At 63.5% G+C, this 45,179-nt stretch carries 42 protein-coding genes and 1 pseudogene; 19 read left to right on the top strand and 24 right to left on the bottom strand.

The genetic code is table 11. The features are described from left to right. Nucleotides 1-200: 200 nt before the first annotated feature. From LB557_RS30730 to LB557_RS30715, 4 genes are all read right to left on the bottom strand, one after another. Entirely contained in the window at nucleotides 201-1,151 is a 951-nt protein-coding gene (locus LB557_RS30730; RefSeq protein ID WP_015314192.1) for a carbohydrate ABC transporter permease, read from the bottom strand. Continuing rightward, on the bottom strand, nucleotides 1,148-2,095 hold the full coding sequence (locus LB557_RS30725) for a carbohydrate ABC transporter permease (RefSeq protein ID WP_041163577.1): 948 nt from the start codon (nucleotides 2,093-2,095) through the stop codon (nucleotides 1,148-1,150). Before LB557_RS30725 ends, LB557_RS30730 begins: the two co-directional genes overlap by 4 nt. 123 nt (nucleotides 2,096-2,218) lie before the next feature. Next, nucleotides 2,219-3,550 carry an ABC transporter substrate-binding protein gene (locus tag LB557_RS30720; protein WP_224524241.1) on the bottom strand — a complete coding sequence of 444 codons (1,332 nt, stop codon included), beginning with the start codon at nucleotides 3,548-3,550 and terminating at the stop codon, nucleotides 2,219-2,221. A 261-nt stretch (nucleotides 3,551-3,811) separates the two neighbouring features. Beyond that, complete coding sequence (locus LB557_RS30715; RefSeq protein ID WP_224641621.1) at nucleotides 3,812-4,501, bottom strand: PIG-L deacetylase family protein; 690 nt, start codon at nucleotides 4,499-4,501, stop codon at nucleotides 3,812-3,814. Between the two features lie 24 nt (nucleotides 4,502-4,525). Here LB557_RS30715 and LB557_RS30710 point away from each other — a divergent pair, with 24 nt between their 5' ends. The 5 genes from LB557_RS30710 to nhaA all read left to right on the top strand — a co-directional run bounded on the left by LB557_RS30710 (nucleotide 4,526) and on the right by nhaA (nucleotide 11,344). After that, complete coding sequence (locus LB557_RS30710) at nucleotides 4,526-5,416, top strand: DMT family transporter (RefSeq protein WP_318013388.1); 891 nt, start codon at nucleotides 4,526-4,528, stop codon at nucleotides 5,414-5,416. Between the two features lie 56 nt (nucleotides 5,417-5,472). Further along, nucleotides 5,473-7,935 (top strand): ATP-dependent helicase HrpB, encoded by a 2,463-nt coding sequence (hrpB, locus tag LB557_RS30705; RefSeq protein ID WP_224641623.1) that lies wholly within the window; start codon nucleotides 5,473-5,475, stop codon nucleotides 7,933-7,935. A 26-nt stretch (nucleotides 7,936-7,961) separates the two neighbouring features. Then, nucleotides 7,962-9,293, top strand: a complete 1,332-nt coding sequence (locus tag LB557_RS30700) for an ActS/PrrB/RegB family redox-sensitive histidine kinase (RefSeq protein ID WP_140614913.1) — start codon at nucleotides 7,962-7,964, stop codon at nucleotides 9,291-9,293. A 64-nt stretch (nucleotides 9,294-9,357) separates the two neighbouring features. Continuing rightward, on the top strand, nucleotides 9,358-9,921 hold the full coding sequence (locus tag LB557_RS30695; RefSeq protein ID WP_015314185.1) for an ActR/PrrA/RegA family redox response regulator transcription factor: 564 nt from the start codon (nucleotides 9,358-9,360) through the stop codon (nucleotides 9,919-9,921). A 229-nt stretch (nucleotides 9,922-10,150) separates the two neighbouring features. Then, nucleotides 10,151-11,344 (top strand): Na+/H+ antiporter NhaA, encoded by a 1,194-nt coding sequence (gene nhaA / locus LB557_RS30690; protein ID WP_224641625.1) that lies wholly within the window; start codon nucleotides 10,151-10,153, stop codon nucleotides 11,342-11,344. A 47-nt stretch (nucleotides 11,345-11,391) separates the two neighbouring features. Here nhaA and LB557_RS30685 read toward each other — a convergent pair whose 3' ends face one another. Then, entirely contained in the window at nucleotides 11,392-11,892 is a 501-nt protein-coding gene (locus LB557_RS30685) for an MmcB family DNA repair protein (protein WP_015314183.1), read from the bottom strand. Between the two features lie 111 nt (nucleotides 11,893-12,003). On the opposite strand from LB557_RS30685, the gene LB557_RS30680 reads away from it, so the two are divergent. Then, on the top strand, nucleotides 12,004-12,963 hold the full coding sequence (locus tag LB557_RS30680) for an IS1595 family transposase (RefSeq protein ID WP_224641627.1): 960 nt from the start codon (nucleotides 12,004-12,006) through the stop codon (nucleotides 12,961-12,963). Between the two features lie 279 nt (nucleotides 12,964-13,242). Here LB557_RS30680 and LB557_RS30675 read toward each other — a convergent pair whose 3' ends face one another. Beyond that, complete coding sequence (locus LB557_RS30675) at nucleotides 13,243-14,109, bottom strand: DUF3800 domain-containing protein (protein ID WP_224641629.1); 867 nt, start codon at nucleotides 14,107-14,109, stop codon at nucleotides 13,243-13,245. A gap of 5 nt (nucleotides 14,110-14,114) precedes the next feature. On the opposite strand from LB557_RS30675, the gene LB557_RS30670 reads away from it, so the two are divergent. Together LB557_RS30670 and LB557_RS30665 are read left to right on the top strand one after the other, a co-directional pair. Beyond that, the gene (locus LB557_RS30670; RefSeq protein WP_224584309.1) at nucleotides 14,115-14,276 is read left to right on the top strand and encodes a DNA-binding protein; all 162 of its coding nucleotides are present in this window, start codon (nucleotides 14,115-14,117) and stop codon (nucleotides 14,274-14,276) included. After that, on the top strand, nucleotides 14,266-14,463 hold the full coding sequence (locus LB557_RS30665; protein ID WP_224584307.1) for a hypothetical protein: 198 nt from the start codon (nucleotides 14,266-14,268) through the stop codon (nucleotides 14,461-14,463). The genes LB557_RS30670 and LB557_RS30665 overlap by 11 nt, the downstream gene beginning before the upstream one ends. Nucleotides 14,464-14,811: 348 nt before the next feature. Here LB557_RS30665 and LB557_RS30660 read toward each other — a convergent pair whose 3' ends face one another. Beyond that, complete coding sequence (locus tag LB557_RS30660) at nucleotides 14,812-15,282, bottom strand: nucleoside deaminase (RefSeq protein WP_224641631.1); 471 nt, start codon at nucleotides 15,280-15,282, stop codon at nucleotides 14,812-14,814. A 107-nt stretch (nucleotides 15,283-15,389) separates the two neighbouring features. Continuing rightward, nucleotides 15,390-15,875 carry a Cu(I)-responsive transcriptional regulator gene (gene cueR, locus LB557_RS30655; protein ID WP_140821564.1) on the bottom strand — a complete coding sequence of 162 codons (486 nt, stop codon included), beginning with the start codon at nucleotides 15,873-15,875 and terminating at the stop codon, nucleotides 15,390-15,392. 225 nt (nucleotides 15,876-16,100) lie between these two features. On the opposite strand from cueR, the gene LB557_RS30650 reads away from it, so the two are divergent. Then, nucleotides 16,101-16,718: a L,D-transpeptidase gene (locus LB557_RS30650; RefSeq protein WP_015314176.1), complete on the top strand. Its 618-nt coding sequence runs from the start codon at nucleotides 16,101-16,103 to the stop codon at nucleotides 16,716-16,718. Between the two features lie 159 nt (nucleotides 16,719-16,877). Here the strand turns inward: LB557_RS30650 and LB557_RS30645 are convergent, their stop codons facing one another. The 6 genes from LB557_RS30645 to LB557_RS30620 form a co-directional block, all read right to left on the bottom strand. Continuing rightward, nucleotides 16,878-17,447 carry a NifU family protein gene (locus LB557_RS30645; RefSeq protein ID WP_015314175.1) on the bottom strand — a complete coding sequence of 190 codons (570 nt, stop codon included), beginning with the start codon at nucleotides 17,445-17,447 and terminating at the stop codon, nucleotides 16,878-16,880. A 276-nt stretch (nucleotides 17,448-17,723) separates the two neighbouring features. Further along, nucleotides 17,724-18,215, bottom strand: a complete 492-nt coding sequence (locus LB557_RS30640) for a universal stress protein (protein WP_010913128.1) — start codon at nucleotides 18,213-18,215, stop codon at nucleotides 17,724-17,726. Nucleotides 18,216-18,317: 102 nt separating this feature from the next. Beyond that, entirely contained in the window at nucleotides 18,318-19,385 is a 1,068-nt protein-coding gene (gene trpS, locus LB557_RS30635) for a tryptophan--tRNA ligase (RefSeq protein WP_015314174.1), read from the bottom strand. 172 nt (nucleotides 19,386-19,557) lie between these two features. Then, the gene (gene murJ / locus LB557_RS30630) at nucleotides 19,558-21,165 is read right to left on the bottom strand and encodes a murein biosynthesis integral membrane protein MurJ (RefSeq protein WP_140714239.1); all 1,608 of its coding nucleotides are present in this window, start codon (nucleotides 21,163-21,165) and stop codon (nucleotides 19,558-19,560) included. A gap of 46 nt (nucleotides 21,166-21,211) precedes the next feature. Next, nucleotides 21,212-24,013, bottom strand: a complete 2,802-nt coding sequence (locus LB557_RS30625) for a [protein-PII] uridylyltransferase (RefSeq protein ID WP_224641633.1) — start codon at nucleotides 24,011-24,013, stop codon at nucleotides 21,212-21,214. Nucleotides 24,014-24,046: 33 nt separating this feature from the next. Continuing rightward, nucleotides 24,047-24,886 carry a glycosyltransferase family 25 protein gene (locus tag LB557_RS30620; protein ID WP_140821554.1) on the bottom strand — a complete coding sequence of 280 codons (840 nt, stop codon included), beginning with the start codon at nucleotides 24,884-24,886 and terminating at the stop codon, nucleotides 24,047-24,049. Between the two features lie 239 nt (nucleotides 24,887-25,125). Here LB557_RS30620 and LB557_RS30615 point away from each other — a divergent pair, with 239 nt between their 5' ends. From LB557_RS30615 to LB557_RS30605, 3 genes are all read left to right on the top strand, one after another. Continuing rightward, nucleotides 25,126-27,639: a heavy metal translocating P-type ATPase gene (locus tag LB557_RS30615; RefSeq protein ID WP_224641635.1), complete on the top strand. Its 2,514-nt coding sequence runs from the start codon at nucleotides 25,126-25,128 to the stop codon at nucleotides 27,637-27,639. A 43-nt stretch (nucleotides 27,640-27,682) separates the two neighbouring features. Further along, nucleotides 27,683-28,075 (top strand): DUF305 domain-containing protein, encoded by a 393-nt coding sequence (locus LB557_RS30610; protein WP_140614900.1) that lies wholly within the window; start codon nucleotides 27,683-27,685, stop codon nucleotides 28,073-28,075. 97 nt (nucleotides 28,076-28,172) lie between these two features. Then, nucleotides 28,173-29,018 (top strand): aldo/keto reductase, encoded by an 846-nt coding sequence (locus LB557_RS30605; RefSeq protein ID WP_140614899.1) that lies wholly within the window; start codon nucleotides 28,173-28,175, stop codon nucleotides 29,016-29,018. Here the strand turns inward: LB557_RS30605 and mutS are convergent, their stop codons facing one another. Beyond that, nucleotides 29,019-31,751: a DNA mismatch repair protein MutS gene (gene mutS / locus LB557_RS30600; protein WP_224713150.1), complete on the bottom strand. Its 2,733-nt coding sequence runs from the start codon at nucleotides 31,749-31,751 to the stop codon at nucleotides 29,019-29,021. 160 nt (nucleotides 31,752-31,911) lie between these two features. Here mutS and LB557_RS30595 point away from each other — a divergent pair, with 160 nt between their 5' ends. Beyond that, nucleotides 31,912-33,105 (top strand): glycosyltransferase, encoded by a 1,194-nt coding sequence (locus LB557_RS30595; protein WP_224713149.1) that lies wholly within the window; start codon nucleotides 31,912-31,914, stop codon nucleotides 33,103-33,105. Between the two features lie 132 nt (nucleotides 33,106-33,237). Continuing rightward, nucleotides 33,238-35,517, top strand: coding sequence for an NADP-dependent malic enzyme (locus tag LB557_RS30590; protein WP_015314164.1), 2,280 nt, complete (start codon nucleotides 33,238-33,240; stop codon nucleotides 35,515-35,517). A gap of 25 nt (nucleotides 35,518-35,542) precedes the next feature. On the opposite strand, the gene LB557_RS31910 is transcribed toward LB557_RS30590, so the two are convergent. Next, nucleotides 35,543-35,854: a hypothetical protein gene (locus LB557_RS31910; protein ID WP_411970588.1), complete on the bottom strand. Its 312-nt coding sequence runs from the start codon at nucleotides 35,852-35,854 to the stop codon at nucleotides 35,543-35,545. Between the two features lie 8 nt (nucleotides 35,855-35,862). Between LB557_RS31910 and LB557_RS31905 the strand changes: the two are divergent. Further along, a pseudogene (locus tag LB557_RS31905) lies at nucleotides 35,863-35,982 on the top strand (arginase family protein); the annotation flags it as partial. An 11-nt stretch (nucleotides 35,983-35,993) separates the two neighbouring features. Here LB557_RS31905 and LB557_RS30580 read toward each other — a convergent pair. Beyond that, nucleotides 35,994-36,710, bottom strand: coding sequence for an antitoxin Xre/MbcA/ParS toxin-binding domain-containing protein (locus LB557_RS30580; protein ID WP_140660543.1), 717 nt, complete (start codon nucleotides 36,708-36,710; stop codon nucleotides 35,994-35,996). A 271-nt stretch (nucleotides 36,711-36,981) separates the two neighbouring features. After that, nucleotides 36,982-37,974, bottom strand: a complete 993-nt coding sequence (locus LB557_RS30575; protein WP_224524306.1) for an adenosine kinase — start codon at nucleotides 37,972-37,974, stop codon at nucleotides 36,982-36,984. 199 nt (nucleotides 37,975-38,173) lie between these two features. Between LB557_RS30575 and LB557_RS30570 the strand changes: the two genes are divergently transcribed. Together LB557_RS30570 and LB557_RS30565 are read left to right on the top strand one after the other, a co-directional pair. Continuing rightward, on the top strand, nucleotides 38,174-39,076 hold the full coding sequence (locus LB557_RS30570) for an EamA family transporter (protein ID WP_224641642.1): 903 nt from the start codon (nucleotides 38,174-38,176) through the stop codon (nucleotides 39,074-39,076). Between the two features lie 120 nt (nucleotides 39,077-39,196). Further along, complete coding sequence (locus LB557_RS30565) at nucleotides 39,197-39,907, top strand: sulfate transporter family protein (protein WP_224641644.1); 711 nt, start codon at nucleotides 39,197-39,199, stop codon at nucleotides 39,905-39,907. 6 nt (nucleotides 39,908-39,913) lie between these two features. Here LB557_RS30565 and LB557_RS30560 read toward each other — a convergent pair whose 3' ends face one another. The 6 genes from LB557_RS30560 to LB557_RS30540 form a co-directional block, all read right to left on the bottom strand. Continuing rightward, nucleotides 39,914-40,912: a proline racemase family protein gene (locus tag LB557_RS30560; protein WP_224641646.1), complete on the bottom strand. Its 999-nt coding sequence runs from the start codon at nucleotides 40,910-40,912 to the stop codon at nucleotides 39,914-39,916. A gap of 14 nt (nucleotides 40,913-40,926) precedes the next feature. Continuing rightward, on the bottom strand, nucleotides 40,927-41,730 hold the full coding sequence (locus LB557_RS30555) for an isocitrate lyase/phosphoenolpyruvate mutase family protein (protein WP_140614891.1): 804 nt from the start codon (nucleotides 41,728-41,730) through the stop codon (nucleotides 40,927-40,929). Between the two features lie 75 nt (nucleotides 41,731-41,805). Continuing rightward, entirely contained in the window at nucleotides 41,806-41,934 is a 129-nt protein-coding gene (locus LB557_RS31685; protein WP_263496949.1) for a hypothetical protein, read from the bottom strand. Between the two features lie 65 nt (nucleotides 41,935-41,999). Continuing rightward, on the bottom strand, nucleotides 42,000-42,671 hold the full coding sequence (locus LB557_RS30550) for an HAD family hydrolase (protein ID WP_140821537.1): 672 nt from the start codon (nucleotides 42,669-42,671) through the stop codon (nucleotides 42,000-42,002). A gap of 52 nt (nucleotides 42,672-42,723) precedes the next feature. Further along, nucleotides 42,724-43,209 (bottom strand): dUTP diphosphatase, encoded by a 486-nt coding sequence (dut, locus tag LB557_RS30545; protein ID WP_140723192.1) that lies wholly within the window; start codon nucleotides 43,207-43,209, stop codon nucleotides 42,724-42,726. A gap of 85 nt (nucleotides 43,210-43,294) precedes the next feature. Beyond that, on the bottom strand, nucleotides 43,295-43,765 hold the full coding sequence (locus tag LB557_RS30540; RefSeq protein WP_224641648.1) for an Lrp/AsnC family transcriptional regulator: 471 nt from the start codon (nucleotides 43,763-43,765) through the stop codon (nucleotides 43,295-43,297). 115 nt (nucleotides 43,766-43,880) lie between these two features. On the opposite strand from LB557_RS30540, the gene LB557_RS30535 reads away from it, so the two are divergent. Both LB557_RS30535 and LB557_RS30530 read left to right on the top strand, forming a co-directional pair. Next, a complete protein-coding gene (locus LB557_RS30535) occupies nucleotides 43,881-44,129 on the top strand; it encodes a DUF6356 family protein (RefSeq protein WP_140723186.1) in 249 nt (82 codons plus the stop codon). A 15-nt stretch (nucleotides 44,130-44,144) separates the two neighbouring features. Continuing rightward, nucleotides 44,145-44,945, top strand: coding sequence for a class II glutamine amidotransferase (locus LB557_RS30530; protein ID WP_140660551.1), 801 nt, complete (start codon nucleotides 44,145-44,147; stop codon nucleotides 44,943-44,945). Nucleotides 44,946-45,179 lie beyond the last annotated feature (234 nt).

Below are 45,179 nucleotides of genomic sequence, written 5' to 3'. Positions count from 1 at the left end.
TTCCCCGTTCAAAGGGAGAGATGGTTGCCAGGTGGTTCCCCCACTCCGTCGCTGCTCCGCTGCGCCACCTCTCCCCCCTCCGGAGGGAGAGGAAGGGAGCCTGGCTGAATCAAGGTCGCGCCCTTCCTCTACCCCATCAATCGGGGGAGAGGTGTCGAGCGAAGCTCGACGGAGTGGGGGGCGACTTATTCCCACACTAATCATTTGCGCACCGCACCGAAGGTGATGCCGCGCAGCAATTGCTTGCGGAGCAGGATGGTGAAGACCAGGATCGGCACCAGGAAGATCGTCGTGCCGGCCGCCACGGCCGGCCAGTCCTGGCCGCCTTCGCCTATGATGGTCGGGATGAAGGGCGGCGCTGTTTGTGCCGTGCCGGAAGTCAGCAGGGCGGCGAAGGCGTATTCGTTCCAGGCGAAGATCAGGCAGAAAATGGCCGTCGCGGCAATGCCGGTGGTCGCCTGCGGCAGCACGGTGCGCCAGAAGGCCTGCAGTCGCGTGTAGCCGTCGATCATCGCCGCCTCCTCATATTCGCGCGGGATCTCGTCGATGAAGCCTTTGAGCAGCCACACCGCCAGCGACACGTTGACCGCCGTGTAGAGCAGGATCATGCCGAGGGCGGTGTCCGACAGGCCAAGCTCGCGGTACATCAGGTAGATGGGAATGGCGACCGCGATCGGCGGCATGAAGCGTGTCGACAGGATGAAGAACAGAAGGTCGTCGGCGAGCGGCACCTTGAAGCGCGAGAAGCCGTAGGCCGACAATGTGCCGAGAAAGACGGCGCAGAAGGTCGAGCCGAAGGCGATGATCAGCGAATTGATGAAGCGCGGCAGGAAGTTGGATGGTCCGGCGATCACCATGTTGCGCTTGCGCACGGTCTCGTCGCAGAAGCCCGTCGCCGGTCCGAGCGAGTTGATATATTCAGGCGTCTGCCTGGTGCGCGTCGTGAACAGGTTGCAGTAGCCCTCGATGCTCGGCTGGAACACGATCTTGGGCGGATAGGCGATCGAATCCGGCGGCGTCTTGAAGCTGGTGGCGAAGATCCACAGGAGCGGCACGATCGAGATCAGCGCGTAGGCGATGATGATGGCGCCGGCGATGCGCTTCGAATTCGACGAGGGCGCGACGACCGAATGGGCTGTGGTCAGGCTCATCTCTGCTTCACCTTGTTGAGCGCCTTGACGTAGATGTTGGCGAGACCGAACACCGCGACGAACAGGATGATGGCGAAGGCAGAGGAATAGCCGGTACGCCAGCTCTCGAATGCCTGCCGTTTCAGCGTGATCGAGGCGACTTCGGTGGTCGAGCCCGGCCCGCCGCCGGTGAGCAGGTTGACCATGTCGAACATCTTGAAGTTCTCGATGCCGCGAAACAGCACCGCCAGCATGATGAAGGGCAGCGCCATCGGCAGCGTGATCGACCAGAACTGCCGCCAGTTGGAGGCGCGGTCGACCTCGGCCGCTTCATAAATATATTCGGGGATCGAGCGCAGGCCCGCGAGGCAGATCAGCATCACGTAGGGCGTCCACATCCAGGTATCGACGATGATGATCGACCACGGCGCCAGCGAGACGTTGGAAAGCATCTGGATGCTTGTCGGCGGAATGCCCGACACGAACGAGATGACATAGGAAAACAGGCCGATCTGCGGCTCGTAGAGGAAGCGCCAGAAATTACCGACCACCGCCGGCGACAGCATCATCGGCACCAGGATCAGCGTCGTCCAGAAAGCGTGGCCGCGAAACTTGCGGTCGATCAGCCAGGCCAGCGTGAAGCCGATCAGCGTCTGCAACAGGATGGTCCAGAACACGAAATGCGCCGTCGTCTGCATGGCGATCCAGATGTCCTGGTCGCCAAGGATGCGCTGGTAATTGGCGAAGCCGAGGTTCTTCACCACCTCGTTTGGCCGGTTCGCGCGAAAATTGGTGAACGACAGGTAGATCGCCCAGAACAGCGGGAAGATGTTGATGGCGAGCAGCAACAGGATCGTCGGCGAGATGAACAGCCAGGCGAGGCCCTTGTCGCTGATGCCCCGGACCTTGCGGGCCAACGGTTCCGGGGTCGCCCGGGCAACGGTCTCCGCGGTCCGATTGAGCATGGTCAGTCCTGCTTCGGTCACTTCGTTCGTCTCTGTCATGGAATTTATCTGAACCGCGTCCCGTGCCAAGGGCGGCACGGGACGCGGCGTCATGGCTCGGGAGGAGCCTTGCGGTTGTCGCGGCTACATCTTGCCGTCGTCCTGGAAGACCTGCGTCCAGTCCTTGACCAGGCCGTCGAGAGCATCCTTGGCCGAACCCTGGCCGGCGACGACATAGTCATGGAAGCGCTTCTGCGAGGCTTGCAGCAGTGGTGCGTAGCTCGGCTCGGCCCAGAAGTCCTTCACGATCGCCATCGAGTCGAGGAAGGTTTGCGCATAGGGCTGGCTGGCCGGGAATTTCGGGTCCTTGACCACCGCGTTGAGGCAGGAATAACCGCCGAGCGACCACCATTTGGCCTGGACGTCCTTGTTGGCGAACCACTTGATGTATTTCAGCGCCGATTCCTGCTTGTCGGAATAGGACACCACGGAGATACCCTGGCCGCCGAGCTGGGCGAACTGGGCGCCGCCGGGACCCTTGGGATTGACGAAATAGCCGATCTTGTCGCCGCCGACATTCTCGTCCTTCTGCAGGCCCGGCCATGTGAAGGCGAAGTTCATGTGCATCGCCACCTGGCCGGATTTGAAGGCATCGACGCCTTCGCCCATGTAGCTGTTCGAGGCGCCCGGAGGGGTGCAGCAATCGTAGAGCGCCTTGTAGAATTCCAGGCCTTTGACGGCGTCTGGCGAATTGACGAAGCCTTCCATCTCGTAGGGCTTCTTCGGGTTCTCGTATTGGAAGCCGTAGCTGTAGAGCACGTCCATGGCGCCCATGGTGATGCCTTCCGAGCCGCGCTCGGTGTAGATCGAGGCGCCATAGACCGTCTTGCCGTCGACCTGCCGCTTCTGGAAGAATTCGGCGATCTGCTTCAACTGGTCGAAAGTGGCCGGCGGGCCGAGGTCCCAGCCATACTTCTCCTTGAATTCCTTCTGCAGTTCGGGCTTGGAGAACCAGTCCTTGCGGTAGGTCCAGCCGACGACGTCGCCCATGGCCGGCAGCGCCCAGTAGTTGGGCGTGTTCTTCGGCCATTCCGAATAGCCGACGACGGTCGCCGGCACGAAGTCGTCCATGCTGATCTTCTCCTTGTCGAAGAAGTCGTTCAGCTTGACGTAATGGCCGTTCTCGGCCGCGCCGCCGATCCATTGGCTGTCGCCGATGATCAGGTCGCAGAGCTTGCCATGCGAGTTCAACTCATTGAGGAAACGATCGGCGTAGTTGGTCCACGGCACGAACTCGAATTTCATGCCGATGCCGGTTTCCTTGGTGAAATCCTTGGACAGTTCGACCAGCGCGTTGGCCGGGTCCCAGGCGGCCCAGCACAGCGTCAGGTCTTCAGCGTGCGCGGCGCTCGAGATAGCTGTCGACGCTGCGATCGCCGAGGTCAGTCCCAACGCCAGTTTCAAGCTCGATTTCATGCCTTCCTCCCATTTGCGAAACACGTCCGGATGACGGTCTCAAGATCCCTCAACCTCTCTCCTCAGAGGCCCAAACATGGCGGCGTCGTCGCGCCGCGGATGTTTAGTAATTTGTTTAGTGATGCAATTTTTACTAAACAAGGCAAGCGAATTCGTTGCTGCGCCGCAACATGCTGAAGCCGGTCTCTGAAAAGTTGAGAAAAGCGCCGCATCAGGCGGACGAGCGCGGAACGGGATACCCCTGGCCGATCGTCCGCGGGTTCAGTCGACCCGCTTGGTGCTCACCATCACCGTCCGGATCGGTGGCGCCGGCGGCAGCAGCGCGCGGATGTCGCCGAAGGGAAACGTCGGCTCGAAGCGGAAGGCTTCGGCCAGCGAACCTTGCGCGCCGTTGCATTGGCCCGAGCGAAAAAGGTTCTGCGTCAGTGCAATGTCGACGAAGCGGTCCGGGTCCTGCGACTGGTGCATGCGGATCGCTTCGGTCTTGATGTCGGCATGGGCGGAAATATCGACATAGTGCGTCGGCGAGAATCCGGTGCCGCCCATCGTATCGGCATGCAGCACCGGAACCCCGAACGAAGCAGCGATGCGCACGCCATCCGACAGCGCGCGGTGGTCGGCATGATAGTCGTTGGGCGCGTGCGTGATCACAAGATCGGGCCCGATCTCGCTGATCAGTGTTTTCAGTGCATCGATCAGCGCGGCGTCGGCCACCAGCCCGCCATCGGGAAAGTCGAGGAAGCGGGCTGCCGCCCCGAGCAGCGCGGCCGCGGCCATTGCCTCCTCGCGCCGGACACGAGCCAGCACAGCGAGATCGCTGTTGCCGCCCCTGGCACCATCGGTAGCCACGGCAAAAGTGAGTTCTGCGCCTTGCGCGGCATAGGCGGCCATCGTACCGAACATGAAGATCTCGATGTCGTCTGGATGGGCACCGAGCGCCAGTATTTTCAACTTTCTCTCCCGGAAATGAAAAACGTGCCGAACGGAATCCTGCTCGCCCTGCTCGCCTATGCAAGCTATTCGGGCAGCGATGCCGTTATCAAGAGCCTGGGCGGCCAATTCACGGTGTTCGAGATCGGCTTCTTCTCGACTTTGTTTGCTGGCTGCTTCCTCTTCTTCAGCCGGCCGGCCAACGAGCGCTGGCGTGATTTCTGGCGTGCCAAACGTCCCTGGGCGGTGCAGGCGCGGGCCTGGGCCGGCATCGCGTCGGGCGTGCTCAGCGTCTATGCTTTCACCACCATTCCGCTGGCCGAGACCTATGCGCTCATCTTTCTGGCGCCGCTCTGCGTCACCATTCTATCCACGGTGATCCTCAAGGAAAAGGTCGGGCCCTGGCGCTGGCTGGCGGTGGTCGCCGGCTTTGCCGGCGTCATGCTGGTTGTCAGGCCGGGCTTTCGCGAGCTGCACCTTGGTCACCTTGCCGCTTTCACCATCGCTTTCCTCGCCGCCACCAACGTCATCCTGATGCGGTCGCTGGCGCAGCAAGAAAAACGCACGACCATGCTCGGCGTGCTGATCGGCTATGGACTGCTGTTCAACGGCATCGGTGCCGCCGCGACCTCCTTCACCGTCCCGGATGGAAAACAGCTGGCATGGCTGGTGATGGCGGGCGCCTTCACCGCCTGTGGACAATTGCTGCAGTTGCTGGCCGCCAAATACGCTCCGGCCAACCGGATTGCGCCGACGCATTATTCGCAGATCGTCTGGGCGGTCATCCTCGGCGCGCTGTTCTTCCGGGAATATCCGGACTGGCTGTCGCTTGTCGGCCTCGCCGTCGTCGGCGGATCGGGCCTGCTGACCATGGTGCGCGAGGAAGTGCGGCTGGGCACGGTGCGCTGGAATCCGTTTTCCCGCGCACGGCTCTAACCAGGCCTGGTGCGATAAAGTTGCACGGCGCCTGCGACCGCTGATATGCGGGCGTAATGACGACCAAACCCTTGCCGGAACTTCCGGTATCCGCCGTGCTGCCGGCGCTGAGCGAGGCGCTCGGCTCTGGCAACAGCGCCGTGCTGGTGGCGCCACCCGGTGCCGGCAAGACCACGCTGGTGCCGTTGGCGCTGCTCGATGCGCCCTGGCTGGGCAGGGGCAAGATCGTCTTGCTCGAACCGCGCCGGCTTGCCGCCCGCGCCGCCGCGCGCCGCATGGCCGAGTTGCTGGGGGAAGAGCCTGGCGCCACCATCGGCTACGCCATGCGCATGGAAAACCGCACCTCGGCGCGGACGAAAATCCTGGTCGTCACCGAGGGCGTGCTGGCGCGCATGATCCTCGACGACCCTGAACTGCCCGGCGTTTCGGCGGTCATCTTCGACGAATTCCACGAGCGCTCGCTCGACGGCGATTTCGGTCTCGCTCTTGCCCTCGATGTGCAAGGCGCGCTGCGGCCGGATCTGCGTCTGCTGGTGATGTCGGCAACGCTCGACGGCGCACGGGTCGCGAAACTCCTGTCGGGCGCGCCGGTGATCGAAAGCGAGGGCCGCGCCTTCCCCGTCGATGTCAGATACGACGAGCGGCCGGCCGGCATCCCGATCGAGGACGCCATGGCCAAGGCGATCCGCGCCGCCCTTGCCGAGGAGAGCGGCAGCGTGCTTGCCTTCCTGCCCGGCCAGCGCGAGATCGAGCGCACCGCCGAGCGGCTGGCCGGCAAGGTCGGCGCCGACACCGATATCGTGCCGCTCTATGGCCAGCTCGACGGCAAGGCGCAGGACGCGGCGATCAAGCCGGCGCCGCCAGGCCGCCGCAAGGTGGTGCTGGCGACCTCCATCGCCGAGACCTCCATCACCATCGACGGCGTGCGCGTCGTCATCGATTCCGGCCTGTCGCGGCTGCCGCGCTATGAGCCGGCCAGCGGAATGACCAGATTGGAAACCGTGCGCGTCAGCAAGGCCTCCGCCGATCAGCGCGCCGGCCGCGCCGGCCGCACGCAGGCGGGCGTCGCTATCCGGCTATGGCGTGCCGAGCAGACGGCGGCACTTCCCGCCTTCACACCCCCGGAAATCCTCGAGGCGGACCTGTCGGGTCTGCTGCTCGACTGCGCCGCCTTCGGTGTCGCTGATCCAGTCAGTCTTGCTTTCCTCGATCCGCCGCCGGCTCCCGCGCTCAATGAAGCACGGGCGCTGTTGCGGGCGCTTGGGGCCATCGATGAAGCAGGGCGGCTGACGGACGCCGGCGCTGCGATGCGCAAGCTCGCTCTGCCGGTCCGGCTGGCGCATATGGTCGCCGAGGCGGCCAGCAGCGGTCATGGTGGTGAGGCGGCCATGCTTGCCGTGCTGCTGACCGAGCGTGGCCTTGGCGGTGACGGTGCCGACCTCGAACGGCGACTGATGCGCTTTCGCACGGAAAGATCGCCGCGTGCCACGTCGGCGCGCCAGCTTGCCGAGCGCCTGGCCAGGCATGTAGGCGGTGCGAAGACCAGCGGAGCTGTTCCAGCCGGAACCCTGCTCATCCACGCCTGGCCGGATCGCGTCGCCAAGGCGCGCGGCGAGCGCGGCCGTTTCGTGCTGGCCAACGGTTCCGGCGCCATGCTCGACGCCGGCGACCCGCTGGCGGGCGAGCCGTTTCTGGTCGTCGCGGACCTGCAGGGCAAGGCGCAGAATGCCCGCATTACGGCGGCTGCGGCAAGCAGTGAGGAGGACATCCGGGCAGCACTTGGCGGCAGGATCGAAACGCGCCGGCAGACGAGTTTCGATCGCGACAGGCGCGCCGTGCGGGTGCGCGAAACCGTGCGCCTTGGCGCCATCACGCTCGCCGAACGCATGTTGCCGCCGCCGGCCGGCGCCGATGCCGACCGCGCCATCATCGAGGCCCTGCGCGAGCATGGGCTTTCCCTTCTGACCTGGAGCAAGGAGGCGCAGACGCTGCGCCACCGGCTGTCCTGGCTGCACAAGGGCTTGGGCGAGCCCTGGCCCGACATGTCGGATGAAGCGCTCATCGCGCGCCTCGACGACTGGCTGCTGCCTTTTCTGTCCGGTGCGGCCTCCCTGGCCGCCATCGATCCCGGAACTGTCGCGGCCGGGCTGGCGTCGCTCGTGCCGCATGACCTGCAACGCAAGATCGAAGCACTGGCGCCGACTCATTTCGATGCCCCGTCGGGCAGCCATGTGCCGATCCGCTATGACGGCGAATGGCCGGTTCTGGCGGTGCGCGTGCAAGAATTGTTCGGCCTCGACCGCCATCCGTCGATCGCCAACGGCACCGTCCCCTTGACGCTTGAACTGTTGTCGCCGGCGCACCGGCCGATCCAGACGACGCGAGACCTGCCTGGCTTCTGGCGCGGCTCCTGGACCGATGTGCGCGCCGACATGCGCGGCCGCTATCCCAAGCATGTCTGGCCGGAAAACCCATTGCTCGCCGCCGCCACCGCCCGCGCCAAGCCGCGCGGGACCTAGCCTTTGCTGGTTTGCGGCTGTAATCCATGGCCATGATCAACATCCTGAACACGCCCGACTTCCAGCAAAGCCAGCGACTGCGCCTCAACACGCTGATCCGGCTGCGCTGGCTGGCCATTGTCGGCCAGAGCGTGACCGTGCTCGTCGTCGCCTACGGCCTGAAGTTTCCGCTGCCGGTCAGTCTGTGTTTTGCCCTCATCGCCTGTTCGGCCTGGATGAACCTGTTTCTGGCCTTTCGCTTTCCGGCCGCGCACCGGCTCACCCCGTTCGCCGCCTTCGGCATCCTGGTCTTCGATAGCCTGCAGCTTGCCGGCCTGCTCTACATGACCGGCGGCCTGACCAATCCGTTCTCGCTGCTGATGACCGTACCCGTCGTCATTTCGGCGACGTCGCTGCCCCTTCGCCTCACCGCCATCCTCGGCGGGCTGGTGATGATCGCGGCGACCTTGCTGGTCTTTCGCCATCTCCCGCTGCCCTGGTACGAAGGCGCGCCCCTGGTGATGCCCTTCATCTATGTCGCCGGCATGTGGATGGCGGTGCTGTCCTCCATTGCCTTCACCGCCATGTACGCCTTCCGGGTGGCCGCCGAAGCGCGGCTATTGGCCAACGCGCTCGCCGCCACGGAACTGGTGCTGCAGCGCGAACAGCACCTTTCCGCACTCGACGGGCTGGCGGCGGCGGCGGCGCACGAACTCGGCACCCCGCTCGCCACCATCACGCTCGTCGCCAAGGAGATGGAAAAGGCGCTCGGCAGCGATCCGAAATACGGGGAAGACGTGAAGCTGCTGCGCTCTCAGAGCGAGCGTTGCCGTGAAATCCTCAAGCGCCTGACCAGCCTGTCGTCGGAGGGCGAGGCACACCTGTCCCGCCTGCCGCTGACCTCGCTGGTCGAGGAGGTGACCGCACCACATCGCGACTTCGGCATCTCGATCAAGCTTCGCCCTGGCGAGCGGACCGGGCCGGAGCCGGTCGGGCGCCGCAATCCCGGCGTCATCTATGGTCTCGGCAATCTGGTCGAGAACGCCGTCGATTTCGCCCGCAAGAGCGTCACCGTGCGCTGGAGCTGGGACGAGGCGACGGTCTCCTTCTCGATCACCGATGACGGCCCGGGTTTCCCGCCCGAGATCATCGACCGCATCGGTGAACCCTACATGTCGACACGCCAGGGCACGGAAGCCGGAGGCGGCCTCGGGCTCGGCCTGTTTATCGCCAAGACATTGCTCGAACGTTCGGGCGCCACGCTCGACTTTCGCAATTCGAGCGGCCTCGGCGAAGGGGCCGTGGTGCGGATTTCGTGGCCGAGAAGCGTCTTCCTGAACCCGGAATCGGCCCCAGCCACCATGTTTGACACTGCGTAAATTGGACAATGGCCCCGCAAAACTATATCTGCGTAAAAATAAGGCAGCAGGAATTTTCGAGACGATGACAGGCGATGAGAACAGTGGGCCTATGGTTGAAGGCGAGGACACCTCGCTTCTGATCGTCGATGACGACAAGCCGTTCCTGACCCGTCTGGCCCGTGCCATGGAAACCAGGGGTTTCGTGGTCGAGACGGCGGAGAGCGTCGAGGAGGCCGTGGGCAAGGCGCGCGCCAATCCGCCCGCCTATGCGGTGGTCGACATGCGGCTGGGCGACGGCAACGGCCTCGATGTCGTCGCCGCCATCCGCGAGAAGCGTGAGGACTCCCGCACCATCATCCTGACCGGTTACGGAAACATAGCCACCGCGGTGACGGCGGTGAAGCTCGGCGCCGTCGACTATCTGTCGAAACCCGCCGACGCCGACGATGTCTTTGCGGCATTGACCCGCACCACCGGCGAGCGCGCCGCGCCGCCGGAAAACCCGATGTCGGCCGACCGCGTGCGCTGGGAGCATATCCAGCGCGTCTACGAAATGTGCGAGCGCAACGTTTCAGAGACCGCACGCCGGCTCAACATGCATCGCCGCACGCTGCAGCGGATCCTGGCCAAGCGCGCGCCGCGCTGAGAGACTGTTTGGAAATTCTGCTCTGGCGCCATCTGGCGGCGTTTTCTGCGCTTCCCTTGCTCACGGACGAATGTCCGCTGCGCTGCGGTTCTCAACCACCATATGACCAGTCAGAGCGAATTCGAAACAGTCTCCGAGGCGCTGAAAAGGGTCCCATGCTTGCCCGGCGGCCGGACTTTGCGCATCATTGCAAATGACGCACGCCGGCAGGCGGCATGACGGAGGCGACATGCAGGATTTGAAGCGACGGCCGGTTTCCGTCTTCCGCGAGTTCCTCGACAGCGAGGCGGCCGGCGGCATCATCCTGATGGTGGCCGCCGCCCTTGCCCTGATCGTCGCCAATTCGCCGCTCGCCGGGACCTACTTCTCGGTTCTCCACGCCTATCTCGGCCCGCTCAGCATCTCGCACTGGGTCAATGATGGGCTGATGGCGGTGTTCTTCCTGCTCGTCGGGCTGGAGATCAAGCGCGAGATGCTGGACGGCCAGCTCTCGACCTGGCCACGCCGGGTGCTGCCCGGCATCGCGGCGGCCGGCGGCATGGTGGTGCCGGCGCTGGTCTATGTCGCCGTCAACAGCAACAATTCGGCCGCACTGTCCGGCTGGGCGATCCCGACCGCCACCGACATCGCCTTCGCGCTCGGCGTCCTGTCGCTGCTCGGCAGCCGCGTGCCGGCCTCGCTGAAGGTCTTCCTGACCGCGCTTGCCATCATCGACGACCTCGGCGCCGTCATCATCATCGCCATATTCTACACCAGCGGCCTGTCGCTGGCCTATCTCGGCGCGGCCTTCGCCGTGATTGCCGTGCTCGTCCTGCTCAACCGTATGCGGGTGATGAACCTTGTGCCCTATCTCGTGCTTGGCGCCATCCTGTGGGTACTGGTGCTGAAGTCCGGCGTCCATGCCACGCTGGCCGGCGTGGCACTTGCGCTGACCATTCCGCTCGAACGCTCGGCCGGCATCGGCCACGACCTTGACCATTCGCCGCTGCACCGGCTCGAGCACGGCCTGCACAAGCTGGTGGCGTTTATCGTCATCCCTATCTTCGGCTTTGCCAATGCCGGCGTTTCGCTCACCGGCCTGAGTTTTAGCGCCCTGATCGAGCCGCTCACGCTGGGCGTCGCAGCCGGTCTCGTCGTCGGCAAGCTGGTCGGCGTCTTCGGCTCCTCCGCGCTCGCCATCCGCTTCGGCCTCGCCGACCTGCCGGCCAACGCCGGCTGGCCGCACATGATCGGCATTTCGCTCCTGTGCGGCATTGGCTTCACCATGAGCCTGTTCATCGGCCTGCTCGCCTTCGCCAACGACGTGGCGCTACAGGACGCGGTCAAGGTCGGCATCCTTGCCGGTTCCTTCATCGCCGCGCTTCTTGGCGCCGCGGTGCTGCTGATGGCGCCGGCTGTGGGTGGCGAGGAAGAAGCGGAGTAGCCGTTCCGGGCTGGAGCATCTGGCGGGCGTCAATTTCAGGGCTGCGATTACTCGCTCTCCCCCTCCAGCACCGGCACCGCGACACCCGCCAGTTCCGCCGCCAGCAGCCGCGCCGCGCCGGCGCGCGCGATGCGCAGCATCAGCGCCTTGCGCGTCGCCGCCGCCATGCGGTGCTCGGGCGCATCTCGTAAAATCTCGGCGCCATAGCCGTCGGAGAGAATGAAGCCGCATTCCTCGGGAAAGATTTCGGCCGGCACGCCGGGATGTGTGGCGAAAAAAAAGCGGTCGGAATGCAGCCGGTAATCGGGCCATTTGCGGTCGACGCGAAAATCCTCGATCGAGGATTTGATCTCGATAATCCAGATATCGCCCTGCCGCGTCAGCGCCACGAGATCGGCGCGCCGGCCGGTGGCCAACGACAACTCGGGCAGCACATGCGCGCCCATCTGCATCAGCAACCGCTGCACGCCCCGCCGCACCAGCATGGCGCGCTCGGACTGGCGACCGTCGATCAGAGGGTTCAGGAGAATCGGGGAGATGATTGGCATGGCAGGCACCATGCCAGACTTTGTTCACGGTTTGAACCCGGTTTTAGGAGGCGATTATATATTTGACAGACCCAACTGACTATGCGATAACGAATCCAAGGAGTTATCGCTATGTCCGTTCTGTCCCGCCCCTACTTCCACGACGAAGCCGCCGCATTCGAGCATGTCGAAGGTATGCTGTGGCCGCAGGGTCCGGTCTGCCATCATTGCGGCTCCATGGAGAAGCACTACGCATTGAAGGGTGGCCGCACCAAGCCTTCCAAGAAGAACCCGCATGGCTTGGAAATCCATGGCCTCTACAAGTGCTCGGATTGCCGCAAGAAGTTCACCGTTCGTATGGGCACGATCTTCGAGGAGTCCAAGCTTCCGCTGCACATTTGGCTTCAGGCTTTACATGCCATGTGCGCGAGCAAGAAGGGCGTTTCGGCTCACCAGCTGCACCGCGCTCTGGAAATCACCTACAAGACCGCTTGGTTCATGTGCCATCGCATTCGCGAGGCCATGCGCTCTGGCGACTTCACGCCCATGGGCGGCAACGGCAAGACCGTCGAGGCCGACGAGACCTACATCGGTCGCCTAGCCGGTACTCCGGTTAAGACCGGCGGCGGCGCTCACAAGAACACTGTCGTCACGCTGGTCGAGCGCGGTGGCCGTGCCCGTTCCTTCCACGTCGATACCGCCCGCATTGGCACGATCATGCCGATTGTCCGTGCCAATATCGCCAAGGAAAGCGCGTTGATGACGGATGAGGCTGCCATGTATCGCCGCGTGGGCCAGGAATTTGCCTCGCACGATGTCGTCACGCATTCCAAGGATGAATACGTGCGCTACGAAGGCGAAAAGACCATCCACACCAACACCGTCGAAGGCTACTATTCGATCTTCAAACGCGGCATGAAGGGTGTTTACCAGCATTGTGCGGAACACCATCTGCACCGCTACCTAGCAGAGTTCGACTTCCGCTATTCGAACCGCGTCGCCTTGGGCATCGATGACAACGTGCGCTCGCTCATCGCTTTTAGGGGTGCCAAGGGCAAGCGCCTGACTTATCGGAGACCTGTTGAGGTCTAAGCGGGACCACTACCGAAAGCCCGTCCAGCTGACATTGCCGCTCTGGCGATACGAGAAGCGAAGGAAAAAGTGAATCCCGATCAATGGGTTACGCCAAAATGTCAGTAACGTTTTGATTCGGCTTGATTTTTCCCGCAAATCGGAATAGTGTCTTTGTCGGCGGGGTACGCCGGAACCCCCTTGGGCGGCATCGTAGATGCCGCAGTCGGACGGACGGTCGCCCACTTTGGATGGTGGCCTACAAGCCCCCGATGGCAACGAGGCCGGGACCCGCCGCTTTCATATCTCATAGCCATAGAACCGGAAGACTTTCTTCTGTGCGTCGGTGAGTCTCAGCGTCCAGTTCTTCCACGGTAGAAGCGTGACCCCCCATCCCGCGTAGTGGCCATCGCCTCGGGATGCCACGCGGTCCCTTAGAGCTTCCGCGTATTCTGTGTTCCACTTCTTGGTTCCGGCGTTTGCGGCTTGATAGAAGGCGCTGGCGACCACATCGGCAACCTGACAGCCTGCGTTTTTGTTGTGCTCAATAACTTCGATCAAGCGACGGTCGATGACCCTAAAATCAGGGGCGTTGGCGGTCTGATATATCCGTCCGGTCTCAGATTGGTTCGCGAGCAGATGTATGTAAGTCTCGACGTGTCGATACGAGTGCCCACCACGCTTCGAAAACACCAGCTTTACGTGCTTCGGTTCCCCTGTCTCAGCGATTGAACGGCGCGCGCACCACTGGCTAACGCGTTCGAGTAGAACCCGAATGCAATAATTGTAGAAGAAATTGTGCTTGTGCAAAGAGACCGCCTCGGCTTGGGGATTTCGATAACCTCGCATGTTCTTTTTGTTTGAGGCTACGACAAAAAAACGCAGGTTTTCGGCCGCTAGGGCTTGGCAGACCGGTAGCTTCTTGTGCTCCACCAGATTGCGAAAATGTAGGTCAGGGCTTTGGGTCGAAAAGATCGATTTCTTGATTGTCTGGATGAGTGGCACCAACTCTGGTTCATTGGCGGCGCGCACGACCACGCAACCGACCGTGAACCACTCACTAGCGCCATTCGGATCTATAGGTGCTACAGTTTTGATACCAGGATCGCCAGCTTCATCAAAATAGGCGATGAAGTACGGGTCTGGTAAACTCCCCTCAGAGGCCATTCGACATGAAGAAGACCGACAAGGAAAAGAGTCAAGTTGAGAAGTTCCGCGAATTGGCGCGGGAGATTGAAACCGTCGATTCCGAAGAGCCTTTGAACGAAGCGCTTAGGAAGGTAGCGAAATCGCCGCCGCCGAAGGACGACAAGGAGCCATCCGATGAGCGGTGAGGGAAGCCGCTTGGCACTCACCGCGCTAACTTTCGCGACAGTCGCCTGTGCCTTTTTCCTGACGCGCAATATGAATCCAGGCCAGCGCGTTGTCGCGCTCGTTGCCGTAGCTGTTTTGAGCCCGATTGTGTTCGGTTTTCTCTACATGATTTCCATTCTCATGCAGTTTGATGGCCACTCGATGTAAATAGGTTGGCGCGCCATCGGGAAAGATGGGTCTGTCAAATATACAATCGCCTTTTAGGAGGCGATTATATATTTGATAGACCCAAGCAGAGGGAGTTTGCCGGCTGACCGGGGCGGCTCGGCGGTTTGGGGGACATCAATACGGGCAAAACCGCCGAGCCTGACTGGCGGCGGCAAATTTGGGGATTTGGGAGTTCGCCGTCAGCTTTGACCAGGATATCGCAGGGTTGATGGGTTGGCGTCATTCGAACGAAGGGCGGCGTTTCCGCGCGAGTCCATGTAGCAGTGGTCCACATTGCGCCTATGTTCGGTTCGCTCTTTCTGACCTTTCGCGGGACGTGGGGAACCACTACCGCTGCCAGAACCGCCGGTGCACCGATACAAGTTCATCCTCAATTTCGGGGAAGGGGCCGTGGACCTCGATCTTCTTCTGTCCAGAGCCGAGCACAATTCGCGCGGACAGGCTCATCGTCGGATTTTCGGGATGGTCGCCGGTCAGCGCGAGAAGCTCGGTCTCCTCGAAGCCATAGACCAGCTGGCCGATATTCGCCCAGTAGAGCGTTCCGGTGCACATCGCGCAGGGCTCGCCGGTCGAGACCAGCGTGCATGTCCAGAGAAACTCCGGCGGATAGGCTGCCGCCGCGCGCCGCGCAAGTTCGGTCTCGGCGTGATGAACGGTGTCGATGTTGGCTTGGCGCATGAGGATTGCGTGGTCGGGGCCGACCAGCACCGCGCCGAACGGATGGTGGCCGTGCGCGGCAGCCTCGCGGGCGACCGCATCGGCGGCGCGAAGGTGGGCGAGCATCTGGTCGCGGATCATGCGCTCTCTCCGGTCATTGGGTCACCGGCCGGCGACCAGCGGCAGTGCTTTTACCCTACGCTCATATCAGAGCGTGCAATATACCACACGAACCAAAGCTGGCGGCTTCACGAGCGCGTGGCAAGGCGGCTAACGCCGCCTCCGCCCAGGCCACCGTCTTCAACAGGTGGTCTATCGCTTCCGCGGTTGGGTTTGCCGCCGGCCAACGCCGCCCCCGCCATGTCATCCAAAATCGGGCAGTCCGGCCGCTCGTCGCCATGGCAGGCGTGAACGAGCTTCTGCAGCGTCGAGCGCATCGATTGCAGCTCGCGCACCTTCTCCTCGATGGCGGTGACGTGGGCGGCGGCGATTGCGCGCACGTCGTGGCTGGCGCGGCCGCGATCCTTGTAGAGCGCCATCAACTGGCGACAATCGTCTATCGAAAAGCCGAGATTGCGCGCGCGGCGCAGAAAGGCCAGCCGGTGGATATCGTCGCCCGAATAATCGCGATAGCCATTGGCGGCGCGCGCGGGCGCGATCAGGCCGATCTCCTCATAGTAGCGGATGGTCTTGGCCGGCAGGCCTGAGCGGTGGGCGGCGTCGCCGACATTCATGGCGGGTCCTCGACTTTCGCGGGCCTGCGATTCAGGCCCATTGAATTTCCTTCACAATCCGGTGAAGTATGTTGCCGAAATGCCATAGTGATACGCATACCAGCACGTAAGTCCCCGCATATAGGCATCGTGTGCTTGGCAAGCAAAGCAAATGCCAGCATGAATGATGGCGAGAAAGCGGCCGACTCGTGCCGCTCTAGTTTGGGCAGGGCACCGGATCACCACATGCGCATGAAGTCGCTTGCAATAATCGCCGCATTGGCGCTGTCCACTGCTATTGCCGGTTGCAGCACCATCGGCGGGCAGATGTTCTCCAACGACTATGGCGCGGTGACCGATGCCGGTTACCAGCTGCCACGTATCCCGATCGAGAAGGTCCCCTCGAAGTACCATCGCCAGGAAGTGAGTTACGACTCCAAGGAAAAGCCCGGCACCATCATCGTCGATACGCAGAACAAGTTCCTGTACTTCGTCGAGGGCGATGGCCGGGCAATCCGCTACGGTATCGGCGTCGGCCGCGAGGGCTTCGAATGGCACGGCACGGCCCATATCGCCATCAAGCGCGAATGGCCGACCTGGACGCCGCCTTCGCAGATGATCAAACGCCAGCCCGAACTCGCCAAGTTCGCCGGCGGCATGGATCCGGGCCTGAAGAACCCGCTCGGCGCGCGCGCTATGTACCTGTTCAACAAGGGCGGTGACATGGGCTACCGCCTGCACGGCAGCCCGGAATGGAACTCGATCGGCAAGGCCATGTCGTCGGGCTGCATCCGGCTGATGAACCAGGACGTCATCGACCTCTACAATCGCGCCGAGGTCGGCGCCAAGGTCATCGTTCTTTAGGCCATGATCCCGGAAAGCCTGTCCGCTTTTCCGGCATATCGTGGTTAAACTGGAAGTCGCCTTTCATACGCGGACCGTCTAGGCAACAACGGACGTCCCAAACAGAAAACCGGGCAATTCGGCCCGGTTTTTTGTTGTCCGTGGGTGGGAAATTGCCGTCTAAGAGACCTGCTCGACCTGCTGCACTTCCGGCACGAAATGGCGAAGCAGGTTCTGGATGCCGTGCTTCAGCGTCGCCGTCGAAGACGGGCAACCGGCGCAGGCGCCTTTCATGTGCAGGAACACGGTGCCGTTCTCGAAGCCGCGGAAGGTGATGTCGCCGCCGTCCTGCGCCACCGCCGGGCGCACCCGCGTGTCGAGCAGCTCCTTGATGGTGATGACGAGTTCCTCGTCGGCCTTGTCGTAGAACTCGCCGGTCTGGCTGGTCTCGGCGGCGGGGCCGGCCTTGGCCATGACAGGCGCACCGGACATGAAATGCTCCATGATCGCACCGAGGATCGCCGGCTTCAGGTGCTGCCAGTCCGGGCCGTCTTTGGACACGGTGATGAAATCGTAGCCGAAGAACACGCCGGTGACGCCGGGAATTTCGAACAGCCGCCCAGCCAGCGGCGAAGCAATGGCCGCACTGTCGGCATCGCGGAAATCGGCGGTGCCTTCTAGGAGCACTTCCTTGCCGGGCAGGAATTTCAGCGTCGCCGGATTGGGCGTCGACTCGGTCTGGATGAACATGGCCGTCTCCATGCCCGTTTGGGCAACTAGTTTGGAATAGTTCTAAATAGGCTCTATCGGCTGGACATTCAAGCGAAACGCATCGCCAGAACGGCTGGCTGGCGGAATGTTTTTGCGACTCATGCCAAGCACTGTGAAGTGTGTCGAGATTCGGGTCAGGCCGAGTCGAAAATGATGGTTTCCGAGACCGGAGCGGAGCGTACTTGAAGTACGTGAGCACCGGAAGCGCAGGAAGCCGTCATTTGCAGGCCGCCATCACCCGAATGTCGATACACTTCAGGCGAGGCTGTCGATCTCCTCATCCGACAAATTCTGTGGCACCACGGTCACCGGGATCGGAAAGGCAGCACCTTTGCCTGCCACGGCACCGACCAGCGGTCCTGGACCTTCCTTGCCGGCGCCGGCCGCCAGCACGAGGATGGCGATGTCCTGGTCTTCCTCGATCAGCTTGTGGATCTCTTCCGTCGGCTTGCCTTCGCGCACCACCATCTCTGGTTCGATGCCGAGCTTCTGCCGCACCTTGTTGGCGTAGCCGTCCAGTGCGGCGCGCGCCGTGGCGTTCGCCTCCTCGCGCATGATCTTCTCGACCCCCAGCCAGTGCTGGAAGTCGTCCGGTACGATGACATAGAGCAGCACCAGCGTGCCGCTGGTGCTCTGCGCCCGCTTCGAGGCGTAGGCGACGGCGCGCTCGCATTCCGGCGTGTCGTCGATGATCGTCAGGAATTTCCTGCGGTGACCGGCTTCGCGGCTGAGGCGTTTGGAGACCATGTCTATCTACTCGGTGTCTTTTCGGCCGCAATCTGCCACCGCCGCTGACCGGCGGCAAGCCGCCGGCCTTGTCCCAGTGTTGTGCAGTGCACGGCGCCGCGATCAGCCCTGCAGCAGCCCGATAATGTCGCGCACCGTCTTCATCGTCGTTTCGGCGAGCACGCCGGCGCGTTCGCCGCCATCCCGCAGCACGGCGTCGACATAGGCGCGGTCGCCCTGGATGCGGCGCATCTCGGTGGCGATCGGCGCCAGCCTCTCCACCGCGAGATCGGCCAGCGCCGGCTTGAACACAGAGAACTGCTGGCCGCCGAATTCCTTAAGCACATCGGCCTTCGACATCTCGGCGAGACCGGCATAGATGCCGACCAGGTTCTCCGCCTCGGGCCGGCTTTCCAGCCCGTCGACCTCGCTCGGCAAGGCCTCCGGGTCGGTCTTGGCCTTGCGGATCTTCTTCGAGATGGCGTCGGCATCGTCGGTCAGGTTGATGCGCGACAGGTCCGACGGGTCCGACTTCGACATCTTCTTGGAGCCGTCACGCAGCGACATGATGCGCGCTGCCGGCCCGCCGATGACCGGCTCGGTCAGCGGGAAATAGCCGTTCACCGTCTCCTCGCCTATCCTCATCTCGACGCCGACGCCAAGACCGGCGATGCGGTCGGAGAAATCGTTGTTGAATTTCTGCGCGATGTCGCGTGTCAGTTCCAGGTGCTGCTTCTGGTCCTCGCCCACCGGCACATGGGTGGCGCGATAAAGCAGGATGTCGGCCGCCATCAGCGAGGGATAGGCAAGCAGGCCCAGCGAGGCGTTCTCGCGGTCCTTGCCGGCCTTGTCCTTGAACTGCGTCATCTTGTTCATCCAGCCTATGCGCGCCACGCAATTGAAGATCCAGGCGAGCTCCGCGTGCTGCATCACCCGCGACTGGTTGAAGACGATGTGCTTCTTCGGGTCGATGCCGGAGGCGAGGAACGCCGCGGTGATCGACCGCGTCTGGTCGGCAAGGTCGTCATGGACAAGCTGGGCGGTCAGCGAATGCAGGTCGACAACGCAATAGATGCAGTCGGACGTATCCTGCAGGGCGACGAATTTCTTGATAGCGCCGAGATAGTTGCCGAGATGCAGATTGCCGGTCGGCTGAACACCGGAGAAGACGAGTGGCTTGAAGGCGGACATGGTTTTCCTCATGGCTTGTGGAGGGCCGTATAAGCGTGATTCCGAAAAGTTGCGGACTTTTCGGAGCCAATCATGCGGCTGGAAACCGCGCGCGGCGAAAGTCTGCGACGGCGCGCTTATGGACGAGAGCGCGGGCGGGATCAAGACCGGCCAGGCGGGATGCTCGGCCGATCTATTCGTCGAGTTCTGATTTTGCCACGGACGGGCCGGCTTCTGTCCTCCGGCGCCCCACATTGCGCCGGATCATGCCGAAATCGGCGCCGCCGGTGGCGAAAGCGGTGACGAAATAGAGCAGCGCCCCGCCGGCCACCAGTGCCAGCACCGTCGTCGCCTTGACGACCAGCGGCGAGCCGGGGCCGATCCTTGTGGCCAACCAATGTTCGGCGAAATAGAGGGCGACACCCATGACCACCGCCGACAGCACCAGCCGTGGGATGCGCCTCAACAGCGGCACGTCGCGGCCCCAATGGCCGCGCCGGATCAGCACGGCAAGCAGCATCAGCGCGTTGACCCAGCCGGCAACGGCGGAGGCCACGGCGATGCCGGGTGCACCCATCCTCGGGAACAGCGTCAGCGCGGTGGCGACGTTCACCGCCACGGAGATTGCGGCGAAGATCATCGGCGTGCGCGTATCCTCGCGGGCGAAATAGCCTGGGGTGAAGGCCTTGATCAGCACGAAGGCCGGCAGACCGAGACCGAAGATCGCCAGGATCGCCGCCACGACAGGTGTCGAATGGTTGGCGGCGAACGCGCCGCGCTCATAGACCAGCCGCACGATCGGTTCCGCCATCACCCAGAGCGCCGCCGCCGCCGGCAAGGTCATGAACAGGGTGAATTCGACGGAACGGTTCTGCAGATTGGCTGCCTCGATCAGATTGCCTGACTTCAGCGCCCGCGACAGTTCGGGCAACAGCACGATCGCCACCGCTACACCGACGACACCGAGCGGCAACTGGTAGACGCGGTCGGCATAAGCCAGCGAGGACACGGCACTGTCCTGCGCGGAGGCGATGGCCGTTCCGATCAGCTGGTTGATCTGGGTGATGCCACCGGTGATCGCCGCCGGCAGCGCCAGGATCAGGAGCCGCTTCACGTTCGGCGTCATCCTAGGCCGGCGGAAGCCGATCGAGATGCCCGCATTGCGCACCGCCACCCAGACGATGGCGAGTTGCACGACGCCGGCCGCCAGCACGCCCCAGGACAGGCCGAAGCCGACAGCGTGTGCATCCAGTCCGTGATACCAGGCATAGCCAAGCACGCTGATGAGGATGATGTTGAGGAAAGCCGGCGCGATTGCCGCGGCGAAATAGCGCCGCAAGGAGTTCAGCATGCCCGCCATCATGGCGGCGAGCGACATGCAGATGAGATAAGGGAACATGATCGTCGCAAGCGTGACGGTCGTCTCGAACTTGCCCGGCGTGTCGGCAAAGCCCGGCGCCACCAGGTAGCGCACGATCAGCGGCATGGCCAGTTCCATGGCGATGGTCAGCGCCAGGAGCGCGGTGAACAGCACCCCGAACACCTCTTCGGAAAAACGCCTGGCGCCATCGGTGCCGTGTGTCTCGATCTCCTTGGCGAACAGCGGCACGAAGGCGGCATTGAACGCGCCCTCGGCGAACAGCCGGCGAAAGGTGTTGGGGAACTGGAAGGCGGCATTGAAGGCGTCCGCGACCGGTCCGGTGCCGAGTGCGGCCGCCATCAGCATCTCGCGGCCGAAACCGAGCGCACGGCTCATCAGCGTGCCGGACGCGACGGTAGCGAATTTCTTGACGAGACTCATGCGTTCGCAAACTGCCTGTGGGATTGGAAGAAGGGGATGATGGCCGTCACTCGGCGGCTGCCTTGGCCTTGCCGCCGCGTTCGAGCGCTACACCTTCGAGCGTCGCTATCAGCCGGTTGCGGATGGTGGCGATGCGGGCCGGGTTGTCGATCTTCTGACCGGTCAGGTCGGTGACATAGAAGGTGTCGATGACCTTCTCGCCGAAGGTGGTGATATGCGCCGATGCGATGTCGAGCGACAGGTCGGATAGTGTTCCGGTGATTTCCGACAGCAGGCCGGGGCGGTCGAGCCCCTCGACCTCGATCACCGAAAACCGGTTCGACAATGCGTTGCGGATTTCGGCGCGTGGCGGAATCTTGAAGACCTTGGATCCGCGCCTTGGCTTGGTGCGTTTCTCGATCATCTCCGGCAGCCAGCTCTTGCCCGACAGCACGTCCTCGATCAGCCGGCCGACACGCTCGGCGCGCCGGCGTTCGTCCTCGTCGCGGTCGAATTCCCTCGAGATCAGGATCGTGTCCAGCGCGCGGCCGTCCGACGTGGTGAAGATCTGCGCGTCGACGATGTTGCCGCCGGCGCCGGCGCATGCCCCGGCAATCACCGAGAGAAGACGGGGATGGTCCTGCGCCAACACGGTGATTTCGGTAACCGCCTCGAACTGGTGGGTCTTGACCATGGTGGCGAGCTTGTTGCCCGCCGCGTCCGCCTCGCGGATGAATTCGGCGTGGCGAAGCTGGTCCGGCAGGTCCACCGTCAGGAGGTAGTTTTCATAATGCAGCCCGACATAGCGCTTGCGCGCCTTGTCGGGCCAGTCGGCGAGCGCCTCGGCCAGGCGTTCGCGCGCCGCCGCCGTGCGTTGGGCGCGCGAGACCTCCGAAAAGCCGCCGGTCAGCAGCAGTTCGGTCTCGTAGTAGAGCGTACGCAGCAACTGGCCCTTCCAGCCGTTCCACACGCCCGGTCCGACGCCCCTGATGTCGCAGACGGTGAGGATCAACAGCATCTTCAGCCGCTCGACCGATTGCACGATCGAGGCGAAGTCCTCGATCGTCTTGCGGTCGTTGAGGTCGCGGGTCTGCGCCGTCATAGACATGACGAGGTGGTTCTCGACCAGCCAGGCGACAGTTTCCGTATCGGCCGGCGAAAGCCCCATATGCGGGCAGATCCGCCTTGCGATCCTGGCGCCGGCCTCGGAATGGTCCTCTGGTCTGCCCTTGGCGATGTCGTGCAGCAGGACGGCGACATAGAGCGCCTCGCGGCTTTTCTTCAGCCCGGGCATCAGCGCATGCGACAGCGGATGCACCTTCTCGCCGTCGCCGCGCTCGATCTCGGCCAGCACGCCGATGCAGCGGATCAGGTGCTCGTCGACGGTGTAGTGGTGGTACATCGAGAACTGCATCATGGCGACGATCTTGCCGAAATCCGGGATCAGCCGGCCCAGCAATCCCGCCTCGTTCATCCGCCGCAGGTTGAGCTCGGCGTTGCGGTCCGAGGTCAATATGTCGAGGAACAGCCGGTTGGCTTCCTCGTCGCGCCTGAGCGACTTGTTGACTAGGCCGAGCGAACGGGTGAGCAGTTTCAGCGCATCGGGATGGAATTCCAGCCCGTGCTTGTCGGCAAACCAGAACAGCCTGAGAAGATTGACCGGGTCGCGCTCGAAGACGCCGTCGTCGGCGATGTTGATGCGATGGTTGTCGACGATGAAGTCCGACGTGCCGGCAAGCTTGCGCTTGCGGCGCTGGAAGGTGAGAAAGATGCGGTTGAAGCCGGGAACATGCTTGGCCTGCTCCTCCTCCAGCGCGGCGCAGAAGATGCGGGTCAGGTCGCCGACATCCTTGGCGACGAGGAAATAGTGCTTCATGAAGCGTTCGACCGCCGACAGGCCGGGATGGGTCGTATAGCCGAGCCGTTCGGCGATCTCGCGCTGAATGTCGAAATGCAGCCGCTCCTCGGCCTTGCCAGTGAGGAAGTGCATGTGGCAGCGCACCGCCCACAGGAAATCCTCGGCCTTCTGGAACTCGCGGTACTCGGCTTCGGTGAAGACGCCTTTTTCGACCAGTTCCTCGCCGGTGCGCACCCGGTAAAAATACTTGCCGATCCAGAACAGCGTCTGCAGGTCGCGCAGGCCGCCCTTGCCGTCCTTGACGTTGGGCTCGACCAGATAGCGGCTTTCGCCGGCCTTGGCATGGCGCTCGTCGCGTTCGGCAAGCTTGGCCTGCACATATTCCGGGCCGGTCGTGCGCACCACCTCATGGTCGAAGCGCAGCATCAACTCGTCATAGAGCTTGCGTTCGCCCCACAGGAAACGGGCTTCCAGGATCGAGGTGCGGATGGTGATGTCGGTGCGCGACAGCCTGAGGCACTCATCGATGTTGCGGGTGGCATGGCCGACCTTCATCCCCATGTCCCACAGCATGTAGAGCATATATTCGACCGTCTGTTCGCCCCATGGCGTCTGCTTGTAAGGCAGCAGGAACAGAAGGTCGATGTCGGATCCCGGCGCCAGCGTGCCGCGGCCATAGCCGCCGACGGCAACGACCGCCATGCGTTCGGCCGAGGATCGGTTCTTCACCCGGTAGACATGGGTTGCGGCAAAATCGTAGAGCGAGCGGATCAGCTCGTCCATCAGGTGCGACAGCCGTTCGGCGCAGGCATTGCCGCCGCCATCTTGTCTCAGCATGGCCTCGGCTGTCTTGCGGCCCTCCGCGAGACGCCCCTTGAGAAGCTGAAGGACGGCCGTGCGGATGGCCTTGCTGGAACCGTCGCCGGCGCTGGCCGTGGTCAGCGCGGTCATCTCGCGACGCAAGGCTTCGCCGTCGATCAGTTCATCGAGCTTCAGGGAGATTTTCGCCATAGATATCGGTTGGCCTTGCCTTTTGGGCGGCGTCTATAGCGTGTTTTCGCGGCGCTGGGTATGGGCTCTCTGGGTGAGGTCGCCTAGGCTCTGCGGCCTGGGCGAAGCCATGGGAATGGTCATCTGTCGCCGCAGCTTGCAGAAATCGATGATCCAATCGACGATTCGCCCGATCTCGATTCTGATCTTCTCTCCCGCCGGGCGCCGACGGGTTTTGGCATTGCGCTCCCGACTGAGTAGGCTTGGTAGTCCCACCGCTATGTCGCCCAGGAACTGGTCCTGCGCGCATAACGCAGGGAAAAGTTGGTAGATTGCCTTGCTGGACGAGGTCGGAAATGCCGGATTGAACATGACGTGGTCGACAGCCACCTTAATCATCTCGGTCGCGGCAAGGAGATCGCGCGCGGCTTGTCTCGATATGATGTAGCCCCCGGTTCCCAGGTGTATGTTGCAGAGTCGGAACATGGAAAAGCCGTGGCCGACGGAAATCCTTTTGCGATGGATCGAAGTCCTCTTGAAGAACGTCTCGATCTTGACAATGTCAGCATCGGCCGGGATCCATCCGGCACAGGCAAGCAGTATACCGGCGTTTGCGGAAAAAATAATGTCGTCCTCGAAGACGGCGCCATAGCATGCTTCGCCTTGCGCAATGATCATCCAGCAGGCGCGATGGCTGTGCAGGCAAGCGACCTCGCTGCTCGTCACATGCTGCGGCGCATACGAAGCATAATGCGGCTGCAGATCCAGATCGGGACGGTACCGCGCGTCCACGGCCGCGACTCGTTCGAATTCTATGCCAATACGAGCGAACTCCGCCGTCATATGGGCAAGCCTGTCCACGGACCGATCGAGGTTGATGACCAGACATTTCATTTGTTGAACGAATCCAGGGCGGCACCAAGCTGCCAGAGCGCAACAATTTTAGTGAGAATAATTTTGACACGGCAATTCTAGCGAGCAACGTTTAGCATCGATAGGGCGATTGTATAGGGAATTCTTCTGATCCGGCGGCTCCGCAATTCTGAATGTGAAAGGTCAAAAAACAGCCCTTGACCTTCCAGTTACTGGAAGCACTACCTCTGCTTCGAAGCAGTGCATCGAGGCATTAGAAAATGACGCATTCAGATCACGATCATCACACGCATGGCGCTCATGGCGGCTGCTGCGCGGCAAAGGGCACGGGCGGAGATTCGGATGCGGTTCTGCGCGATCCGGTCTGCGGCATGACGGTGGAGTCGGCCGCCGGCAAGCCGGCATCCGAGCATGGCGGCCGCCTCTATCATTTCTGCAGCGAGCGATGCCGTTCGAGGTTCCAGGCCGAGCCGGAAAGCTATCTGACCGCCGTCGACCCTGTCTGCGGCATGATCGTCGACCGCGCCGACGCCAGGTATTTCGTCCGCCATGAAGGCCAGGGCTTCTATTTCTGTTCGGCCGGCTGCAAGGCGAAGTTCGAGGCGGCGCCGCAAACTTATCTCGGCGACAGGCCGGCGCCGGCGCCGATGCCCAAGGGCACGCAATACACTTGCCCCATGCATCCGCAGATTCTCCGCGACAAGCCCGGCTCCTGCCCGATCTGCGGCATGGCGCTCGAGCCCATGGGCGTGCCGACGGGCGATGAAGGGCCAAATCCCGAACTGGTCGACTTCACCAGACGCCTCTGGGTGAGCGCGGTGCTGTCGGTCCCGCTGCTGATCGTAGCCATGGCGCCGATGGTAGGCCTGCCGCTTGAGGGCCTGGTCGAGGATCGCGCGAAGGTCTGGATCGAACTGGTGCTGGCGAGCCCGGTGGTGCTGTGGGCCGCTTTCCCGTTTTTCCATCGCGGCTGGGACTCGATGCTCAACCGCAGCCCCAACATGTGGACGCTGATTTCGCTGGGTGTCGGCGCCGCCTATCTCTACAGCGTCGTCGCCACGCTCTTCCCGGACATCTTTCCGCATCAGTTTCGCGGCCATGGCGGTGCGGTGCCGGTTTATTTCGAGGCGGCCGCGGTCATCGTGGCGCTGGTCTTCCTCGGCCAGGTGCTGGAACTGCGCGCCCGCGAGAAGACCGGATCGGCGATCCGAGCTTTGCTCGACCTCGCGCCGAAGACCGCGCGGCGGGTCGCCGAGGACGGCGCCGAGATCGATGTCGGGCTGGACGAGGTCAAGACCGGCGATCGCCTGCGCATCCGTCCCGGCGATGCCGTCCCGGTCGACGGCACGGTGCTCGAAGGCCGCTCCTCCATCGACGAATCGATGATCACGGGCGAGCCCTTGCCGGTCGAGAAGGCCGAAGGCGACGCCTTGACCGGCGGCACGCTCAATAAGAACGGCTCGCTGATCATGCGCGCCGAACGGATCGGCGCCGAGACGACGCTGTCGCGCATCGTCGAACTCGTCGCCAAGGCACAGCGCTCGCGCGCCCCGATCCAAGGCCTGGCCGACCGCGTTTCCTTCTACTTTGTCCCGACCGTCGTCCTGGTCGCGATCGCCGCATTCGTCGCCTGGGCGATCTTCGGCCCCGAGCCCAGCCTGATCTTCGCCATCGTCTCGGCGGTTTCGGTGCTGATCATCGCCTGTCCCTGTGCGCTGGGTCTCGCCACACCGATGTCCATCATGACCGCCACCGGGCGCGGCGCGCATGCCGGTGTGCTGATCAAGGAAGCCGCCGCGCTCGAGCGCTTCGCCTCCGTCGACACGCTGATCGTCGACAAGACCGGCACGCTGACCGAGGGCCGGCCGAAATTGACCGATGTCGTTGCTGCCAGCGGCTTTTCCGAGGACGAATTGCTGAGATGCGCCGCGACCCTGGAAAAAGGGTCGGAGCATCCGCTGGCCGAGGCCGTCGTCGACGGAGCCGGCCAGCGCGGCGTGAAGATCGCCGAGGCCGGCAGCTTCGAGGCGGTTACCGGCAAAGGCGTTTCCGGCACGGTGTCGGACAAGAAGGTCGCGCTCGGCAATGCCGCGATGATGGCCGATCTCGCCATCGACGTTTCCGGGGCCCTGGCCAGGGTGGAAGTCTTGCAGGGCGATGGCAAGACGGTGATGTTCGTCGCTGTCGACGGCAAGCTGGCCGGCATCGTCGCCGTCGCCGATCCGGTCAAGGCGACCACGGCCGAGGCGATCAAGACGCTGCATGGCAGCGGGCTGCGGATCATCATGGCGACCGGCGACAATGAGCGCACGGCCAGGGCGATCGCTGGACATCTCGGCATAGACGAGGTTCGGGCAGGTCTGTTGCCGGAACAGAAGGCAGCGCTGGTCGAGGAACTGCGCGGCAAGGGTGCCGCCGTCGCCATGGCCGGCGACGGCGTCAACGATGCGCCCGCGCTTGCCGCCGCCGATGTCGGCATCGCCATGGGAACGGGCGCCGATGTCGCGGTCGAAAGCGCCGGCATCACCTTGGTCAAGGGCGACCTCAACGGCATCGTCCGCGCCCGAACCCTGGCGCAGGCCACCATCGGCAACATCCGGCAGAACCTGTTCTTCGCCTTCCTTTACAATGTGCTTGGCGTGCCGGTCGCGGCCGGCGTGCTTTATCCGCTCACCGGCACGCTTCTGTCGCCGATGCTGGCGGCGGCGGCGATGAGCCTGTCCTCGGTTTCCGTGATCGCAAACGCATTGCGCCTGAGAACGTTGAAACTCTGAGATTAACCCCCAGATACGAAACCCAACCGACAGGAGACCATGAATGACCTTGGCTAAAAAACTCGTGCTGCTGCTGATGGCCGCCGGAATGCTGCTTGCCGTTTTCCTCGAAAGCGTGCCGGCGCAGAGCGAGGAGATGAAGCACGACATGGGTGCCATGGCCATGGGGGCGGAAAGCCCTTCCACGGCGGGCTACAAGGCGGCGATGGACAAGATGCATACCGACATGATGGCCTCCCAATATACCGGCAACGCCGATGTCGATTTCGTCCGCGGCATGATCCCGCATCATCAGGGGGCGATCGACATGGCCAAGGTCGAACTGGCCAACGGCAAGGATCCGGAAATCCGCAAACTCGCCGAAAACGTCATCGCCGCGCAGGAAGCCGAAATCAAGCAGATGCAGGACTGGCTCGCCGCCCATCCGGTGAAGTAAGGCATCAACGGCGGCGACCGGAGAACCCGAGCTCCATCCTGGATTTCTCCGTATGCTTGTGATGCCATGCGCCTCGATCGCTTACCCAGGAGCCCCCATGCCCACGACGACAAGAACCACCAAGCTGCCTTCGGGCGAAGCCGTCCAGGTGCTGGGACAGGGCACCTGGAAAATGGGCGAGGATGCCCGCCGTCGAGCCGGGGAGGTCAATGCCTTGAAGCTTGGGCTGGACCTCGGCATGACGCTGATCGACACCGCCGAAATGTATGCCAGCGGCGGCGCCGAGGAGGTGGTGGCCGAAGCCATCGCCGGCCGGCGCGAAGAACTCTTTCTCGTCTCCAAGGTGCTGCCGTCCAATGCTTCGCGCACCGGCGTGCCGGCGGCTTGCGAGAAAAGCCTGAAGCGGCTGCGCACCGACCGCATCGATCTCTATCTCCTGCACTGGCCGGGCAGCGTGCCTTTGGGCGAGACGGTCGAGGCCTTCGAGGCGTTGAAGAAGGCCGGCAAGATCCGCCACTGGGGCGTCAGCAATTTCGATACCGATGAAATGGAAGAGCTCACCGGTTTGCGCTCGGGCGGCAATGTCCAGACCAATCAGGTGCTCTACAATCTGATCCGGCGCGGCCCCGAATTCGACCTTGCACCATGGAGCCGCCAGCGCGGCATTCCGCTGATGGCCTATTCGCCGGTGGAGCAGGGTGCTTTGGCGCGCAACAGCAGGCTTGACGCCATCGCCGCCCGTCACAATGCGACCCCTGCGCAAATCGCCTTGGCCTGGGTGATGCATCAGGACGGCGTTATCGCCATTCCCAAGGCCAGCAGCCAGGAGCACGTCCGCCAGAATTTTGCCGCGCTGGACATAAAGCTTACGGCCGATGACCTCGCCGATCTCGACCGTGCATTCCCCCCACCGACGCGCAAGCGCGGACTGGAAATGATCTGACTATTTCCCCGCCAGCCCCTTCAGCCGGTAAAGCGCCTCCAGCGCTTCCTTGGGGGTCATCTCGTCGGGATTGATCTCACCGAGTGCCGCGCCCACAGCGTCGCTCTTCACCGGCTTTGGCGCCTCTCGCTTCACCGCCACCGAAAACAGCGGCAGGTCATCGACCAGCCGGTTGGTCTTGCCGGAGACCTCGCCTTCCTCAAGCTGATGCAGAACTTCCTTCGCGCGGCCCACCACCGCTTCCGGCAGGCCGGCAAGGCGGGCTACCTGCACGCCGTAGGAGCGGTCGGCGGCACCCTTGCCGACCTCGTGCAGGAAAACGACGTCGCCCTCCCACTCCTTGACCCGCATGGTGACATTGGAAAGCCGCGCCAGCTTGCCGGCGAGCGACGTCATTTCGTGGAAGTGGGTGGCGAAGATCGCCCGGCAGCGGTTCTTCTCGTGCAGATACTCCACCGCCGCCCAGGCAATCGACAGCCCGTCGAAGGTAGCGGTGCCGCGGCCGATCTCGTCGAGGATCACCAGCGCCCGTTCGCCGGCCTGGTTGAGGATCGCCGCCGTCTCCACCATCTCGACCATGAAGGTCGAGCGGCCGCGCGCCAGGTCGTCCGACGCGCCGACGCGTGAGAACAGCCGGTCGACGACGCCGATATGGGCCGATGTCGCCGGCACGAAGGAGCCGGTCTGGGCCAGGATGGCGATCAGCGCGTTCTGCCGCAGGAACGTCGACTTGCCACCCATGTTGGGGCCGGTCAGCAGCCAGATCGCGCCGTTCTTGGCATTGCCCTCCGGCGAGAGGTCGCAATCGTTGGCGACGAACGGGCCTTCGCCCGAACGGCGCAGCGCCTGTTCGACCACTGGATGCCGCCCGCCAGAAATCTCGAAGGCAAGGCTGGAATCCACCACCGGCCGGCACCAGGCCTCGCTTTCCGACAAAAGCGCAAGCGCTGCCGATACGTCGAGCACGGCGAGCGCGTCGGCGCCGGCGCGGATCGCCTCGACCGCGCCGACCGCCTCCGCCGTCAGCGCATCGAAGGCGGCCAGTTCGATGCTCAGTGCCCGGTCGGCGGCATTGGCGATCTTGGTCTCGAGTTCGGCGAGTTCGGTCGTGGTGAAACGCATGGCGTTGGCCATGGTCTGGCGGTGGATGAAGCGCGCCTTGGCGCCATCGCTGCCAGTCATGACGGCGTGATGATTGGCCGTCACCTCGATGTAGTAACCCAGCACATTGTTGTGCCGGATCTTCAGGGAGCGGATGCCGGTTTCCTCGATCAGCGAGCGCTCCAGTCCGGCGATCACTTTTCGCGACTCGTCGCGCAACGCCCGCATTTCGTCGAGGTCCGGGTGATAGCCGCCGCGAACGAAGCCGCCGTCGCGTTTGAGCAGCGGCAGCTCGTCGCCGAGCGCCTGGGTGAGATGTTGGGCAAGCGCCTTGGGCAGCGCCTTGATCGCGGCCATCGCGCCGGCCAACTCCTGGGGCAGGGCGATCGCGGCAAAGGTTCCGGCGATGGCACCGGCCGCCTCGAAACCAGCGCGAAGCGCGCCGAGATCGCGTGGCCCGCCCCGGTTGAGCGCCAGCCTGGACAGGGCGCGCGGCATGTCGGCGACGCTCTTCAGGCTCATCCGCACCGCCTGGCAAAGCCTGACCTCGGAGCGGAAGAACGAGACGGAGTCCAGCCGCGCGCCGATGGCCGCCGGGTCGGTCAGCGGCGCCATCAGCCGGTCGGCGAGCAACCTTGCGCCGCCGCCGGTCACCGTGCGGTCGATCGCCTTGAACAGCGAACCCTCGCGGCTGCCGGACAGCGTACGCAGCAGTTCGAGATTGCCGCGCGTCGCCGGATCGATGAACAGGGTCGAGCCCTGCTCCTCGCGCTCGGGCCGCGACAGCGGCGGCCGCTCGGCCTTTTGCGTTTTCTCGACGTAGGCGATGGCGCCCGAGATCGCCGACAATTCGGCGCGCGAAAACGCGCCGAAACTGTCCGGTGTCGCCACCTCGAAGAAACGCGCAATCCGCCCCGTGGCCGAGGCCGAATCGAACAGGCTCGGCGGCTGTGGGCTGGCGACACGGCCGAGCACGTCGAACACCGGCTTCAGGTCGGGATCATGGAACACCGGCTCGGCGACGATGAGTTCGCGCGGATCGACACGGAAGATGTCGGCCAGCAGCCGGTCGGCGGTGGTCTCGGCGACGCGGAAAGCACCAGTCGAGATGTCGATCCAGGCAATTGCAAAGCTGTGCTCGCTGCCGCCCTTCACCCGACCCAACGCCATCAGATAACTCGATTCCGACGGCGCCAGCAGTTTGTCCTCGGTGATGGTTCCCGGCGTCACCAGCCGCACCACGTCGCGGCGCACGACCGATTTGGAGCCGCGCTTCTTGGCCTCGGCCGGATCCTCGATCTGCTCGCAGACGGCAACGCGGAAGCCCTGGCCGATCAGCTTCTGCAAATAGTCGTCGGCCGCGTGCACCGGCACGCCGCACATTGGAATGTCGTGGCCCTGATGCTTGCCGCGTTTGGTGAGCACGATGCCCAGCGCCCGGCTCGCCTTCTCGGCATCGTCGAAGAACAGCTCGTAGAAATCGCCCATGCGGTAGAACAGCAACGAATCCGGGTTAGCCGCCTTGATCTCGATGAACTGCTCCATCATCGGCGTGACGGCGGCAACGCCGGGCTGCGGCGGCGTCATCGCCTCGGGGGCGGCGTCGGGCTCGTTCGGGCTGTGCATGTTCATGGCGCGGCACGCTAGCAGATGTGATGGCGGGGTTTAATGCCAGGCCATCGAAAAGCAGGGGAAGACCGCGAGCCGTCTTCATGGAACGGCTGTTCAGCTGCATTGCCCGACGCGGCGATCGCGAATATCTGTCATCTTGGACAATAATGGCGGGGATGTCATGGACAAAGACGGGCACGAAACGTTCGAGGAGATGGTGGGACCGATCGACTCGGCGCTCGAGCGCTTCTGGCTCATGACAGCTCGGCACGCCAGCCAACGGTTGGGCAGGCTTAAGTTTGTAGCAGCCAAGCGCCTTCCTTTCGCGCTGCCGCTCAGCGGTCCGTTGTCCCACCTGGATAGCGGCATTCGGCTTGCAGCTTACGTGCTCAGCCACGATCCGCTGCTGATCTACACGCCGATCGGCGGCGAGCGCCCCCTCAACTCAGTGGTGGCAATCGGCCGTCGCCTGGCCTCGCGCCGCGCCGTGTTCCTGCTGATGCCGAGTTGGACGCTTGAGCGGCCCCATGTCGTCGCGAAGCTTGGCAGGGATCTCGCCTGGTACCGTGAGAGCTTCTCGCTTCACCAACTGATCTTTCTTTGCAACACGCAAGAGGAGCGTCGTCTGGTCACTGCTGCCGGAGGAACCGCGATCTTCTCCAACCACAATCTGATGGTCAGCGAGGACATATTTCGACCACTGCCGGACATTTCTGTCGAGTTTGATGCGGTATATAACGGCCGCATTTCGCACACCAAGCGCCACCACCTCGCCTTCGATATCGAAAGGCTCGCCCACATTACCTTTTCGATCGGCGAGCTGCCGCGGGCCGGCGACCGTGCCTTCATCCGTCGCTTGCAGGCGCAATCGCCGCTGCATCGTATCGCCAACCCGATCGTCAATGGCCTGACTGGCTGGCTGGCGCCGCAGGAGGTCAACCGCGTCTACAACCAGGCCGCGGTTGGGCTCTGTCTGTCGGCGGCGGAAGGGGCGATGTGCTCCAGCATGGAATATCTGATGGCGGGGTTGCCGGTGGTGAGCACGCCCAGTCTTGGCGGCCGGGACGTCTTTTTCGATCCGGACTATTGCATCATCGCCGAGCCCGATCCGGCGGCGATCCGGCGCGCGGTCGAGACGTTGCGCGACCGCGCCATTCCCCGCGATGAGATTCGCAACCGCACGCTGGCCAAGGTGCGGGCTCAACGGGAGGAACTCACAGTGTTCCTGTCCGACCTGTTGAAGAGGATGGGAAGCAGCCAACCGCCGCTGACGCAATGGCCGTTTCCCGGAACCAGGACGCTGCGGCGCTGGGCAACGGCCCGCCAGCATGCGGATGAAATCACGACATTGGGAACGGCGCGGAAAGGCTTCTGACCGGCCGTCTCCGCTTTGAAGCAGCTTTGCCCAGCTTCGTGGTTTACACGCGGCGGCCCGTGGTCTTAATTCGCAAGCACACAGGCACCCGTTTCAAGGAGGTGCTTCATCGGCGAGGAAATCAAAAGCACCATGGCCAGGAAAACCGAGAACAACGGTCCGTCCGTCAGCGCGCAGGAAGCGCTCGAATTCCACGCCATGGGCCGGCCCGGCAAGCTGGAGATCGTCGCCACCAAGCCGATGACGACGCAGCGCGATCTCAGCCTCGCCTATTCGCCAGGCGTGGCAGTGCCCGTGCGCGCCATCGCCGAGGACCCATCCAGGGCCTTCGATTACACGACGCGCGGCAACATGGTCGCCGTCATCTCAAACGGCACCGCCATTCTTGGCCTCGGCAATCTCGGCGCGCTGGCCTCCAAGCCGGTGATGGAAGGCAAGGCGGTGCTGTTCAAGCGCTTCGCCGATGTCGATTCCATCGACCTCGAGGTCGACACCGAGGATGCCGACGAGTTCATCAACTGCGTGCGCTTCCTCGGTCCGTCCTTCGGCGGCATCAACCTGGAGGACATCAAGGCGCCGGAGTGCTTCATCATCGAACAGCGCCTGCGCGAACTGATGGACATTCCGGTCTTCCATGACGACCAGCACGGCACCGCCATCATCTCGGCCGCCGGTCTGATCAACGCGCTGGAAATAACCGGCCGCGACATGAAGACCACGAAGCTGGTCTGCAACGGTGCGGGCGCGGCCGGCATCGCCTGTATCGAGCTGATGAAGGCGATGGGTTTTTCGCCAGAAAACATCATCCTATGCGACACCAAGGGGGTTGTCTTCCAGGGCCGCACCGAGGGCATGAACCAGTGGAAATCGGCGCATGCGGTCAAGACGGAGGCGCGTTCCCTGGCCGAAGCGCTGGACGGCGCCGACGTCTTCCTCGGCCTTTCGGCCAAGGGGGCGCTGACCACCGCCATGGTGCAGTCGATGGCCAAGAACCCGATCATCTTCGCCATGGCTAACCCCGATCCCGAGATCACCCCGGAGGAAGTGGCCGAGATCCGCACCGACGCCATCATGGCCACCGGGCGGTCGGATTACGCCAACCAGGTCAACAACGTGCTCGGCTTTCCCTACATCTTCCGCGGCGCGCTGGATGTCAGGGCCACCACCATCAATGACGACATGAAGATCGCCGCCGCCCGCGCGCTGGCCGAACTGGCGCGCCAGGACGTGCCCGACGACGTCGCCGCGGCCTATCAGGGCAACCGGCCGAAATTCGGCCCCAACTACATCATTCCGGTGCCGTTCGACCCGCGCCTGATCTCGGCCATCCCGATCGCCGTGGCCAAGGCGGCAATGGATTCGGGCGTCGCCCGCAAGCCGATCCTCGATCTCGACCGTTACGCGCAGGAGCTTTCCGCCCGCCGCGACCCGATCGCCTCGACGCTGCAGCGCATCTACGACCGCGTGCGCCGCCAGCCCAAGCGCATCGTCTTCGCCGAGGGCGAGGAGGAGCAGGTGATGCGCGCCGCCGTCTCCTACGTGAACCAGCGGCTCGGCACCGCCATCCTGCTCGGTCGCGACGACGTCATCAAGGAGAACGCCAGGCACGCTGGCATCGACCTGAACAAGCAAGGCATCGAGATCATCAATGCGCGCCTGTCGCGCCGCAATTCGATCTACACCGACTATCTCTACGAGCGCATGCAGCGCAAAGGCTTCCTGTTCCGCGACTGCCAGCGGCTGATCAACAACGACCGCAACCATTTCGCCGCCTGCATGGTGGCGCTGGGCGACGCCGACGGCATCGTCACCGGCGTGACCCGCAACTATTCGACCGCGCTCGACGACATCAGGCGCGTCATCGACGCCAAGCCCGGTCACCGCGTCATCGGCGTCTCGATCGTGCTCGCGCGCGGCAAGACGGTGCTCGTCGCCGACACCGCCGTGCACGACATGCCCAACGCCGAGCAGATCGCCGACATCGCCGAGGAAGCGGCGGGCTTCGCGCGCCGCATGGGCTACGAGCCAAGGCTCGCCATGCTTGCCTATTCCACTTTCGGCCATCCACAGGGCGAACGTTCCGAGCGCGTCCAGGAAGCCGTGCGCATCCTCGACAAGCGCCGCGTCGACTTCGAATACGATGGCGAAATGGCCGCCGACGTCGCGCTCAACGCCCGCGCCATGGCGCAATACCCGTTCATAAGGCTGACCGGTCCGGCCAACGTCCTGATCATGCCGGCTTTCCACTCGGCCTCCATCTCGACCAAGATGCTGCAGGAACTGGGCGGCTCGACCGTCATCGGCCCGCTGCTGGTCGGCCTGAACAAGCCGGTGCAGATCGTGTCACTGAATGCCAAGGACAGCGATATCGTCAACATGGCGGCGATCGCCGCCTATACGGCGGGGGCTTGAGGGGCTTCCCCCCGTGTTGGACGCCTCACGCCAGCCGCATCACCTGCTTGTGGCTGGCGATCTCCGACAGCAGCCAATCCCGGAACAGCCTGGCGCTGATTGAAATGCGGTTGCCCGGCTTCTGCCACAGGCAGTAGCTCTGTGGGATTGCGTGGCGGATCGTGAAGGGCGCGACCAGCTGGCCGCTGGCCAGCAGGTCCTCGACCATGATGTTGTCGGCCAGCGCCACGCCGCCGCAATTGACGGCCTCACGGACAGCAAGCGCCGGGTCGTGGAAGATCGGGCTCGCGTCTGACCTTCGACATCGATTGCCTCGACCCGGCCTATCTCCCGGCACGGGCACTCATTGTCGGCGCCGACGTTGTCGAGGTGGCGCCCGCCTATGACCACGCCGATGTCACGTCGCTTGCCGGGGCGGCGGTGCTGCAGCACTATCTCGGCCTGCTCGCGGAACGAAAGGGATGACCGCGCCGACTTCACCCCGGCGCGAACGCCCGCGCCGCCTCCACGACTTCCTCCGCCTGGTCCTGCCGCAGCAGGTCGATGGGAATACGCCCATCAAGGTGCGCCGCTGGACGGGTCAGCCACAGCCATGCGAGTCTCGGATTGCCGATCAGCTCCAGCACGTCGCTTATGCCCGCGACCGGCCTGCCATCGACGAACTGCGCCAGCGGGAAGACGTGCTTGCGGCCGCCCTTGCGCAGAGCGATGACGTCGCCGCGCCTCTGCCAGCGGTGCAGGGTGGAGCGGGCGATGCGCAGGTTCTCTTCCAGATAGGTCGAGCCGGCGACGCGTCCGGCCCAGTCCTCGATCAGCATCGATTCGAGGTCGTCGGACTGGGGGAGCGCGGCAACTGTTTCAGCCTCTGCCGACAGCGTCGTGGCGGTCATGGCGCCGGCTTCGCCGCGGCGTGCGGCTTCCGCCGCCAGCGCCCGCACGAATTTCTGGGCCAGGCCCGGAAGGTCGGCATGGATGGCGTCGATGGCGCGCTGGTGCTTGGGCGACAGCAAGGTGACGGCGGACGCTATCGAGCCGGCGATCTTGCCGACCGAGACCATTGTGGGGCCGTTGATGGCTTCGTCATAGTGGGCAAGCGCACGCTCGACCCTTTCCGCCACCATGTCGGCGAAATCGTCCTGCGTGATGCCGGTCGTCTTGGTCTGGAATGTCGTCTTGGTCTGAAATCTTGTCATGCATCTGTTTTCTGGCCGCGCGCTCTCCTCCCTTGGCCGCGGCCGGTTGTTGAACGGTTACGGCGGAAAGTGGAAAGTGCGACGGCAACAGATGCAGCGACCCGACAGGTTGCTGTCCTGCATTGCTTCACACCCCGATTAGCATGTCGAAATGTCAGTCACGGCACGCTCGCATTTGCGTGTAGGGGCGGTATGTGACAACTGCGCGACGATGAGAAGCGGTCCGCGCTTGCCTCCTTTCCCCAACAGCGGGCGAAGAGAAAGGGCGTTGTTACAGCAACCCCGCCCGCTCGGCCTCTTTGCGCAGATTCTGCCTTGGCCTGGGGCCGATCTGCTGGATCACCAATCCGGCCGCCAGTGAGCCAAGATCGCCGCAGGTCTGGAGGTCGCGTCCCTGTGTGTAGCCATGCAGGAAACCGGCGGCGTAGAGATCGCCGGCGCCCGTCGTGTCGACCAGTTCCTTGATGGCGGTCGCCTGGATGACCACGGTCTCGTCGCCACGCACGATAACCGAGCCCTTTTCGGAGCGGGTAACCGCCGCGATCTTGCAATCCTTGCGGATCCGCGCCAGCGCTTCCTCGAACGATGACGTCTGGTAAAGCGACTTGATCTCGTGGCTGTTGGCAAAAACGATATCGACCGTGCCCGAACGCATCAGGTCTAGGAACTCGTCGCGGTAACGGTCGACGCAGAACGAATCCGATAAGGTCATAGATACTTCGCGACCGGCAGCGTGCGCCAGTTTCGCCGTCTGCCGGATCGCTTCCTTGGCGCGCGGCGGGTCCCACAGATAACCCTCGAAATAGGTCACCTTGGCGCCGGACGCCTTGTCGGCTTCGACATCTTCCGGGCCGAGTTCGACGCAGGCGCCGAGATAGGTGTTCATCGAGCGCTCGCCATCGGGCGTGACGAAGATCATCGAACGCGCCGTCGGCGGCTCGCCCTGGAGCGGCTTGGTGTCGAAGGCGACACCCTGCGCGTGGATGTCGTGCGCGTAGATTTCGCCCAGCGCATCGCTGGAGACCTTGCCGAAGAAGGCGGCGCGTCCGCCGAAGGAGGCGACACCGGCCGCCGTGTTGCCGGCGCTGCCGCCGGAGGCCTCGATCGCCGGGCCCATGCGGCTGTAGAGCAATTCGGCGCGCTGCGTGTCGATGAGATTCATCGCGCCCTTGATGATGCCGTTGGTCTCGAGGAATTCCTCCTCGCACTGGGCGATGATGTCGACAATCGCATTGCCGATGCAAAGCACGTCATAATCCGGCATCAATGTCTCCGCCAAAAACCCGGGCCGGCTTCTTGCCATGCCCGCGCGGGTCTACAGCATGACCCTGAAAACTGGCAACCGATTTTCTGTCCTTGCCGCGCCAGCCAGGCGCTACGACAATTCGACCGTGGCCGAAACATCTCGTCGCGATGTCGCCTACATCTGCGCCTGTTCAATCACGGTCCGAAGGCGCGAGCCCATGCCTGCCAAAAGCAACACGACCATCGACCTGGCATTGCTCGGCGTGCTGACGGTGCTTTGGGGAGCCTCCTATACCTTCATCAAGATCGGCGTAGAGACCATCCCGCCCATCACCTTCATCGCGGCCCGCACCCTGATCGCCGGCGCCATCCTGTTCGCCATTATCCGCTGGCGCGGGCTTGCCATGCCGGGCGATGCGGCAAGCTGGCGCCGCTTCGCCTTCCAGGCCTGCCTCAACAGCGTCGTCCCGTTCACGCTGATCGCCGCGGCCGAGCGTTCGGTCGACGCCGGCCTTGCTACCATCCTCAACGCCACCTCGCCGATCTTCACCTTCCTGCTGACGGCGCTTATCACCCGTCATGAGCCGGTGACCGTGCGCAAGCTGGTCGGCGTTGGCGCCGGCATCGCCGGCATCTGCCTCATCGTCGGCACGCAGGCGCTTGGCGGCATCGGCCACCAGCTCTGGGCACAGATCGCCATCGTCGCGGCAACCGTGTGCTATGCGGGCGCCGCCATTTTCGGCCGAGGCTTCAAGGGCCTCGATCCGATGCTTCCCGCCGCCGGTTCGATGCTGTGCGGCGCTGTCATGCTGGGACCGCTCAGCCTGGCGGTCGACCAGCCATGGACCCTGGCGCCTTCGACGGCTTCCATCCTTGCCCTGCTCGGCCTGTCCGTGTTTTCGACGGCACTGGCTTTCGTCATCTATTTCCGCCTGATCCACACGCTGGGTTCGGTCGGCACCACGTCTCAGGCCTATCTGCGGGTGCCGATCGGCGTCGGCATCGGCGCCGTCTTCCTCGGCGAAAGCCTGGGGCCCACGGCCTGGCTCGGCATGGGGTTTGTCGTCGCCGGCGTGGCGGCCATGACCATACCGGTTCGTAAGCTGGGCTTAGCCCGATAGGCAGATCTGGGGAACATACGAAGGCAAGCAACGGCCCGCGCTTGTGCTCGCGGGCCGCACCGCCTATCTCGGAGGCGTCCTGCCTTGTGGCTGTGTCCGCTGACCTGGGGGTGAAGCACGGTGATTTTCGACGCTGCCCGCACCGCGGCCCTTGAGCTGCTCTCGCCTCCGTTTCGCGCCGTGTTCATCAAGACGCTCGGCCTGACCCTGCTGGCGTTGGTCGCCCTGTGGTTCGGCTTGACCAGCCTTGTCGAATGGCTTGCCCTGCCGTGGCTGCAAACATTGTTGCCCGGCATGCCGTCCTGGGCCGGCTGGTTGGGCGGCATCGTCGCGGCCATCGCGCTGGCCTTCGGCATGGCGCTTCTGATCGCACCGGTCACGGCGGTGATCGCCGGCCTGTTCCTCGACGATGTCGCCGAAGTGGTCGAGCGCACCGATTATCCCGGCGACCCGGCCGGACGCGCCATGCCGGTATTGCGCTCGCTGGTGCTGGCGATAAAATTCTTCGGCGTCGTCATCCTGGGCAACGTCGTGGCGCTGATGCTCCTGCTGGTGCCGGGCATCAACATCGCTGCCTTCTTCATCGTCAACGGCTACCTGCTCGGACGCGAATTCTTCGAATTCGCCGCCATGCGCTTTCGCGGGGAAGAAGAGGCCCGGGCCCTGCGCAGGCAGTATGCCGGCACGGTGTTTCTCTCCGGGCTGGTTGTCGCGGCCTTCCTCGCCGTGCCGCTGCTCAACCTGCTGACGCCGCTCTTCGCCGCCGCCATGATGGTGCATCTGCACAAGGCGATCTCGGCGCGGGAAGTCGCACGCGCGTCGCGGCGCTAGATCTCTTCAGCATAGTAGAAATCCCCGCCCCAACTCGTCGTCCGGTTCGACAATGAATTCGGCTCGTCCGGAATAATAGGCACGGCCGCCGACGCGGGCGACGATCGCTTCATGCGGGCCGGCCTGCGCTGTTCGCGCCACCGCACCGGAAAAGCGCGAGCCGGCGATGCTCTCGAACGTTCGCGTCTGCCCGACGGCGATCTCGCCCTTGGCATGCATGGCCGCCAGCCGGGCGGTGACGCCGGAACCGGTCGGCGAGCGGTCGACCTCCGCCTCGGCGAAGACGCAGACATTCCTGGTGGCCTCTCCGGAAAAGGCGTCCTTTCCATCGGTCAGGATGGTGCCATAGAGGAAGGCGAGGTCATCATGATCGGGATGCGACAGCGGAAACTCGGCCTTCAGCCGGTTCGTCAGCGTGGTTGCCGCATCGACGAAATCGCGCACGCGGTCGCGGCCGAACTCCAAGCCGAATTGATGACAGTCGGCCAGCGCGTAAAAGGCGCCGCCATAGGCGATGTCGAAACCGACCTTGCCATAGCCTGTCAGCTCGATCTGTCGATCGCCAGCGAACAGGAAGGCCGGCACGCTCTCGAACGACACCGCGCCGGCCTTGCCATCGCTGACCGCGACCGAGGCGACGACCAGGCCGCACGGCGCCTCGATGTTCACGGTGGTGAACGGCTCCTGCTTCGCCACCAGCCCCTGATCGACGGCGTAGCGGCCGAGCGCGACGATGGCGTGGCCGCACATGGTCGAATAGCCCTCATTGTGCATGAACAGCACCGCGAGGTCGGCGCCGGGCAAATCGGGCTCGACCAGCAAAGCGCCATACATGTCATAGTGGCCGCGCGGCTCGAAGATCAGCAACTTGCGCAAATGGTCGAGATGGTCCCGCACATAGGCGCGCTTCTCCAGGATGGTGCCCTTGGGGATAGCGGGATAACCGCCCGTGACGATCCGTAGCGGCTCGCCACCCGTATGCATGTCGACAACGGTAAGGTTCATGCGGCGAACTCATCCTAGCCCTGGGATTTGCCGAACAGCGCCTGCAGCTTGCCGAACGGCATGGCGGCGCGGGTGAAGCCGAACGTGCCGTCCTGCTGGATCTCGCGCGCCGCCGTCTCCAGCATGCCGTAGGCGAAATTGGTCAGCCATGGCCCAAGCGAAATCCGCTTGGCACCGGCCATGGCGAGGTCGGCGATGGTGAAGCCGGGCCTCGCCATGACATTGACCGGCTTGCCGACCGACGAACACAAGGTCCGCACCATCTCGACATCGCCGATACCAGGTGCATAGAGCACGTCGGCGCCGGCCTTTTCGAACGCCTGCAGCCGCTTGATCGTGTCGTCGAGATCGGACTTGCCCCAGAGGAAATTCTCGGCCCGCGCCGTGAAGACAAAGTCGCGCTTCAGCGCCCGCGCCGCCTCCACCGCTGCGGCGACGCGCTCGACCGCGTGCGAAAACTCGTAGATGGGCTTTTCAGGATCGCCGGTGTGATCCTCGATCGAGCAGCCGGCAAGCCCGGCCGCTTCCGCCGCGAAAATGGTTTCGGCGGCCTGCTCGGCGCTGTCCCCCTTGCCCTTCTCGAGATCGGCCGAGACCGGCAGGTCGGTCGCGCCCGTCACCTCGCGGCAATGATGGATCATCTGGTCGAAGGTCACGGCCCCATCCGGCAGGCCGCGCGAAAAGGCAAAGCCGGCGCTGGTGGTGGCCAGTGCCTTGAAGCCGAAGGATCCGAGCAGCTTCGTCGTGCCCGGATCCCAGGGATTGGGCATGACGAAGGTCGAGGCATGCAGGTCGCGAAAAATCTTGCCCTTGTCCATGAATGCTCCCCCATAACGAGTATTGGGGCGGATGCTACCGCGCTGTTTGCGGCCGGGCAAACGAATGCGGTTGGTTCAGAAGCGTTTCTCGTTCTCTGCTGCCAATTTCTCGAAAGTGTCGATGTGGCGCATGTCGACAGGCACGGAGCCGACATAGAAACCGTCCTTCTCCGCCAGATCGGGAATGAGCAGGTACGTTGGCATGGCGGCGCCTCATTGTCGGGCGCGGGGAAGGTAGCACAGCGCTTTGTGGCGTCCAGTGCAGCGGATCAATGGATCGGCACCAGCCCGGCGAGTTCGCGCATGTCGTAGAACAGGATGCCGCCGGCCTGGATCAAGCCATCGCGGTCCGAATAGGGGTCGCCATGATAGGAGAACACGCGCATGCCGGCGGCGATGCCGGCCTGCGTGCCGGCGACGCTGTCCTCGATGACGATGCAGTCGGCGGGTGGGAAGCCCATCGTTTTGGCCGCATGCAGGAACAGGTCGGGGAACGGCTTGCCGCGCGACACCATGGTGGCGCTGAACATGGCATGTTCGAACAGCGGCAACAGACCGGTCTGGCCAAGCGTTATGTGCATCTTGGAGATCCTGGCCGAGGTGGCGACGCAATAAGCGATGCCGGCCGCGCGGACCGCCTCGATGAACTCCCGGACATAAGGGATCGCCTCGACACCGTGAGCGAACAGATCCGGCAGGCCGGCATTCCAGCGCTCGACGAAATCGGCGCCGAGCCTGACGCTGGTCGTCTCTTCGATCTCCTTCTGCACCGAGACCATGCTGCGGCCGGAGAAGTTCTTGCGGCAATATTCGAAGGTCGTTGGAAAACCGGCGTCGCTCAGCCATTCGGCCAGGCGCCGGTTGGCGAGGTTCTCGGTATCGACCAGGATCCCGTCGCAGTCGAAGATGACGAGCTTTGGCAGGGGGCGTGTTTCAGTCATGTTGGATCAGTCTACCCGGAAACGGTTCACTGTGCCGAAACACAGCCAGGCATCAGGCGGTGCCGGTCGATCCGAATCCGCCTGAGCCACGCGCCGTGCCGCCGGCCAGCGAACGCTCTTCAACCGCCACCTGCGTCACCGCGGCGAAAACGATCTGGGCAATGCGCATCCCGCGCGTCACCGCGAAATCCTCGTCGCCGAGATTGACCAGCAGCACCTTCACCTCGCCGCGATAATCGCTGTCGACCGTGCCCGGTGAATTGAGGACGGTAAGGCCGTGTTTGAAGGCAAGGCCCGAGCGGGGCCGCACCTGGCCTTCCATGCCTTCGGGGATTTCCAGGATCAGCCCCGTCGCTACCAAGGCGCGCTTGCCCGGCAGGATCAGAAGCGGCCGGTCTTCAGGCACCGCCGCGCGCAAATCCATGCCGGCGGCGCCGGCGCTTTCATAGGCGGGAAGCGGAAGCCCCTCGCCATGCGGCAACCTGACGAAGCCGACGGTGGGACCGATGACGGAAGGTGTTTGAAGGGCTGCGCGCATAAAATCGATCCTATCGGCGGGAATGCCGATTCGGTCAACTCGACCGCGGCGCTATCAACGGCTTTCTTTCAGGCATCACTGTGGCCTAGCGGAGTTCCACGGGAACCACCGTCGTCTCCTTGATCTCCTCCATGACGAAGGAAGCGGACACATCGGATAAAGCCACCTTGGCGATGAGCCGCTGGTAGAGCCGGTCATAGGCTTTCACGTCGGCGACGCGGGCGCGCAGCACATAATCGAGATCACCGGACATCCGGTAGACCCCGATGATCTCGGAAAGACCGGTCACCGCCGCCCGGAATTTCTGCAGCCAGTCGGGGTCGTGATTGGATGTGCGGATCAGGATGAACACCGAAAGGCCGAGCCCGAGCTTCTCGGCATCGACCAGCGCCACACGGCCGGTGATGATGCCATCTTCCTCCAGCCGCTTGACGCGACGCCAGCAGGCATTGCGCGACAAGGCTACCCGCTCCGACAGCTGGTCGACCGACAGCGTGCCGTCACGTTGCAATTCGGCGAGCAGTTTTCGATCAATTTCGTCGATGTCAAAGCTCATATTGGGATATTTGTCCCATGAAATAGCAAAATACAAGGATATTTTGGGACCAATGAACCGGTGAGGCGTGTCAGGATACTCATATCGAAACGAAAAGCGCTGAAGGGGAACCAGCATGTCGGTCGCAAGGATCTTCACCTCTCATCCGGCCAAGGTCGGCGAGACCTATTTCAGCCATATGGCCTTCGCCGCCTGGTTTTCCTCGCGCCTTCTGATGGCGGCGGGAGCAGCTCTTGTTCACGCTTTCTTGCCATTTCTCTTCGAGACTACCGCCAGCCGAATCATTCGCGAGCTCTACGAGCGGACGCACAACAGAGGCACGCACGCGATCAACGAGCCCGCTGCTCTTCCGGATCGCGCCTAGAGGAAGACAGAAGCGATGTGCCGGTGGGCGGCCTATCTCGGTGAAGCGGTCTTTCTCGAAGACATCCTCACGGCGCCCTGTCACTCGCTGATCGCCCAGAGCCATTGCGCCCAGGAAGCGAAGTCGCCCACCAATGGCGACGGCTTCGGCCTTGCCTGGTATGGCGAGAGGCCAGAACCCGGCCTCTACCGCGATATCCTGCCGGCCTGGTCCGATCCCAATCTGAAAAGCCTGTGCCGGCAGATCAAGTCCAGCCTGTTCCTCGCCCATGTCAGGGCCTCGACCGGCAGCGCCACCAGCCGCATGAACTGCCATCCGTTCATCTCAGAACGCTGGTCGTTCATGCATAACGGCCAGATCGGCGGTTTCGAAAAAATCCGCCGAGCGCTGGAGAACTCGCTGTCCGACGCCGTTTTCGATCAGCGCGAAGGCACCACCGATTCCGAACTCTTTTTTCTGCTCATGATCGACGAGGGCCTTTCGGCCGACCCGCAAGGCGCCGTCTCGCGCGCCACCAGCCGCGTGCTGGAAGCCTCACGCCGTGCCGGTTTCGAGCCGGCGCTGAAACTGACCGCCGCCTTCTGCGACGGACAGGCATTGTATGCGGTGCGCTATGCCACCGATGGCCAGGCTCCGACGCTTTACACGTCCATTTTCCGCAAAGGGGCCGGTCGCTGCATCGTCTCCGAACCCTTCGATCGCGAGGGCGGCGACTGGCAGGCGATTCCGCCATCGAGCTTCGTCACCATGACCAGGGATGGCATCGACATACATCCATTCGCTCCGGTCGCGGCGAAACTGGCGCTGGTTGGATAGGCTTTCGCCGCATTGAATAACGTCGCGGGACAGCGCCCCCCTCTGTCCTGCCGGACATCTCCCCCACAAGGGGGGAGATCGGATGCCTCAATGGCTTTCGCCAATCCCCAGCGTTGCAGGACAGAGCGAAGCGCCGAAACTGCCAATCTCCCCACCCGTGGGGGAGATGTCCGGCAGGACAAAGAGGGGCGCCGTAGAGTGACGACCTCAATCATGGCGTGCAGCGTGATGATC

The organism is Mesorhizobium sp. BR115XR7A, assembly GCF_020165315.1.
Lineage (GTDB): Bacteria > Pseudomonadota > Alphaproteobacteria > Rhizobiales > Rhizobiaceae > Mesorhizobium > Mesorhizobium australicum.
The sequence above is the reverse complement of the archived record's forward strand: the minus strand, read 5'-3'. Positions and strand labels throughout refer to the sequence as shown.

Excerpts from the sequence above, each read along its gene's own strand:
- LB557_RS30730 (WP_015314192.1), bottom strand. The coding sequence starts at position 1,151 with ATGAGCCTGACCACAGCCCATTCGGTCGTCGCGCCCTCGTCGAATTCG.
- LB557_RS30725 (WP_041163577.1), bottom strand. The coding sequence starts at position 2,095 with ATGCTCAATCGGACCGCGGAGACCGTTGCCCGGGCGACCCCGGAACCG.
- LB557_RS30720 (WP_224524241.1), bottom strand. The coding sequence starts at position 3,550 with ATGAAATCGAGCTTGAAACTGGCGTTGGGACTGACCTCGGCGATCGCA.
- hrpB (WP_224641623.1), top strand. The coding sequence starts at position 5,473 with ATGACGACCAAACCCTTGCCGGAACTTCCGGTATCCGCCGTGCTGCCG.
- LB557_RS30700 (WP_140614913.1), top strand. The coding sequence starts at position 7,962 with ATGGCCATGATCAACATCCTGAACACGCCCGACTTCCAGCAAAGCCAG.
- LB557_RS30695 (WP_015314185.1), top strand. The coding sequence starts at position 9,358 with ATGACAGGCGATGAGAACAGTGGGCCTATGGTTGAAGGCGAGGACACC.
- nhaA (WP_224641625.1), top strand. The coding sequence starts at position 10,151 with ATGCAGGATTTGAAGCGACGGCCGGTTTCCGTCTTCCGCGAGTTCCTC.
- LB557_RS30685 (WP_015314183.1), bottom strand. The coding sequence starts at position 11,892 with ATGCCAATCATCTCCCCGATTCTCCTGAACCCTCTGATCGACGGTCGC.
- LB557_RS30680 (WP_224641627.1), top strand. The coding sequence starts at position 12,004 with ATGTCCGTTCTGTCCCGCCCCTACTTCCACGACGAAGCCGCCGCATTC.
- LB557_RS30675 (WP_224641629.1), bottom strand. The coding sequence starts at position 14,109 with ATGGCCTCTGAGGGGAGTTTACCAGACCCGTACTTCATCGCCTATTTT.
- LB557_RS30670 (WP_224584309.1), top strand. The coding sequence starts at position 14,115 with ATGAAGAAGACCGACAAGGAAAAGAGTCAAGTTGAGAAGTTCCGCGAA.
- LB557_RS30665 (WP_224584307.1), top strand. The coding sequence starts at position 14,266 with ATGAGCGGTGAGGGAAGCCGCTTGGCACTCACCGCGCTAACTTTCGCG.
- LB557_RS30660 (WP_224641631.1), bottom strand. The coding sequence starts at position 15,282 with ATGATCCGCGACCAGATGCTCGCCCACCTTCGCGCCGCCGATGCGGTC.
- cueR (WP_140821564.1), bottom strand. The coding sequence starts at position 15,875 with ATGAATGTCGGCGACGCCGCCCACCGCTCAGGCCTGCCGGCCAAGACC.
- LB557_RS30650 (WP_015314176.1), top strand. The coding sequence starts at position 16,101 with ATGCGCATGAAGTCGCTTGCAATAATCGCCGCATTGGCGCTGTCCACT.
- LB557_RS30645 (WP_015314175.1), bottom strand. The coding sequence starts at position 17,447 with ATGTTCATCCAGACCGAGTCGACGCCCAATCCGGCGACGCTGAAATTC.
- LB557_RS30640 (WP_010913128.1), bottom strand. The coding sequence starts at position 18,215 with ATGGTCTCCAAACGCCTCAGCCGCGAAGCCGGTCACCGCAGGAAATTC.
- trpS (WP_015314174.1), bottom strand. The coding sequence starts at position 19,385 with ATGTCCGCCTTCAAGCCACTCGTCTTCTCCGGTGTTCAGCCGACCGGC.
- murJ (WP_140714239.1), bottom strand. The coding sequence starts at position 21,165 with ATGAGTCTCGTCAAGAAATTCGCTACCGTCGCGTCCGGCACGCTGATG.
- LB557_RS30625 (WP_224641633.1), bottom strand. The coding sequence starts at position 24,013 with ATGGCGAAAATCTCCCTGAAGCTCGATGAACTGATCGACGGCGAAGCC.
- LB557_RS30620 (WP_140821554.1), bottom strand. The coding sequence starts at position 24,886 with ATGAAATGTCTGGTCATCAACCTCGATCGGTCCGTGGACAGGCTTGCC.
- LB557_RS30615 (WP_224641635.1), top strand. The coding sequence starts at position 25,126 with ATGACGCATTCAGATCACGATCATCACACGCATGGCGCTCATGGCGGC.
- LB557_RS30610 (WP_140614900.1), top strand. The coding sequence starts at position 27,683 with ATGACCTTGGCTAAAAAACTCGTGCTGCTGCTGATGGCCGCCGGAATG.
- LB557_RS30605 (WP_140614899.1), top strand. The coding sequence starts at position 28,173 with ATGCCCACGACGACAAGAACCACCAAGCTGCCTTCGGGCGAAGCCGTC.
- mutS (WP_224713150.1), bottom strand. The coding sequence starts at position 31,751 with ATGAACATGCACAGCCCGAACGAGCCCGACGCCGCCCCCGAGGCGATG.
- LB557_RS30595 (WP_224713149.1), top strand. The coding sequence starts at position 31,912 with ATGGACAAAGACGGGCACGAAACGTTCGAGGAGATGGTGGGACCGATC.
- LB557_RS30590 (WP_015314164.1), top strand. The coding sequence starts at position 33,238 with ATGGCCAGGAAAACCGAGAACAACGGTCCGTCCGTCAGCGCGCAGGAA.
- LB557_RS30580 (WP_140660543.1), bottom strand. The coding sequence starts at position 36,710 with ATGACAAGATTTCAGACCAAGACGACATTCCAGACCAAGACGACCGGC.
- LB557_RS30575 (WP_224524306.1), bottom strand. The coding sequence starts at position 37,974 with ATGCCGGATTATGACGTGCTTTGCATCGGCAATGCGATTGTCGACATC.
- LB557_RS30570 (WP_224641642.1), top strand. The coding sequence starts at position 38,174 with ATGCCTGCCAAAAGCAACACGACCATCGACCTGGCATTGCTCGGCGTG.
- LB557_RS30560 (WP_224641646.1), bottom strand. The coding sequence starts at position 40,912 with ATGAACCTTACCGTTGTCGACATGCATACGGGTGGCGAGCCGCTACGG.
- LB557_RS30555 (WP_140614891.1), bottom strand. The coding sequence starts at position 41,730 with ATGGACAAGGGCAAGATTTTTCGCGACCTGCATGCCTCGACCTTCGTC.
- LB557_RS31685 (WP_263496949.1), bottom strand. The coding sequence starts at position 41,934 with ATGCCAACGTACCTGCTCATTCCCGATCTGGCGGAGAAGGACGGTTTC.
- LB557_RS30550 (WP_140821537.1), bottom strand. The coding sequence starts at position 42,671 with ATGACTGAAACACGCCCCCTGCCAAAGCTCGTCATCTTCGACTGCGAC.
- dut (WP_140723192.1), bottom strand. The coding sequence starts at position 43,209 with ATGCGCGCAGCCCTTCAAACACCTTCCGTCATCGGTCCCACCGTCGGC.
- LB557_RS30540 (WP_224641648.1), bottom strand. The coding sequence starts at position 43,765 with ATGAGCTTTGACATCGACGAAATTGATCGAAAACTGCTCGCCGAATTG.
- LB557_RS30535 (WP_140723186.1), top strand. The coding sequence starts at position 43,881 with ATGTCGGTCGCAAGGATCTTCACCTCTCATCCGGCCAAGGTCGGCGAG.
- LB557_RS30530 (WP_140660551.1), top strand. The coding sequence starts at position 44,145 with ATGTGCCGGTGGGCGGCCTATCTCGGTGAAGCGGTCTTTCTCGAAGAC.